Below are 56,632 nucleotides of genomic sequence, written 5' to 3' on the forward strand. Positions count from 1 at the left end.
TTGCGGATGTAGCTCATCTGGTAGAGCGCCACCTTGCCAAGGTGGAGGTAGCGGGTTCGAGCCCCGTCATCCGCTCCATAGACGTGAAAAGGACTTAACACCGCTTAAGTCCTTTTTCGATAAAATAAGACTTTGAAAATCAGTATCGAGCTTACACGGTTCTTATTTCTTATTTCTTAGTTCTTATTTATATTCGGCGACATAGCCAAGCGGTAAGGCACGAGTCTGCAAAACTCTGATTCCCCAGTTCGATTCTGGGTGTCGCCTCCAAAAGATCGGCTCAGGACTGATGTCAGTTCTGAGCCTTGTTCTTTATCTTGTCACTTTATGCGGCTTAATACTGATTTCTGAATAGGGTGACTGCAATAATCCGAACCGTGGTTTTGACGGGCATATTTTCGCCTGTCCATTGTTAAAATCCTCGCGAACCCGTCAGGGTTCGCTGTGGTTTTGCCGCGGTCAGACAAAAATCTGCTCCGTCAAAAACTCCGAAGGACTGAAAATGAGCAAGATTTCGAGCAAGTTTCGGTGCAGAAAGTGCAGGCAGGCTGGCGCCTGCCAAGATTGATAAGCCGAAAATTGCCGAAATAATGCCATTTTCAGCAGGTTCGAATTATTACAGTCACCCTAATCGCTTTATTCTGTTCAGTATAAAGTCGGTAATCTTTATTCAGGAGAGTTTGATCATGGGTCTATTCGGAAAGATCGCCGGGGATGTTTTCAACACTGTTCTCGATACGCTCAAGAACGGCAAGCCGAACGAGGGCGGTGGTTCCGCTGATTTCACTCCCGCTCCCGCAGTTGAGGAGAAGAAGGATATGGAGCTTCGCTTCGGCAGTTCCGCTCCGGTTCCTTATGCTGATAACATCAACGGAACGACGATTACACTGATGCTGAATTTTTACGGTACTGCGAAGGTTTCTGCATGCGACAGTGCGCTTTTGAAGGCTAACGGCGGTCTTGACGGGTTACAGATCGCTCTGAGAACGCAGATCGTCGCCGCGGTGCTTGAGTCGATTATGAAATGTGCTCAGGCAAATGTGCGTTTTGCGATGCTTCCGATGAAATCTAATGAGATCGCAGAGAATGTTCGTGCTTCTTTACAGGATAAATGGCGCTCGTCCTACGGCGTTTCTCTTGATTCGATCTCGATTCAGAGTATTACCCTTACCGAAGAGAGTATGAGGCAGTATCAGGAATTAAGAAAAGCGCAGATGGGGCTGTAAGCGAATGGATGCGCAACATATTATCCATCCTATCCCGCCCTTATATGATGCGGCGTGCAGAATCCTGATCCTCGGTTCTTTTCCTTCAATTAAGTCCAGAGAAGCGATGTTCTTCTACGGCCATCCGCAGAACCGCTTCTGGAAGCTGTTGGCGCGGCTTTTTAATGAGCCGGCTCCTCAAAGTATCGAAGAAAAACGCAACCTTTCTCTACGTCATCATATCGCAATGTGGGACGTCATCCGTTCCTGTACCATTGTCGGTTCATCCGACAGCTCTATCCGCGATGTGGTTCCAAACGATCTTTCGGAAATCCTTGAACACAGTAAGGTTGAACGGGTATTCTGTAACGGTACGGCATCTTTTGATCTGTATCGGAAATATATCCTCCCCGCTACAGGGATCGAAGCGGTCAAGCTGCCGTCCACCAGCCCCGCTAACGCGGCGTACAGCCTTGATCGTCTTGCCGGGGAGTGGGCGAGGATTCTCGAGTATATTGAATAAGTCTATTAACACAAGGGGCTGTCGCGTTAAAATTGCGATAGCCCCTTGGATTACAGCGCGTCTTTATCGAACGTAACATATTTGTCGTAAACATAGCCTTTTACAGAGCCGTATTGAACGTAGTACCAGTGACCGGATTTGTATCCGAGATAATCCATTCTGTATCCGTAAGGGATACGCGCCAGCTCCGTCGAATTGACGTCGGCGCGCTCCCTGAGCGCGACAAAGTCCGAGGCGGTGCCGTAGAGGTAATCGCCGGAATAGGTCTTGGGCGACTGAGAACCGGAGGGTACGTCATCCTTGTTGAACGATACATAGTCCGAGTAGACATAGCCCTTTTGAGAGCCGTATTTGACGTAATACCATTTATCTGAATAGCTGCTCAAATAGGTCATCGAATAGCCGCGGGGAATACGCGCGAGCTCTGTTGAGTTTGTGCCGGCGCCTGCTCTCAGTGCGACAAAATCAATAGCGGTGCAGTATAGTGTGCTTCCCATGCCGGGATTGTCCGGCGTGTAGTTGATCGCGGCGTTCTTATCAAAGGATACATAGTCTTCATACACGAAGCCGTAATGATTCCCGTATTTGACATAGTACCACTTGCCGGATTTTTTGTTTTGATAGATCATCCCATCACCGGAAGGGATCTTGATGATCTCTCTTGCGTCGGCGTTCGCGCTCGCCCTGAGTGAAACATAGTCCGCCGCAGTGCAGTAGAGATAGGTGACGGAGGACGCTGTGTCGGAATCCGCCTTGGAGGCAGTATTCTTTTTTACTGTCGGTTTGGCTTTTGCGATATAGAGCGTGACCTCGTCGCCCTTCTTCAGCAGCTTTCCCTTTGTGGGAACGTGACTGAACACACAGCCTTCCTTCTCTTTGTCGGTCTCGATATCGGTGGTTTTAGCGACTACGCCCATCTCGGCAAGCTTTTTGACGGCGTCCTCTTTCTTCAAACCGCTGAGATCGGGCATTTTTTCGGCTTCCGGTTGCAGCTCCTCCTTGATTTCGGAAGAAACCCCGTTGACCGGATTTGTGTTTGCGCCGCTCGACGGCGTCCCTGTCGTGATGGTCATGCAGCCTGTTAACGCGGTCGAAAGCACCGCCGCAACGACGAATACCGACAGCGCTCGTATCAGATTTTGTTTAGATAATCCGTACATTGAGAAATCCTCCTTAGAATACATATAATACAAGTATATTGTATTTTACGGTAAAATTCAATTGTTTTTGTGAATAATAACAAATATTTTGCTCCTTGCGTTAATCGAAGAAGCTTCGGTACCGTTGTGCAGTAAAATATGTATGTAAGGTGCGTCAAAGTCTATGATGCGTGCTTTCAAATCATTCACGGAACACGCGCGTCCGTTCAGAATATCATCTTTATCACAATTGATTTATCATGAAATACCAGATTCACTTGAACCTTGTAAACTGTCGTCTTGACAAGAATGTTATTTTGAGATAGAATAAGCAACAGATACGCGCCAATAGCTCAGTAGGATAGAGCGTTCGCCTCCTAAGCGAAAGGTCGGGGGTTCGAATCCCTTTTGGCGCGCCAGAAGCGCCTCACCGGCGTGAGTTACGGTGAACAGTGAGTAATGAATAGCAAATGCAAATTGTCTTTGCGGCGTTTCTGAGCTTTTCGTTATTCACTGTTTCTTTATGTCAGAAGTATATAAAGGATGTTTTTTGTATGACTGAAGCCATGCCTGCATTGAATATCATTTTCATGATCATCACGACCCTGCTGTCAGTAGCCGCGGTGTTCAGCTTCTATGTCAGGGATATCGTTGAAGCAAAGACCGGTAAACCGTTGAAGATTCCGCGCGATAACAACGAGATCGACCCTATCATCTATCGTATCATGCTGATTATGATTATAGTGATCGGCGTATTGATCCGTGTGTGGCAGTTCGGCTCCGTTCCCGGCGGTATGAATCAGGACGGCGCGATGGCGGCGGTTGACGGCAAGGCGCTCGCCGATTACGGAACCGATCGCTTCGGAACTTGGCATCCGGCGCATCTTTACGCTTGGGGCTACGGTCAGATGAGCTCGCTTTTGTCCTACCTGATCGCTCCTTTTGTCAAGATATTCGGATTGAATCCGATCACGGCTCGTATGCCCTCTCTCTTGATGAGCCTGCTCGGCGGGATGTTTCTGTATTTGTTTGTAAAAGATCATTTCGGTAAGCGTACCGCTTTGTGCGCCGCGCTGATCGTTGCCTTGAATCCGTGGCATTTTGTCCAGAGCCGTTGGGCGCTGGACTGCAATCTGCTCCCGCACTTCTTTATGGGAGGCGTCTATTTCTTCGGTAAGGGACTCAGCGGCAAAAAGCGCTGGTTGTATATTTCGATGGTGTTCTTCGGACTGTGCATGTACTGCTACGGAATCACCATCTATACGATACCTGTGTTTTTACTCGTGACGTCGGTTTATTATCTGATCCGAAAGAAGGTCAAGGTGCGCCATGTGCTGATCTGCGCGCTCATATACCTTGTGATCGCGGCGCCTTTTATTTTGACGATGGCGGTCAACTACTTTAAGTGGGAAACCATCAAGCTCCCCTTTGTGACCTGTCAGTTCTTCCCGGAGAGCCGACGCTCCTCCGATATCCTGTTCTTCTCGAATAATATCGGCTGGCAGCTCGGACAGAATCTGCAATACTTCCTTAATGCCACCATCCTCCAGGTCAAGGACGCGCCGCATAATGATATCGAGCATTTCTACACGATGTATCCCTTTATGATCCCGCTGTTCTTCGCGGGGATCCTCAGCTTCCCTAAGATCAAATCGAAGGGAAATAAGTCGCTCGCGGTGTTTGCGTTGCTGACGGGCGTGTGGGTCGGCATTGTGACGAATTTTGTCAACGTTAACCGCATGAACATCATCTATTATTTCATGATGCTGTTCGCCGCTTTAGGCATGTATGTGATCGCCAGAGAGATCAGGTTCGCGGGCTATGCCGTCGCGCTGCTGATCGCGGTAGCGGGTGTGATACTTATCAACACTTATTTTACAACCTATAACAAAGATATCTCCGCTCGTTTTTACGCGGGATTCGGCGACGCGGTAAAGGTTGTGACCCAAAGCCCCGCCGATACGCTTTATATCTCCGCCGATATTCAGGGCAAAGGCTACTGGACGGTCAGTGAGATCATGACCATGTTCTATGATGAAACAGACGCCGCCTATTATCAGGGCAAAACGAATGTGAATCACGGTCAGACCTACCTTCCGTATAAAGAACGTTTCAAATACGAAAGCATCACGCAGGAGACGGTTACGAAGAGCGCTGACCAAAACGCGGCGTATCTCGTTTTGAAGAGCGATCTGCCGTACTTTGATCTTTCGCGGTACAATGTCGCTGAGTTCGGCAACTACTGTGCCGTGACAAAGAAATAACATCATTGCTGTTCGCGGCTGATTCAGCCGCGTTCTGCTTGTAAAGGGTAATATGAAAAAACTGTTCGTTAAGGGAATGAGGCACGGCGTTCCGATCATGCTGGGCTATCTCAGCGTATCATTCGGTTTCGGTGTGTTATGTGTACAAAAGAATCTTTCGATCCTCGCAGCGGTCGGTATATCGGTGACGAATCTGACCTCGGCCGGTCAGGTCGCGGGGGTCGAGGTGATAGCGGCAGGCGGTACGCTGCTTGAGATGATCTTATGTCAGCTGGTTATCAACCTGCGCTACTCGCTGATGAGTCTGAGCCTGTCCCAAAGACTCGATCCGTCCTTCACGCTTGCACATCGCTTGATCGCGGGCTACGGTGTGACCGATGAGATCTTCGCTGTCGCGTCCGCTCAGCCTGAACCGATCAAGCCCGCCTATATGTACGGCTTGATCTTCACGCCGTTTCTCGGTTGGAGCCTCGGTACGCTTTTCGGTGCTGTCGCGGGCGATATCATGCCTGCTTCTGTCGGCGCCGCGCTGTCACTGATGCTTTACGGTATGTTCATCGCGATCATCATCCCGCCCGCAAAGAAAAGCCGAAAGGTGCTGTTTGCCGTAATACTCGCCGGTGCAGTGAGCATTCTTCTGCATTACGTCCTGCCCGATCTGTCCTCGGGCTTTGCTGTGATCATTTCCGCGCTGGTATCGTCGCTTGTTACCGCATTGATCTTTCCGATCGATACGGGAGAGAGAGGGGAGGAGCAGGCATGAGCATTGTTGCGTATATCGCCGTGATGGCGCTGACCACCTACCTCATTCGCGTGATTCCTTTCGCTGCCGTACGCGGGAAGATACGCTCCCGATTCATCAATTCGGTGCTGTATTATATCCCGTATGCGGTGCTGTCGGCAATGACTTTTCCCGCGATCTTCTACGCAACGGGAAATACCCTTACAGCCTCGGTGGGTACTGTCGTCGCGCTGTTGCTTGCGTATTTTGAGGTTCCGTTGATCGTCGTGGCGTTGTCATCCTCGGCTGTTGCCTTCATCACCGGCATGATTATCGGAATCGGGGTATGATGTTTTGTATCGGCGATCTAATTTCGTTTTTTGACATTCTATTCATTATTCTCAGCGGGCAGCCCGTAGCTCTTGCTATGGGCTTTTCTGCGGAATTATACGATAACGCTTGAAAAATGAGTTCTGTTGCGTTATAATACATGAGGCGTAAAAGGCGGTGATCGTCACCGTCATCCGAAAGAAGGACGATTATGCAGGATTTATTGAAGAAAATCATTGAAATGGATGAAAAAGCCCGTGAAATCGAGCAAAACGCTAAATCTGAGAAAGAAAAAAGCGAACGGGAGGTAGAACAGCTCAGAGAGCAGATCTACAACGATTTCATCGAGCGAGCGAAGGATCGCGTCGAGAAGAATATCGCCGTCGAGCAGTCCCGCGCCGACGCGAAGATCCGCGATTATACGGAACGTACCGACTCCGTTAAGGCGGAGATGCAGCGCCTGTCCGAACAAAATATGGACAAGTGGGTCGATGAGATCGTAAACAGAGCACTGGCGTAAGCCTTTGCCTGAATATACAGAAAGGTGGTGAGTGTATGGCGATCATCAACCCCGCGTCGGCGATTACGGCAAAGGTAAAATCCCAGTACGGCAAGCGGCTCAGGGAGAAGGACTATCAGGCGATGGTCAAGTGCGGCTCCGTCGGCGAGGTGGTCCAGTATCTGAAAACATACACTCATTTTCAGAGTTCTCTCGAAAAGGTGAGCAACGACGTTCACCGCGGCAATCTGGAGAACATCATGCGCGAAAAGCAGTTTGAAAGCTTTCTGCGCTTTTGTAAATATAACGGCGGCAACACCCCGGTGACGCGGTACGGACTCAGGATGATTGAAATCAGAGAGCTGATGAAGTTCATCACTCTCTTGTCGATCAACCGTCCCGAGGAGTATCTTTTTTCTCTTCCGCTGTTTTTTATTCAGCATACGGATATCAAGCTTGAAAAGCTATCTTCCGTAACCGATCATCATGATCTGCTCTTGGCGCTGGAGCATTCCGATTACGATAAGATCATTGAGCGCTTTCCGCCGAATGAGATAGGGGATTACGACCTGGCTGCGATCGAGGACGCGCTTGAGAATCACAGCCTCGCGCTCTTGTATCAGGATCTTTCAAAGATCAAGAAGAAAAAAGAGAAAAACCAGCTTCTCAGCCTGTTTGATACCTTGTCCGATTATCACAACTATTCGCGTATCATCCGATTGAAGAAGTATTATCATATGAACAGTGAAGCGGTTCGATCCCACCTGCTGCATTACGGTAATCTGACCGGAAAGAAGCTGGATAGAATCCTCTCGAAGGATTCTTACGAGGATGTACGCGAGGAATTGTCGCATACCTCCGTCGGTAAAAAGGCGCAGAGCGTCTATCCCGACAGCGATATGGCGGTGCAGGGACGGTACGAGATGTGTCGGCATCAGCTGTATTTCTCAACAAATCCCGAGATCGTTCTGCTCGCGTTTTATATTCTTTCACAAACAGAGTTGTCAAATGTCATTGCGATTATCGAGGGGGTCAGGTATTCGATGGAACCTGACAGCATTTATGAAACTCTCGTACTGTAAGGTGAGGTGATACTATGGCACTGGCAAAAATGAAACTGGTAAACGTCATCGGTATGCTGCGCGAGCTCGACGACGTTGCTTCCGTTCTGGGGCGAACGGGTGTATTCCAGCCCGACGAAACCGCGGATTTCTTCTCCGATAAAGAGAAGCTGATACCCGTGAACACCGCTAACGATTACGCGCCCCTGCTCGATAAGCTCAGAGTGTTGATGGCGGGCTCCGGTATCAGGCCGAAGATCGTCGACGCGCCCGAGTATGATAACATGAGTCCCGCCGAGATGAAGCGGTTCATCGACGAGACCGATTCCCGGCTCGGTGAGCTGATCGAAAGAAGAGACGCTCTGCGGGCGGAGCTGGACTTAAGTGAGGAGAATATCGCGAAAGCGAAGCACTTCTTCGGTCTGGATATCGACATCTCAAAGATCTATGAGTGCGAGTATATCATTACCCGCTTCGGAAAGCTCCCCAAGGACAGCTATGTAAAGCTGCAGAACTACAGCGATAATCCGTATATTGACTTCTTTCCGTGCTCTAACGACGGCACCTATTACTGGGGCGTGTATGTTACGCCGCTGAGTAAGGCGGATGACGTTGATCGGTTGTTCTCGCGCCTGTTCTTTGAGCACGTCGATATCTCCGATATCCACGATAAGCCCGAGGTGTATGTCGAGCAGCAGACAAAGCTCAAAGATGATCTGACCGAGGAGATCAAGAAGCTGAACGGCGAGATAGACGATTATGTGAAGAATCATGAGAACGGCATCCTCAAGATCTTCTCCGCGCTGTGCAAGCAGCATGCTTTTCTGTCGATCAAAAATCATGCATGTAAATATAAAAAGAGCTTTGTACTGGTCGGATGGATCCCCGCCGAGTACGAGGGACAGATAAAAGCCCTTCTTTCTCCGATAGAGAGCGTTGAGGTCACCTTTACCAAGGCGGAGGATGAGATAAAGCACTCTCCGCCCGTGAAGCTTAAGAACCGCTTTTTCTTCAGGCCGTTCGAGTATTATACTGAAATGTACGGCTTGCCGAATGCCCGTGAGATCGACCCCTCGTGGTTCATCGCGCTGACATATACACTACTGTTCGGCATCATGTTCGCCGACGTCGGTCACGGGCTGATGCTGCTGATCGCGGCGATCTTCATGTATAAGAAGATGAAGATGCCGCTGGGCGCTCTCTTGATCCCCTGCTCGATCAGCTCGATGGTATTCGGCTGTGTGTTCGGTTCTGTATTCGGCTTTGAGCATGTGCTCGATCCCGTATATAAAGCGCTGTTCGGACTGGAGGAAAAGCCGGTCGAGGTTATGGACGGCAATACGACTATGATCCTGATCTTCGGCGCTGTCGGTATCGGTATCGTTCTGCTGATCATCGCGATGATCCTCAACATCGTATCAAACCTGAAGAGGGGAGATATCGGAGGCGCGCTGTTCGGTGTGAACGGCGCAGCGGGTCTGGTGTTTTACACCTCGCTGGTCGCAGGTCTGGGCTGCAATATGCTGTTCGGTGTGTCCATCATGAAGCCCGCATATATCATCTGCCTGATCGTGATACCGCTGCTTCTGGTCTTCTTCCGTGAACCGCTCTCTAAGCTGATCAGGGGAGAGCGAGAATTGTTTGAAGGAAGCTTCGGCTCGTTTATAGTCGATAACTTCTTCGAGATGTTTGAGGTCGCGCTGTCTTATGTGACCAACACCATGAGCTTCCTACGCGTCGGCGCGTTCATCCTTGTTCATGCGGGCATGATGACCGTTGTGTTTGTCCTCGCGAACATGTTCGGGCCGGTCGGCTACTGGATCACGGTCGTGATCGGCAACATCCTTGTCATGGCGCTGGAAGCGCTTCTCGTCGGTATCCAGGTTCTCAGACTTGAATACTACGAGATGTTCAGCAGGTTCTACATCGGCGACGGCAGAAAGTTCGAGCCCGTCACCGTCAAAGATATAGCTTAATTTGGAGGTAATCTATTATGTTACAGTATTTATTGATGTTTATTCCCGCCGCTTTTCTGGTGATCTCCGTTCTTCTGTGCATGAGAGCGTATAATAAGGGCAAGAGCCCCAAGAAGGCTGTATTGAGCCAGATCTTCTCCTTCTGCGCGGTTTCCGCGTTCTGTCTGATCTGCCCGATCGTCGCTCATGCTGCAGGCGCGGGCGAAGCTGCTCAGACCGCCGCTAATTCCTCCGCGGGACTCGGTTATATATCCGCGGGTCTTTCTACCGGTCTGTCCTGTATCGGCGGCGGTATCGCTGTCGGCGGCTCTGCTCCCGCGGCGATCGGCGCTACCAGCGAGGATCCCAAGAACTTCGGTAAGTCGATCATTTTCGTCGCGCTCGGTGAAGGCTGCGCGCTGTACGGTATGCTGATCTCCATCATGATCCTCACCAGCCTCTGATAACCATGAGAATGTACTTACTCAGCGATAATGTCGATACCCTGATGGGGATGCGTATGTCCGGTGTGGACGGCGTTGTGCTCCATAAGGAGGACGAACTCCGCGAGAAGCTCGGTTCGCTTATCAAGGAGAAGGATATCGCTGTAATCTTGATCACATCTACGCTGTTGAACATGATTCGTGATACCGTGTACGATCTAAAGCTCCGTCTCGAACGACCGCTGATTATCGAGATCCCCGACCGCCACGGAAACGGACGGACGAAGGACAGCATCACGAAGTACGTGAAGGACGCGATCGGCGTCGATATGAGCTGACGCAAACGTCAAGAGAAGGTGAATTATGAACGACAACCATAATGATTCCAAGTTTTTGACTGCGATTTATCAAAACGCAGAAGAGCGGAAGGAGCAGTTGAAACAGGATCTGAAAGAGAATAACAAGACTGGTAAGCAGAAGATGAAAGCTTCCCTTTTGTCTGTATCCGATAACACGAAAGAAAGCAAGTTTTTTGACGCGATCAATCAGGACGCGCAGGAACATATGGCGCAGATCTCGAGAGAGATCGAGGCGTATAAAAACGAGAAGATCGAACAGGCGACCGAGCAGGGTCTCAACGACGCCTATGAGTTGATCCGTGCCGACGTTACCAAGCGCACCGCCGCAATTGTGAACGGCGTCGCGAAAAAGCAGCTTGAACTGAAGAACAGCCTGTATGCGGAGCGTGAGTCGATTCGTGAAGAGGTGTTTCACAGGGCGGAGGAGAGGCTCGGAAGCTTTGCCGCCTCCGATGAATATATCGGTTTTCTGAACGCTTCTTTGGATAAGATCGCGCAGTTCGCGGGCGACGGCAAATGTACCGTTTATATCGCTCCGACTGATGAAGATAAGCGTTCTCTGATAGAAGCGAAGCTCCCCGGCGCTGAGATCAAGGCAGACAACCATATCCTGATCGGCGGCGTTAAGGCGCATATCCCCGCCGGAGGGATTATGCTCGATGATACGCTCGACACCCGTCTTTCGGATCAATATGCGTGGTTTAATGAAAACTCAGGCTTGAAGGTGGTGTAAAGATGGCAAATGTAATATACGGCATTAACGGGCCCGTTGTTACCGTAAAGAACGCGACCGAGTTCTCCATGATGGAGATGGTGTATGTCGGTAAGCAGCGACTTGTCGGCGAGATCATCGGTATCACCTCCGAGTTGACCACCATTCAGTGCTATGAGGAGACCACAGGGCTCAAGCCCGGCGATCCCGTCGAGGGTACCCATACCCAGATGACGCTGATGCTCGGTCCCGGTATCCTCGATAACATCTTTGACGGCATCGAGCGACCGCTCGCCGAGATCGAGAAGGAGGTCGGCGCGTTCATCAACCGCGGCTCTCAGGTATCCTCTCTCGATACCGAGAGGGAATGGGACGTTACCGTCACCGCGAAGGTCGGCGATGAACTCAAGGGCGGCGAGGTGTACGCCACCTGTCCCGAAACACAGATCATCACGCACAAGCTGATGGTGCCTCCGCTGCTCAGCGGTAAGGTCGTTGGGGTAAAGCCCGACGGAAAATACAAGCTTAACGATACTATTGTAGAATTAGAGGATCGATACGGTGTTGTTCATGAGCTGACGCTCGTACAGCGCTGGCCGATCCGCACGCCCCGTCCCGTTGCCAAGCGCTTGACGCCTACCGTCCCGCTGATCACCGGTCAGCGCGTCATCGACACGCTGTTTCCGATCTCCAAGGGCGGTACGGCGGCGATCCCCGGCGGCTTCGGTACCGGCAAGACCATGACCCAGCACCAGCTCGCAAAGTGGTGCGACGCGGATATCATCGTCTATGTCGGCTGCGGTGAGCGCGGCAACGAGATGAGCCAGGTTCTGCAGGAGTTCTCAGAGCTGATCGATCCGAAGTCCGGCAGACCCATGACCGACAGAACCACCCTGATCGCCAATACTTCCAATATGCCTGTCGCTGCGCGTGAGGCGTCCATCTACACCGGTATCACCCTTGCGGAATACTACCGTGATATGGGCTATGACGTAGCGATCATGGCTGACTCCACCTCCCGTTGGGCGGAGGCGCTCAGAGAGATCTCCGGACGTTTGGAAGAAATGCCCGCCGAAGAAGGCTTCCCTGCCTATCTGCCCTCCAGACTGTCCGAGTTTTATGAGAGAGCCGGCAGAGCCGATGTGCTCAGCGGTTCTCAGGGCTCGGTCACCATCATCGGCGCGGTATCGCCGCAGGGCTCCGATTTTTCCGAGCCGGTCACCCAGAACACCAAGCGCTTTACACGCTGCTTCTGGGCGCTGGACAAGTCCCTCGCTTACGCCCGCCATTATCCCGCAATCAACTGGATGGACAGCTACAGTGAGTACTTCACCGACCTCGATCCGTATTATGATGAACATTTCGGAAGAGAGTTTATCGCCTATCGAAACAGTATCTCCGCACTCTTGCAGGAGGAAAACCGCCTCATGGAGATCGTCAAGCTGATCGGCTCCGACGTTCTTCCCGATGACCAGAAGTTGATTATTGAGATCGCGAAGATCATCCGCGTCGGCTTTCTGCAGCAGAACGCCTTCCATAAGGACGATACCTACGTCCCTCTTGAAAAACAGAAGCGCATGATGGAAGTGATCCTTCACCTGTATGAGCAGGCTAAGACCGTTGTCGCGGGCAATATCCCGATCAAGCGCATCGTCGAAACGGGTCTTTTTGAAAAAGTCACTAAGATCAAATACGATATTCCCAATGATAATCTCGGTATGTTCGATGATTACATCGCGGAAATCGATGAAAAGATTCAGAGTATTTTAAGCTGAGGAGGGAGCCGCTTCATGATTATTGAATATGTAGGCGTTAAAGAGATCAACGGCTCTCTGGTCGTTATCGACGGCGTCAAGGGCGTGTCGTATGAGGAGATCGTCGATATCAAGCTTGATAACGGTACCGCCCGTCAGGGTCGCGTCGTTCAGATCGAGGGAGACCGTATCGTCGTACAGGTTTTTGAAGGCACGCGAGATATCAGCCTCGATAATACTACTGCCAGACTGACAGGACATCCGATGGAAATGCCGCTCTCTCCCGAGATCGTCGGCAGGATCCTCGACGGCGCAGGCAGACCGATCGACGGACTCGGCGATATCTATCCAGTCAAAAAGCGCGATGTCAACGGCACCGCGATCAATCCGGTTTCCCGTATCTATCCGAGAAACTATATCAATACCGGTATTTCGAGTATCGACACCTTGTCTACGCTGATCCGCGGACAAAAGCTGCCGATCTTCTCCGGTTCGGGTATGAAGCATAACGAGCTCGCGGTGCAGATCGTCCGCCAGGCGAAGATCACCGGTGCGGATGAGTCTAACTTCGGCGTGGTATTTGCCGCGATGGGCGTCAAGAACGACGTCGCCGACTATTTTAAAAAGAGCTTTGAGGAAGCGGGCGTTATGCAGCATGTTACGATGTTCCTGAACCTCAGTAACGATCCGATCATCGAGCGTACCCTGACCCCGCGCTGCGCGCTGACGGTCGCTGAGTATCTCGCCTTTGAGCTGAATATGCATATCCTCGTCATTATGACGGATATGACCTCCTATGCCGAGGCGCTGCGTGAGTTCTCGTCCAGTAAGGGCGAGATCCCGGGACGTAAGGGCTTCCCCGGATATCTGTACAGTGATTTTGCGTCCATGTACGAGCGTGCGGGTATGATCAAGGGCTCAACCGGTTCTTTGACTCAGATCCCGATTTTGACAATGCCGAACGATGATATTACCCACCCCGTACCCGATCTGACGGGTTATATCACAGAGGGTCAGATCGTTCTGGACCGCGGATTGCAGAATCAAGGCATCTATCCGCCTGTCAACGTTCTGCCGTCCCTGTCCCGACTGATGAAGGACGGTATCGGCGAGGGCTTTACCAGAGCCGACCATCCGGCGTTGTCCAACCAGCTCTTCGCAAGTTATGCAAAGGTTATTGACGCGCGTTCTCTCGCGTCCGTTATCGGTGAAGAGGAGCTCTCCGATACCGATAAGAAGTATCTCGAGTTCGGCAGACAGTTTGAGAGTACCTTCATCAATCAGGGCTTCAACGAGGATCGCGACATCGGGCAGAGTCTTGATTTGGGCTGGAAGCTGTTGTCGACGCTTCCGCGCAGCGAGCTGGATCGCGTAGACGACGAGCTGCTCGATAAGTATTACGGTAAGTAACAGATAGGGGAGACCCCCTTTATTATTCATGGGTGAGGTGATAGCATGGCGCAGCACGCCGTACCGACAAAAGGAAATCTGATGGCGACCAAGAAGTCGCTCGCTTTGGCGAAGGTCGGCTATGAGCTGATGGATAAGAAGCGCAATATCCTGATCCGTGAGATGATGGCGCTGATCGATCGCGCCTCAGCCATCCAGAGCACCATCGACGACGCTTTTGCAAACGCTTATAAGGCGCTGGAGAAAGCGAATATTACTCTCGGCTTTTGTAACGAGCTGTCTAAGACGATCCCGTTCGATACATCGGTGACGATGGATTCCCGCTCGATCATGGGCGTAGAGATCCCTATCCTCTCGATCGAGAAGCCTGAGGAAAGCGAGCTTCATTACGGCCTGCACTCTACGAACGCCCGCTTCGACGAGGCGGTATCGCTGTTTATGCAGGCTAAGTACCTGACTGTTGAGCTTGCTGAAATAGAAAACAGCGTTTATCGTCTGGCTGTCGCGATCAAGCAGACTCAGAAGCGTGCGAACGCGCTGAAGAACATCATGATCCCCAAGTTTGAGGATGATGTGAAGTTCATCACCGACGCACTCGATGAGAAGGACAGAGAGGAGTTTTCTCGCCTGAAGGTCATCAAAAAACAAAAGGCTGATAAATAAGCGGATACACGACTTAGTTCATAAAAGGAGAATTGATCATGTCAATCGTTAATTTACAAGCGTATAAGGTCGATAAAATCGAATTTGTCAATGAATTGGAGAACGGTACCAAGATCGCACTGGGCAACAAGTATTCTTATCAGGTGCAGTATGCCGTAGGAAAGAGCGTCGCGAAGGGTACTTTTGATATCGAGGTCCACGATAAAGAAAACCCTGATAAATTCAGGATCCACATCATCATCGTCGGTATCTTTTCATTTGACGAGAAGGAGAAGAAGGAGCTGATCCATACCGAGACCTTCAAGTCGCTGTTCCCGTACGCCAAGGCGCTGATCACTACCGTGACCGCTAACTGCGGCATCCAGCCCGTCATTATCCCGAACATCGATATCGACAATCAGGAGATATACCGTATAGACGGTAATCAGCAGTAATACTAATTTCAATTAAAACGCTTAAACAAGATATTTGCGGAAAATTTCGCAGAGCAAGGCGGAGATCGCAGGCAGGCTGGCGCCTGTCAAGATTGACAACGCAGCTATGCGGAATTTAACGCAATAGATGTTAAAGGGTTTTATTTGAAATTAGTATAAACAAAAGGGAGCGTTCCGTGACGCTCCCTTTTCTGATAAAAAAGGATGTACCGGGGAGGGTACATCCTTTAGTCTTTTGGAGCAGATGATGGGAATCGAACCCACACGGTCAGCTTGGAAGGCTGAAGTTCTACCACTAAACTACATCTGCATTTTGATTTTCTTTATGTAGTATATCATAATCATTTCTGTTTGTCAATCGGTTTTATCTGTCACAAAGTATTGAATTGTAACGTTGAGTTAACGTGAGGAGCTTTATCAAGAGAATGAAATAAAGAATAATACAGGTGCAATGTGCCGAAAACTGTCATAAATATTTATTCAGTTTTTACAATATTGTAACATCATATTTCTTTATTAGCCTTGATTATGAGCTTTTACTTGTGCTATAATTGTTTGGAAAATTGACTCAGTATGACTTTTGATTAGAATATCAACGATTTAGGGGGACAACGAAATGCCTTTGTGTATGGGTTGCTTAAATGAGATTCCCGCCGCTGATTCCGTATGTGAAACCTGCGGTTTTAATAATGCAGAGAAGCAGTCTGCGCCGTTTTTACCATACGGCACGGTGCTGAATAATAAATATGTAGTCGCCAAAAACCTCGAGACAAACGGCGAGAGCACACGTTATCTCGGCTATGATAAAGAAACCGGCACTGTTTTATCGATCCGCGAGTTTTTGCCGATCGGACTTTTTGACAGAAATCAGGATGAAACCGCCCTGTATGTCGAACCCGGGGACAGAGCCGACTTTGATAAGGCGCTGTCGGATTTTCGCGCCTATTATGAAACGGTTAATACACTCAGCGTTAAGAGCGCGATGATCGAGATCGTCGATCTGTTTTCCGAGAACAATACCGCATATGTGATAGAGGAGAACGATGATCTGCTTTCCTTTACCGAGTATGTGGAACACAGCGGCGGTCATCTTGAGTGGGATTCCGCTCGCCCGCTGTTCATGCCGATCATCACCCTGATTGAGAATCTCCACAAGCTCGGAGTCGGTCATTACGCCGTATCGCCCTCTAACCTGTATGTTACCGCTGCCGGAAAGCTCAAGCTCGGCGGGTTCAGCACCGAGAACGAGCGCAAGCGCGGCACGATGCTGAAATCTCAGCTCTACAGCGGCTGTGCCGCTCCCGAACAGTACTTGGATAATTCTGCGCTTGATTCCGCGACGGATATCTACGGTCTGACCGCTACGTTGTTTTATGCGCTGACCGGTAATCTGCCTGCTAACGCGAAGGAGCGTGAGAAGGACGCGCGTCTCTTGATCAGTACGACGACCGTAAAGCGTCTGCCGCCCCATGTCGTGACCGCTCTCGCTAACGGTCTGCAGATGAAGAGCGATCAGCGTATCGCTGATTTTGATGAACTCAGAGCGCAGCTCTCTGTATCTTCAACCGTTCAGGCAATCCAGGATGAGATCTCCCGCACCGCGAGTATGACGCCTATCAAGACTGAGGGCGAACGCACACAGTCCGGTGTAAATCCTACCGCCGTCGGATTAGTCGCGACCATTGTCGCGCTGCTGCTGTTTTCTGCGATCGGTCTGTTCTGGCTGCCGACGAACCCGATGATGGGTCTGTTTACAAACGGTTCTACCGCGCCGATGACCGTTGCGCCTCCAACCGAGTCATGGACGGGCCCTGTCATGACCAACTATGTCGGTCAGAAATATGAGGACGTCGTCAAGGCGTTCCAGGGAAAGGTCAAGAAGAGCGCCGACGGTGAGTTCAGCGATACGGTTCCCAAGGGCAACATTATCTCTCAGGAACCTCCCGCAGGCGATCCGATCGTCAGCGATTCCGACAATATCCTGTACGTTGTCGTCAGCAAGGGTCCGCAGATGACCGCTCTTCCCGATGTTGTCGGCAAGTCGTCTACCGCTGCAGCCGAGGAGATCACGGGCTTGGGTCTGGTGGCTCTCATGGATGTGGATTACAGCGATACCGTTGCAGAGGGCAAGGTTATCGAATACGTAAGCCATAAGGCGGGCGACAAGGTCGAATCCGGTTCCGAGATCACCATCAAGGTTTCCCGCGGCGCTAAGAAGAATACAACTGCTGCCGATAATTAATACTAATCCTTAATAAAAACCTTTATCATCTATTGCGCTAAATTCCGCATAGCTGTGTTGGACTCCTTGACAGGCGACAGCCTGCCGGCGTCGTCCGCCTTGCTCTGCGAAATTTATCACTAATATCTGATTAAATCTTTTTATCAAGGATTAGTATAACGACAGACGTGTATAAGATCAGGTGGGTCGCTTGACCCACCTGTTATGTTTATTTAGTATTTGATTTTTGAAAGTGTGTTTTCCGCCTGACGGATGACGTTGAAGATCTCGCCCGCTGAGTCGGGGTATTCTTCAGCGAGCTTTTCGGGAGATAATTCGAGCGTTCCGATCGTTTTGAGATAACTTTCTCCCTCGCTGCTTGTCATGTTTTCGATATCTGCGAAGCATTTGGATATAGCCGAGCTGCTGTAGCCGCTGTATATGCTTTTCGGAATGGTGAACAGATCGTCGGGGTTATTGCTGTTCGACGAATATAAACACCGGAAGATGCGATAAACGCTCAGCATGAAGTAGTTGCTGACAGTTCTGTCCATGCGTCGGTTCTTTGCTGTGGCAGAGATATCGTAGATCACCCGCAGCATACTGCCGATCAGTCTTCGGCTGACGATCTGCGCGGCATTTTGTATCTTTGATTCCGTCTCCTGAGGTTTCTCGCTGAGGTCATATTCGCGGTCTACCGTTCTGCCCAGCAGATAATCGCAGCTGACGTTATAATAATCTGCAACCCTTACGACAAAGTCGAGCCCGCACTGACGGATACCCTTCTCATAATGAGAAAGCAGTGCTTGCGAGATACCCAGCTCCTGTGCCGCTTGCTTTTGACTTAGATTGCGTTCTTTTCTCAAAAACGTAATAATACGTGCGAAGTCACGGTTCATTATATCACTCCTTATACAATCAGTATAAACTATAATCTACAATTTGTAAAGTAGGTGCGATTATGAAATCTTATTATATTCATATGATTCGTCACGGTGCTATCAGCCCGACTTTAAACGGCAGGTATATCGGCGTAACGGACGTCGGGCTTTCCGATAAAGGTAAAGAAGATTTGAAAAAGCTTGATTCAACCATGGATTATCCGTACGCGAAGGTCGTGTTCTCATCTCCTCTTAAACGCTGTACCGAAACGGCTCGTTTGATCTATCCCGGCGTTGAGCCGCTGGTGATCGATCAGCTCTCGGAATATCACTTCGGTGAATGGGAGAACCGTTCGGCTGACGAGTTAAAGGGTAATGAGAATTTCGCGAAGTGGCTCGCGGGCGACAACTCCGTCAAGCCGCCGAGAGGGGAGAGCAGCGCCGATTTCACTCGACGCATCTGTATCATGTTCGAGAGTATCGTTGACGGACTGATCAAGACCGGCAACACCGACGCGGCGATCATCACCCACGGCGGCGTCATGAATACCTTGCTTGCCGTCTACGGACTGCCTCAGGCAAAGCCCTTTGACTGGGCTTGCGACAACGGATACGGCTACTCGCTCCGTATCACGCCCGCTCTCTGGATGCGCGATAAAGTCGCGGAAGTATATCAGCAGATACCGGTTATCAGAGCCGAGGACGACTGATATCTGCGATTATGCAGTTTTATGTTGAAAAAATTTCATAAACCCGCAGAATTTGACAAAATATTATTGTATTTTGCAAGTAGATGTGATAAAATGAAAGATGGTTTATGAAATGAGTGTGATAATATGGTATCAAATCTGTTAGTCAGGATCGATCTGTCGCGCAAGACCTTCTCGAAGGGTCAGCGCCGTATCGCTTCCTATATAGAGGAGCATTATGATGAGGCGGCTTTTATGACTGCCGCCAAGCTCGGTGAGGTCGTCGGGGTGAGCGAGAGTACCGTGGTGCGTTTCGCGACCCAGATCGGCTACGAGGGCTATCCCTATCTGCAGAAGGCGATGCAGGAGATGATCCGCGATAAGCTGAACTCGATGCAGCGCATCGAGGTGACCACCGGTCGAATCGGTAACGACGATGTTGTCGAGAGTGTTCTTAATCAGGATATCGACAAGATCAAGCGCACCATCGACGAGATCTCCCGAGAGGATTTTAAAAAGACTGTCGACGCGATCATCAACGCGGAGAATATCTATGTGTTCGGTGTGAAGTCCGCTTCCCATATTGCCGGATTTCTTGCGTATTATCTCGATTTGATATTCGGCAACGTCCATGTTCTGGATTCCACTTCAAAAACGACCACCTTTGAAAAGTTATTCCGTATCTCCGACAAGGATGTCATTATCGGCATCAGCTTCCCGCGTTATTCTACGATGGCGGTCGAAGCGATGAGCTTTGCCCATGATCGCGGCGCCCAGGTTGTCGCGATCACCGACAGCATGATCTCCCCGCTGGTCGCGAACGCCGACGAAGTACTGTTGGCTCGCTCGGATATCGCCTCTGTCGTTGATACCCTCGTTGCTCCGCTCAGCCTGATAAACGCGCTGTTGGTCGCGATCGTTATCGAACGCAAGGATGAGATCATCCAAACCTTCGCGGCTTTGGAAGAGGTGTGGAAGGAACAGAACGTTTATGCTCTGGGTAATACGGAGAAAGCGGCTGAGGATAATAATGAAAACTGATGTGATCGTGATCGGCGCAGGCCCCTCGGGAATGATGGCGGCAGGTACCGCCGCAGAGAACGGCGCCCGTGTTAAGCTGCTCGAGAAGAATCAGCGCGTCGGAAGGAAGCTTGCCATAACCGGTAAGGGCAGATGTAATATCACGAATTTCTGTGACAATGATGAGTTCATCTCTCATGTGACCGCGAATCCGCGTTTTTTGTACAGTTCCATCAACAACTTTTCCTGTTACGATACTGTAGCGTTTTTTGAAAATCGCGGTCTGCGAACCAAGGTAGAACGCGGCAACCGTGTTTTTCCCGAGTCTGACAAGGCAGCGGATGTGGTCGATACCCTCTGTGATTGGCTCTCTGAGCTCGGCGTAGAGATCATCCGCCGTGAGGCAAAGGGCTTGCTGATCGAGAACGGCTGTATCAAGGGCGTTCGTCTGAATGACGGCGAGATTTTCGCGGACAGTGTGATTGTCGCCTGCGGAGGATTATCCTACAAGGCGACCGGTTCTACCGGCGACGGCTACACCTTCGCAAAAGCGGCGGGTCACACCATTACACCGCTGCTTCCGTCCCTTGTCCCGCTGAATACCATCGATGCGGATATTCCCGGACTTCAAGGCCTTTCACTGAAAAATGTCAGTCTCACTGTGATTGACCGTAAAATAAATAAAGAGATATATTCAGACTTCGGTGAGATGCTGTTCACGCATTTCGGCATCTCCGGTCCGATGGTGCTCTCGGCAAGCGCGAATATGCGCGATATGTCGCCGAACCGATATACCGTTATCATTGACCTGAAACCCGCTTTGGACAGAATAACGCTGGACAAGCGGCTTCTGCGCGATCTCTCTGCGTTTTCTAACAAGGATATGATCAATTCGCTTGGATCGCTTTTGCCGAAGAAGCTGATTCCCGTTGTGCTTGACCGTGCGGATATCCCTCCCCATACAAAATGCCGCGAAGTGACTGCTGCACAGCGCAAGTCGCTGTTGGATATACTTAAGGCATTTAAGGCGGAGATCCGCTCCTTTCGTCCGATCAATGAAGCGATCGTTACCCATGGCGGGGTGGACGTCAAGGATGTCGATCCCCGCACCATGCAGAGTAAGCTCGTCAAGGGGCTGTACTTTGCGGGAGAGGTACTCGATCTGGACGCTTATACCGGCGGATTCAATCTGCAGATCGCCTATGCTACCGGCAGATTAGCCGGACAAAACGCTGCTGTAAAGTAATTGTTATCAAATACCGGTCGCTGACCGTTGTTATTAAGGAGTAATTATGTCTATCGCTATTGCTATCGACGGCCCCGCAGGCGCGGGTAAATCAACCATTGCCCGCCTTGCCGCTAAGGAACTCGGCTTCATCTATGTGGATACCGGCGCTCTGTACCGTGCGATCGGACTCGCCGCTTCTCGCAGAGGCTTTTCTAAAGAAAGTCAATCGGATATCATTTCGATGCTTGATATGATTCGGGTGGAGCTGTCCTTTAATGATAAGGGCGAACAGATCGTTCTGCTTGACGGTGAAGACGTCAGCGGACTGATCCGCACCCCAGAGATATCGATGATGGCGTCTGCTGTCTCGGCGATCCCGGAGGTCAGAGCCTTTCTGCTGGATCTCCAGCGCGATATGGCGCACACCGAGAACGTTATTATGGACGGCAGAGATATCGGCACGGTCGTCCTCCCCGACGCGAAGCTGAAGATCTTCCTGTCGGCGTCTCCCGAGTGCAGAGCGCGCCGCCGCTATGACGAGCTGATCGAGAAGGGTATGGATGTGAAATACGAGGATATCCTGAGCGACGTGATCGAGCGCGATTATGCCGATTCCCACCGAGAGATCGCTCCGTTGAAGCCTGCCGAAGGCGCCGTGATCGTCGATACCTCCGGCGAGGATCTCGAGACTTCCGTCAATAAACTACTGAATATCATGAGGGAACATATATGAAACGCAATCATTTCTACTTTTTCTGGAGAGGCTTTCTGAAACCGTTTTTCTTTTTGGTTCATCGCATGAAATATATCGGCGTCGAAAATGTACCCGCTGAGGGTTCGTATATCCTCGCCTCTAATCACCGTCTTGCGTCCGACCCGATCATTATGGGTATGGGTCTTAAGCGTCAGGTACTCTTCATGGCGAAAGAGGAGCTTTTCCAAAATAAGTTCCTCAACTGGTTCATGCGTAAGTTAGGCGCATTTCCGGTCGGCAGAGGTAAAGCCGATACCTCCTCCATCCGTCACTTCGAGAAGGCGGTGGAGGACGGTAATCTGATCGGTATTTTTATCGAAGGTACCCGATCGAAGGACGGCGAATTTCTACCCCCTAAGAACGGCGTCAGCCTGATCGCGTGGGATACCAAGACCCCCGTTATCCCGATCTGTCATACCGCTATCAACGGCAGATTCGTCATGCACTACGGCAAGCCGCTGTCGCTTGAGGATATGGGCTTTGATAAGGGCGGCGCCCGCGAGTTCCGCAACGCCAGCCGCGTCATCATGGATCATATCAAGGCGCTGCGCGAAGAGGATCTTGCAGCAGCCGGGGTTAAGAATAATGGCTGAGATCATTGTCGCTGAGTCCGCAGGGTTCTGCTTCGGTGTGAATCGTGCTGTAGATATTGCTTTTAACATAGCCCGGGAGAAGAAGGGCGGCTGCACGTTCGGACCGATCATCCATAATAAAGAATTGGTCAAGGAGCTCGGCGAGATGGGCGTTGTATCCGTCGATTCAATTGATGAGATCAACGGCAGGGAACCGGTCATCATTCGCTCTCACGGCGTCAAACGTGATATTTACGCCCGGCTCAGGGAGATGGGGCTTGATTATATAGACGCGACTTGTCCTTTTGTGTCGAAGATACATCGCATCGTCTATAAAATGAGCTCAAAGGGTTATACCGTTCTGATAGCGGGCGACGAGAATCACCCCGAGGTACAGGGGATCCTCTCGAACTGTGTGAGCAGTTATTATATCTTTCAAAATGAACATGATCTGGAGGAATTGGATAATATTATTCCCTCAGAGAAAAAAAATTGCATTTGCGTGGTTGCTCAAACAACCTTTAACAAAAAAATATGGCAAAATTGTTTAAAAATTTTGAAAAAACTATATACAAATGCCAAAATATTTGATACAATATGTAATGCTACGTCAAAGAGACAGGTCGAGGCACATTCTCTGTCACAGCGATGCGACTGTATGATCGTCATCGGCGACCGCTCGAGTTCCAATACAAGTAAGCTTTATCAGATTTGTAAGAACAACTGCGGGCGCAGCTATATGATTGAAACAGCTGACGAACTGAAAACGGAGATGTTTGCCGACGCTGAGTTGATTGGCGTAACTGCCGGCGCTTCTACACCGGAAAGGATTATAAAGGAGGTACTGGATACAATGAGTGAAAACATCACATCCAGCGTAAACGAAACTGAAAACTTTGAAGAGATGTTAGAAGAATCTCTGAAGAGTTTGAACACTAATGAAAGGGTTATGGGTACTGTCGCGAGCATTACACCGAACGAGGTGTATGTCGAGGTCGACGGCAGAAAGCAGACTGGCTTTATCCCATTTGACGAGTTATCATCCACTCCGATTCAGAGCGCCGATGAAGTTGTCAAGGTCGGCGATCGTGTAGAACTGCTGATTATGAAGACCAACGACGTTGAGGGTACCATCATGCTCTCCAAGCGCAGAGTAGACGCCCAGAAGGGCTTTGAGGAGATGCAGAAGGCATACGATGAGAAGCAGGTCCTGACCGGTCTTGTCACCGAGGTCGTCTCCGGCGGCGTTATCGTCGTTTCCAACGATATCCGCGTATTTGTCCCCGCTTCTCAGGCTTCTATCGAGCGTGACGCGAATCTCGAGGAGCTCAAGGGTCAGGAGGTTCAGTTCCGTCTGATCGAGTTCTCTCAGCGCGGCAGAAGAAGAAAGATCATCGGCTCTATCAAGAGCGTTCTCCGCGATGAGCTCAACGCGAAGCGTGCTCAGTTCTGGGAGACCTGTGAGGTCGGTAAAACCTATACCGGCGTAGTCCGTACCCTGACTTCCTACGGCGCTTTCGTAGATCTCGGCGGCGTATCGGGTATGATCCATATCTCCGAGCTGTCATGGCTGCGTATCAAGCATCCGAGCGAGGTCGTCAACGTAGGCGATACTGTTGAGGTTTACATCAAAGACATCAATACCGAGACCAAGAAGATTTCTCTTGGTTACAAAAAGACCGAGGACAATCCTTGGGTCATCCTTGAGAGAGATTATCCTGTCGGCACCGTTGTCAAGGCGAAGGTCGTCGGTTTGACCGCTTTCGGCGCATTTGCCAACATTATCCCCGGTATCGACGGTCTGATCCACATTTCTCAGATCTCCAACAAGCGTATCGAGAAGCCCGCTGACGAGCTTGCTGTCGGCGATGAGGTAGAGGCTAAGATCACCGGCATCGACTTTGAGAAGAAGCGTGTCAGCCTGTCCATCCGTGCACTGCTGCCCGATGATTCTCAGCCCGCTCCCGTTGTTGAGGAAGAGGATGAGGTCGTAGCAGTTGTTGAGCCCGACGCTGAGCCCGTTATCCGCGAGCTCGAGGACGAGGTTCCCGCTGAGGTTGAGGCGCCCGCTGAGGCCGAGGCTCCCGCTGAGGACGCTGAATAATTGATTATCTGCGGGTATCCGGTAGGATACCCGCTTTTTCTTTATTAGTCTGTATCAGAATATTATTATTGAAATAATTTGATATGATATAATTAAAAATATGAATAGGATGTGATAACATGTTTGAACAGATCACAAAGGATACAAACGCGGTCTTTACTCAGCTGATCGAGACCGCGAAGCTGCACGAGGGCTCGATTGTCGTGCTCGGCTGCTCCACAAGCGAGGTCGGCGGAGACCGTATCGGTACACACTCCAGTATGGATATTGCCGCGGCGATCTATGACGGCTTTTTTGACATGCTGAAAGAGAAGGGTATCTATCTGGCGGCTCAGTGCTGTGAGCATTTGAACCGAGCCTTAGTCATTGAACGTGAACTGGCTGTGAAGTTGAATCTTCCGATCGTCAATGCTGTTCCTCAGCCTAAGGCGGGCGGCAGCAGCGCAACTACGGCGTATGCTCGTTTTGACGATCCGGTGATTGTTGAGCGTATTAAAGCTGACGCAGGCGTCGATATCGGCGGAACGCTGATCGGTATGCATCTGAAAGAGACTGCTGTACCGCTGCGCTTGCCGCAGAAGAAGATCGGCGAAGCATTCGTTGCGTCTGCCCGAACCAGAGCAAAGTTCATCGGCGGCGCTCGCGCTGTTTATAATGAAGATTTATTGTGAGGCTTATATGACTGCGAAAGAAGAATTTATTCAGATATATAATGAATCTATCACCCGCCGCGGCGCTTCGGAGCTGTTGGAATGGATACAAAAGACCGATTTCTTTACCGCTCCCGCCAGTACAAAGTACCACTGTGCCTGTGAGAATGGTCTGGTTATGCATTCGGTCAGCGTTTTCCGTACGATGGTCGAAAAGCACTTTGATGAAGAGAGCGACAGTATGGAGAGCTTTGCGATTTGCGCGCTGCTCCATGATTTGTGTAAGGCGCAATTTTACAAGGTTTCGTCCCGTAATGTGAAGAATGAAGAGACCGGACAGTGGGAAAAGGTGCCTTTCTACGCGATTGAAGATACTTTTCCTTACGGACACGGTGAAAAGAGCGTTTTCCTTATCGAGCGCTTCATGCGCTTGAAGCTGGATGAAGCGATGGCGATCCGCTGGCATATGGGCGGTTTCGACGACAATAACGGTATGTATGTCAGCAAGGCTTATGACAAATATCCGTTGGCGGTCAAGCTTCATCTTGCCGATCTCGAGAGCACTTATCTCAGAGAGAAAGGCACTTCCTCGGTGCGCAGGTGATCTATGGATTTTGAAACGTCGAAGAAGCGGGCGATACAGCTCGCTCAGGAGATCAATTATCACAATGACCGCTATTATAATCAGGATGATCCCGAAATATCCGACTTTGAGTATGATATGCTCCTTAGGGAGCTCGAGGATATCGAGGCGAAATATCCCGAGCTGATCACTCCCGATTCACCCACCCAGCGTGTCGGCGGCAACAGGGGAGAGAAGTTCTCTCCCGTTGTGCATAACGTTCCTATGGAAAGCCTTCACGACTCTTTTTCTCCGGATGAGATACGCGATTTTGACCGACGTGTTCGCGAGATGATCCCGAATCCCGAGTATGTTGTCGAGCCGAAATTTGACGGCTTGTCGGTTTCCTGCGAATATCGTAACGGTGTATTTGTACGCGGCTCGACACGAGGCGACGGTACAACGGGAGAGGATGTTACCGAGAACCTCATGACCATCAAGAGTCTGCCGAAGCGAATAAAGAACGCTCCCGCCTTTCTTGAAGTCAGGGGTGAGGTCTATATGTCCGTCGCGACCTTCGAGCGGATCGTCGCCGAACAGGAGAATAACGGAGAGAAACCGTTTAAGAATCCCCGTAACGCGGCGGCGGGATCCCTCAGACAGAAGGACGCGAAGATCACCGCAAAGCGCGATCTGGATATCTTTGTTTTCAATATTCAGGCGTCTGAGGGTTATGAGCCCGTAACGCATGTTCAGTCGTTGGATTATCTGACAGAGCTCGGTTTCCCGACCGCGTTCTATCATAGCTTTGATGATATTGACGATGTTCTTGCTGAGATCGAGCGAATCGACGAGCATCGCGGCGATCTGCCCTGCGATATTGACGGCGCTGTCGTCAAGCTGAATAACCTTTCCGACCGTGTGCTCCTCGGAAGTACGGCGAAGTTTCCCCGTTGGGCGGAGGCGTATAAGTACCCGCCCGAGGAAAAGGAGACTGAGCTGCTTGATATAGAGGTCAATGTCGGTCGAACCGGTGCGATCACGCCGGTCGGTATCTTCAAGCCCGTTTTACTGGCAGGTACGACCGTTTCCCGCGCGACCCTGCACAATGAAGATTTTATCCGTGAGCTGGGCGTCAGTATCGGAGATACCGTGTTGATTCGTAAAGCCGGTGAGATCATTCCCGAGGTGCTTTCCGTCGTTCACCATATTAAGGGTTCTGAGATTTATACGCTGCCTGAGTACTGTCCGTCCTGCGGCAGTAAGCTTGTCAAGGAGGAGGGTGAAGCCGCGACCCGCTGCACCAATACCGAATGTCCCGCACAGCTGCTCCGTCATTTGATTCATTTTGTCTCACGTGACGCAATGGATATCGACGGTCTCGGTCCCGCTGTGCTTGAACAGCTCCTTGACGTCGGTTTGATCAAGAGCTTTACCGATCTGTATCAGCTGAAGTCGGAGGATCTCTCCGCACTGGAGCGCAAGGGTGAAAAGTCTGCCAATAATCTGATTAATGCGATCGAAAAATCGAAGAAGGCGGAGATTAACCGTCTGGTTTACGCGCTTGGCATACGTCATATCGGTGAGAAAGCCGCGAAGCTGTTATGCGAGCATTTTCTCAGTATCGACAGGCTGTTTGATGCTTCCGTCGAGGAAATATCCGCGATCGACGGCTATGGTGAGATCATGGCTCAGTCGGTTTATGATTATTTCCATCTGGAGGGTACAAAGCATCTGATCGACAAGCTCAAGGGGCTGGGCGTCGAGATGAAGCCGTTGCAGGAAAAGCAAAAGGAAGGTATCTTCCTCGGTAAGACCTTCGTTCTGACCGGAACGCTTCCTTCCATGAGCCGAAAAGAGGCGTCCCTTCTGATTGAGAAAAACGGCGGAAAGACTTCTTCCTCCGTATCAAAAAAGACGGATTATGTCCTTGCGGGTGAGGACGCAGGCTCGAAGCTGACTAAGGCGCAATCCCTGGGCGTTACGATTATTTCGGAGGATGAACTTCTCGATATGATCGGATAATTTAATAGTTGTTATAGAATCCCTGTCAGTTTTGGCAGGGATTTTTTTGGTTCTAATCTTGTCCGTATTTACATATGCTGTATTACGACCATAAAATAACGGACGGTGAAATGATGGAGAATAACAGCATTGATGAGATCCTCGAACGACTTCCGGCGCATATTCGTTCGCCGTTACAGCAGTGCAGAAACCTGTATAAAGATAAAGCAACGGAGATCGTACTGCGTTCGGACAGACCTGTGACAGTTTATTGCGGTAAGGATTATTACGGCGTATTGAATTCCGGCGTCATGTCCGACTCGGCTGATAATGCTGATTCGGTAATTTCCTCACACAGCGATATAGAATCAACGATCCTTCGGCTGTGTGACTATTCCGTCTATGCTTACCAGCAGGAGATAAACAGCGGTTATATAACGATCGGCTCCGGTGTGCGCGTCGGACTCAGCGGCAGAGCGGTTGTACAGAACGGAAGGATCACCAATATTCGGGATGTCACGACGCTGAGCTTTCGTATTGCTCGGGATGTGCTCGGCTGTTCCGAAGGCTTGATCGATAAGGTCGACCCGTTAAAAGGTGTTTTGATCTGCGGTGAGCCCGGGAGCGGAAAGACGACCTTGATTCGCGACTATGCGCGACATCTGGGTTATATTCACCGCGTCAGCGTTCTGGACGAGCGCGGTGAGCTGACGGCATATAACAGAGGTGATTTCGGCTTTGATACAGGCTTGTGTGATATCTTTGTCGGTTATCCTAAGGCTCAGGCGGCATACTCGGCGTTACGCAGTATGAGCCCCGAGCTGATCGTCTGTGATGAGCTCGGCGATGAAAATGATTTTCGGATGCTGCAGGATGCTTTGCGCTGCGGTGTTGCCTTCATCGCTTCGGTACATGCGTCCTCGCTCGGCGATTTAGAAAGTCGAAGAACAACAGCGGATTATGTGCGTTCGGGAGCATTCGGCAGTATTGTTTTCCTCAGCGGCAAGGGACAAGTCGGAAGGATCAGAGAAATCATAGAGATCGGTGAAAATAATGATTAAACTCATACTGTGTATATTGATCGTGTTCAGCGGCGCCGTCACGGGCGTGTATTACTCGAGAAGATTATTCAGGCGGCGCGATACGCTTGCTTCATTTTTGTCGCTGTTTCATAAAGCCTCGATCATGATGAAATATGAGGCAGCAGACCTCTGTAAGCTGTTTCATGATAATGCATTTGAGTTTGAATTTCACTATGATGAGCCGTTTGACGTCCAGTGGATGGAGCTGATCGGTCGTTATCGGCCTGTTTTGAAAGAAAAGGATCTGGAGGTTTTGTCTGATTTTATAAAAAACATGGGTTCTACGGATATGGAAAGCCAGCAGAGACATCTCGGTATGTATTCACATCTGTTGGAAGAACAGCTGAAGGAGGCCGGGGAAGAGGTGATCGGTAAAGGCAGGCTGTATCAGGTGCTGCCTCTCTCTGCAGGGATCGTAATATCTCTGCTGTTGATCTAGTGAACGATAATGAAGGACGGTAAAAACATGGATGTTGATATGATATTCAAGATCGCGGCTATCGGTATCATCGTAGCGATACTTAACCAGCTTTTGATTCGCAGCGGACGCGAGGAGCAGGCGCTGCTGACGACAATCGCGGGTCTGGTGGTAGCGTTGATGATGGTGCTCTCTCAAATCAGCGATCTGTTCACAACTATCAAGAATACGTTTGGATTATGATGAATATAATGGCTATCTGCGGCGTAGCTGTCGTTACCGCTGTCCTTGCGCTGATGCTGCGCAGTCAAAGTCCTCACGCCGCGATGATGATGTCGATCGCGGCAGGCATACTGATATTTTTATATGTAATGAACCATATTCCCGATACGCTCTTCGGTATGAGCGATATGCTGAGCAGCAGCGGCGTCGATCCTACAAAGCTAACGATCCTGTTCAAGGTGATGGGCATTTGCTATATCACGGAGTTTACCTGTGACTGCGTTACCGAAGCCGGACTCTTATCGCTTGCGACAAACCTTTCATTTGCGGGAAAGGTGTTGGTATTGCTGTCGTCCTTACCGCTGTTTGAACAGATTATCGGCGTGATACAAACGCTCGGTGGCAGCTCATGAAGCGCATTGTTGTAATCACAATTGTGATATTCGTGCTGTTTTGTCCGTACTGTCATTGTTCGGCTCAGACAGTCCGCTTTGATCGGGAGATAGAACAGCTTGAGGAACAGGCGGAGGATTTATCTCCGCTGAATATAGAATCCGTCGATGATGTGATCAAAAACGGAATCGACGCGATGACTGTATTAAACTGTCTGGGGGAGCTGTTGCGCCGATATATGAATACTCCGTTGTCAGTGCTGCTGCTGATAACAGCGGTCATTATCCTGACCGCGATCGGAGAATCATATACTTATTCGCTCAGATATACGGATACAAAGGAGATCATGAGCGTTGTTGTCTCGTTGTATATCGTCTCTGTATTGATCCTTCCGATCAATCAATTGATTATTGACTTGACCGGGGTAATAAAAACGACGGCAAAGCTGATGCAGGGGTACGGAGCGCTCAGCGCGGGTATGCTCGTGTTTTCCGGACATGTTGTAGATTCTGCGGGCTATTATGCGGCGGTGATGGGCGTATCGGGGGCTTTGACCTGGCTTTCTTCATCGGTGTTGATGCCAATGCTTGAGTTGTTTTTATCTATGTCGGTGTCCTCGGGAATATGTTCACGCTTGAAGCTGAACGGACTTATTGAAATGACGGGAAACACCATGAAGTGGCTGATGACCTTTCTGATGACAGTGTTTACGGCGGTGATCGGACTCAACGGCGCCTTATCCTCGGCAGAAAACTCCTTGGCGGGACGAGCCGCAAAGTTTACGCTGAGTTCACTGATCCCTTTGGTCGGTTCATCTGTAGCGGAAGCGTATCGCACCGTAAAGGGCAGCGTTGATCTATTGAGATCAGGTGCGGGAGTTTTTGTGATTCTCGCTGTGTTTATCGCTTTTGCTCCTCTGCTGATCCGCATACTGCTTTGGTCATTATCGCTCGGTGCGGCGAAGGTTGTACAGGACGCTTTTTCTGTTTCTTCGACAAGATATATCCTGAACGCCTTATCATCGGTTGTTTCCTTACTCAGAGCGGTGACCGTCTCCGTATTGACAGCATTGATCGTTTCAGCGGCGGCAATGCTCAGAGTCGGAGGCGGCGGATGAAAGGATTGGGAGCGTTAGGTGAGGTCGTATGCATGATCTGCGTAGCGGTCAGTATGATATCGGTGCTGATTCCGCAGAAGCGCACACGTCGCGTGATGAGCTTTGTGATCGGACTGTTTTTTGTCGGGAGCTTACTGCAAGGCTTATCCGTATCTCTCGGACAAATCTACGCAGAATTGCCGAAACAGGAAGAAATCACGGTTCCTCGATATTCCGACAAGGATTATAACGACGCGGTCGGTCAGCAGACGGCGGATATCCTTACCGAATCTCTCAATGAACTCCTTAGTAACGAAGGAATCGAGGTACGGGATATCAACATCACATTAAAAATATCCGAACAAGGAAGAATAACCGTGTCCCGCGTCGTCATATATATGAATGAACCGTTTGCCGATCGGGCAGGCGACGTAAGAAGTATCATATACAGGAATGTTTCAAAGGAGCCGGAGATATATGTGGAAGGGAAAAGGATTGAATGAACTGCTTACGGATAAACGGATTGTCAGAACATCGGTCATTATCGGCACTGCTGCAATACTACTGATTCTGCTGACGTCGGTGGTCGATCTGAATTCGGATAAAAGCGCTGCCGCAGCCGAACAGTATGCCGACCGTACCGAGCACAGGCTTCTGGATATCGTCACACAGATAGAGGGCGTAGGAAAGGCACAGATATTCTTAACAATGGATAACGGCGGTGAAAGCGTCTATTTGAAGAATACCGATACAAAAACCGTCAGTATCGAGCCGAAGGTACGCGGCGTTGTCGTGGTATGTGACGGAGGGGACGATCCTGTCGTCGTATCCCGCGTGATGGACGCCGTTACCAAGGCGCTGAACATCCGATCGGATAAAGTTTGTATTACAAAATAGGAGGATATTATGAAGATCAAAAAACAACATATTCTGGTATCTGCACTGGTGCTCGCACTTGGAGCGGCGGTATATCTGAACTGGCATTTTTCCGGAACGCCGCTGATCTCACCCAGCTCAAAAGAGCTTGGCGCTGCGACCTATGTAAGCAAGGAAGCGAAGGCTACAACCGACGAGATCAAGACAACTTCACGGGATATGACTCCGGAACAGAAGCTTGCAAAAGCCCGGACCGAACGCGCTCAAGCGCAGGATCAGGTGTTGGAAGAATCGAAAACGATTCTTCAAGCGTCGGACAGCTCGGATGAAGCGAAAGCGGAAGCAGTCAAAGCGGCTACCGCGATCGAAGAACGCATACTCGCTCAAAATAATATTGAAAGTATCTTATCCGCTAAAGGTTTCTCCGACGCTTTATGTTATGCCTCCGATAAGGGCTGTACCGTAACGGTCAGAAAAGCAGATCTGAAGGACGATTCGCCGCTCATTATCAAGGACGCCGTTATGTCGCAGCTGAAAGTCGAATTCAATGATATCGTGATCGTCGAGTTATAAAAAGAAGTCATCCTCAATGCTGTTGAGGATGACTTCATCATATTTCATATCAAATTGACGATCTCTGATTAACAATTATCGGATGATCTCCTTGATCTCCCTCGAAATGTTCAGCCCGATCTCTTTAACGGGTTCTTCAAAGGTCGGAACGCCGTTGATCTTCTCGTAGCTCTCTGCGTCAACGATGATCAGCGCAGAGCGAGGGGGAATATTAGCACAGGGGTCAAACTTGCGGATTGCCTTGTCGCCGGCTGTCTCAGCGTCAGCGATCACATACCACCCGCTGGGCAAATCATACTGCGATTTGAACTGCGGCACACAGGCGTGATCGCTGTTGTTGATGATCACGCTCATCATCTTCCATTCGTTTTCGTTGTCGTTTTTAACGGTTAGACTGATGCTCTGTCCGTTATAGACGATGTAGCCGTCGTTGACCGCCTTGGTAGTATTGTCACGAATGGGGGAGAAGGATTTGCGGATTTTGATCAAGCCCTTGTAATACTCCATCAATTCTTTGTAACGAACGGCGCGCGTCCAGTTGATGGAATTGACCGAGTCGGGACTTTTGTAAGAGTTGTGATCGCCGTGCTTGGTTCTGGCGAATTCTTCACCCGCCAGCACAAAGGAGATACCCAGAGAACCGAGTACCAGTACGGCTGCAAGCTTGTTCTGACTGATATACAGGTTGTCGGTGGTGTCAAAATCATCACACCAGTTCGATTTCAGGATCTTATCCCAGAGGGTTAGATTATCATGAGCGGATACATAGGTTACGCACTGTGAAGGCTCGTTCGCCCAGTTACCGAAGGTGACGGAAGATGCGCCCATCATACCCGCAATGACGTTGTAGGCGCTGTGGGTAGAACCCTGGATGAAGCCCTTGCTGTCATCGTCGGAGCCGCCCTTGATACCGTGACGCATATCGTCGTTGAACATACCGATACGGCCGGAGAGCTTCTTTGCGTTTGCTTTGTTGCAGCAATCCTCTCCGCTGATGCCGTTCTCGCCGTCGTTGGCAGTCCACGGCTCGCCGTACATCAGGATGCGCTTGTCGATCTTGTCAAGCTCAGAACGAATCTCGTTCATCGTATCAATATCATGACACGCCATAAGGTCGAAGCGGAAGCCGTCGATATGGTATTCCTCCGCCCAGTAGCGGAGCGAATCGACCATAAAGCGGCGGAACATCACCTTATCGGTCGCGGTTACGTTGCCGCAGCCTGAGGAGTTAAGAAACTTACCGTTCTGCATACGGAAGTAGTAGCCCGGGACTGTACGCTCAAAGGGAGAGTATTGGGTGGAGTAAACATGGTTGTACACAACGTCCATGATGACGCCGATACCCTCGTCATGCAGGGCTTTTACCATTTCCTTAAATTCTCTGATTCTCACCTCACCGTGATAAGGGTCGGTAGAATAAGAGCCCTCGGGTACATTGTAGTTTACGGGATCATAGCCCCAGTTATATTCTACTCCGGTCGTTTCGTTTACAGAGCCGAAATCAAAGACGGGATTTAACTGTACATGGGTGATACCCAGCTGCTTTAAGTAGTTGACGCAGGTCGGGAAGTTCGTGTAGGGGATCACGGTGTTCTTTTCGGTAAAGGCGAGGAACTTACCGCGGTGTTCTCTGCTGACGCCGCTGGTATCGGAGGAAGAGAAATCACGCACATGGATCTCCCAAACGATCGCGTCGGTTTGTCTGTCGGGCAGAACATGCCGGTCGTTCTCCCAACCCTCGGGATTGGTAGAAGCCAGATCGACGACCTCGGAGCGCTGAGAGTTGACGCCGACCGCCTTGGAGTAGACGTCCTGCGTTTCGTGCGTGCCGTTCTCGGTCTTGATGACGTAGGTGTAATAGGTTCTGTTAAGATCGCCGTCGATGGTTGCGGACCAGACGCCTGTTACCGCGTCAAAGAGCATCTGCTTGATGCCGAGTACCTGAGCTCCCTCTTCATAAAAAGAGCCGGTAGAATACAGCTTCAATAATACCTGTTCAGCCGACGGCGCCCAGACTTTGAAAGTAGTACTCTCCGGTGTATAAGTAAAGCCTAAGTCGCTTCCGAGATAGGTGTTATAGATTTCATCCTTATTTGAATAAAATGCGGTTGTAGCCACAACATTACCCCACTTTTTATTTGATTCAGACTGTTAAACATTTTACCATCACTCTGTAGAAAATTCAACAAAAAAATGATAACAAAATGTTAATCACAGTTGATTTCCAAGTTTTTTATAAAAAATAAACCGATATAAGGATTATTCTGTCGAAATTGTTAAAGTATTCACTTTTATATTATAGTATGTAGTCACAAAGCGCCTGTGCAAGCCGATTTTCTCACGAAAAACCTTATTGACTTTACGGCGGAAACGTACTATAATAGCGGTGGCGAAGAAGGGAAGAGCGTTGAGCCTCCGCTCAGAGAAGGGTCGGTTGGTGCGAGACCCCGCGGATTAACAGCGCAGCCACCCCGGAGCCTCCGTGTGAAAACGCGGCGTATTTCTGCGTTAAAGAAGTTCAAGCGGTCGTATCGTAACGGTACGGCAATTTGGGTGGTACCGCAGGTCAGCCTGTCCCATGTTTGGGATGGGCTTTTATTATTTTAATGAGAAGTGGTTAGCGGTCAGTGAGCAGTATAATTAATCTTTATCGACGCTATTCACTGACCGCTGATCACTCTAACAATGAAAAGTGAGGTTTTTATCATGCAGTACATGGGTTTGAATGAACTCAGAGAAAAGTTCCTTTCCTTTATGGAGAGTAAAGGTCATCTTCGCCTGCCGAGCTTTCCGCTCATTCCGAAGGATGATAACTCCCTGCTCCTGATCAACTCGGGTATGGCTCCGATGAAGAAGTATTTCACCGGCGAGGTTACCCCGCCGCGCAACCGCGTCACAACCTGCCAGAAGTGTATCCGCACTCCCGATATCGAGCGCGTCGGTATCACCGCGCGTCACGGCACATATTTTGAGATGCTCGGCAACTTCTCCTTCGGCGATTACTTCAAGCATGAGGCGACCGCGTGGGCGTGGGAGTTCTTCACCAAGGTGCTCGAGATGCCCGAGGAGCTTTTGTACTGCTCTGTTTACGAGGAGGACGACGAGACGGTCGATATCTGGACGAAGGAGGTCGGCGTTGATCCCTCCCATATCGTTCGTTTGGGTAAAGAGGACAACTTCTGGGAGCACGGCTCCGGTCCCTGCGGCCCCTGCTCCGAGATCTACTTCGACCGCGGTCCCGAGAAGGGCTGCGGAAAGCCCGACTGCCATGTCGGCTGTGAGTGCGACCGTTTTGTCGAGGTATGGAACCTCGTATTCTCTCAGTTTGAGTCAGACGGCAAGGGCAATTATACCGAGCTCAAGAAAAAGAATATCGATACCGGTATGGGCCTGGAGCGCCTTGCCTGCGTGATGCAGGGCGTCGATAACCTGTTCCTGGTCGATACCGTTCAGAATATCATGAAGCATATCTCTCAGGTCGTCGGCGTGACCTACGGCGAGGATGAGAAGAAGGATATCTCCCTGCGCGTCATCACCGACCATATCCGTTCCACGACCTTTATGATCGCTGACGGCGTTATGCCCTCCAACGAGGGCAGAGGTTATGTCCTCCGTCGTCTGCTCCGCAGAGCGGCTCGTCACGGCAGACTCCTCGGCTGCAACAAGCCGTTCCTGTATCAGATCTGTGAGACCGTCGTTAAGGAGAATGCTTCCGCCTATCCCGAGCTCGTTGAGAAGAAGGACTACATTGTCAAGCTGATCAAGGTGGAGGAGGAGAACTTTGCCAAGACCATTGATCAGGGACTTTCTCTGCTCGAGAGCATCATCGAACGTGATGACGTCAAGATGCTCAGCGGCGAGGACGCCTTTAAGTTAAACGATACCTTCGGCTTCCCGATTGATCTGACCCGTGAGATCCTTGCCGAGAAAGGTATCGATGTCGATGTGGAGCGTTTCCATGAGCTGATGCTGCTGCAGAAACAGCGTTCCCGTAAGGCGCGCAAGAATGCCGGCGCCGACGCATGGATCAGCGATTCCATTGATTTTACCGGCGTTTCCGATACCGAGTTTATCGGATATACCGATTATGAGTGTGACAGCAAGATCCTTGCGATCGTCAAGAACGGTGAGCGCGTCGATCGTGCGCAGGAAGGCGACAGTGTCGTCATCGTGCTCGATCGTACCCCCTTCTATGCCGAGAGCGGCGGTCAGGTAGCGGATACCGGTGAGCTGAATGCCGGAGACTGTGCGATCGACGTAGATGATGTGAAGAAGGATGCTTCGGGTAAGATCTTTATGCATATGTGTGAGGTCTCTACCGGCACGATCGCCGTAGGCGATACCGTCACCGCGAAGATCGACGTAGAGCGCAGACTGGATATCATGCGCAACCATACTGCTGCTCACTTACTGCAGGCGGCTCTACGTGAGGTGCTCGGTACTCATGTTCAGCAGGCGGGTCAGCTTGTCAATGAGGATGTCGTTCGCTTTGACTTTACACACTTCTCCGCAATGACCGTTGATGAGATGCTTGCTGTTGAGAAGCTTGTCAACGATAAGATACTCGAGGGAATCGCCGTTACCTGCACCGAAATGAGCATCGATGAAGCGAAGAAGAAGGGCGCGATGGCGCTGTTCGGCGAGAAGTACGGCGATATCGTCCGTGTTGTTGAAGCGGGCGAGTTCAGTAAAGAGTTCTGCGGCGGTACTCATGTAGACAATACCGCGAAGATCGGCCTGTTCAAGATCAAGCAGGAAGGCTCTGTCGCTGCGGGCGTTCGACGCATCGAGGCTGTGACCGGTCATAATATCATCAATTACCTTGCGAATGTCATCAAGCGCGTCGGTCAGGCAGCCGAAGCGCTGCATATCAATAATCCTTTAGAGCTTGTTGACGGCGCTGTTCGCATGATGATGAAGTATAAAGAGATGGAGAAGGAGATCGAGAGATATCAGGCTGAGATAGCGAAGGACCAGACCGGCGCGATCCTCGATAATGCCGAAGAGGTGAACGGCACAAAGGTCGTTACCGCTATGTTCAACGGCGCCCCTGCCGATTCTATCCGCATGATGTGTGAGAATCTTGCGGCGGATGTAGAGGATGTAGTAGCGGTTCTCGCGTCCGTCACGGACGGTAAGCTGATCTTTGCCTGCTCCTGCTCCAAGAACGCGATCGCAAAAGGTCTCAAGGCGGGTAACGTTGTCCGCGCTGTCGCACAGATCGCCGGCGGTAACGGCGGCGGTAAGCCCAATCTCGCGATGGCAGGCGGTAAGGACATTACGAAGGCTGATGAAGCGCTCTATTCGGTCAAAGGTATCGTAGAAGCCGCGTTGAATTGATTATAGTTTTATGATTTGGAACCGTCGTATATCGGCGGTTCTTTCTTTTGAATCGGTATGAATAATTATTCCGATAGTGAAAAAATGACAACCCGGATAAGAATCGACTTTATGAAAAAATGAACAAATTATGAAATCGCGAAATGATGACTAATAACAATTGTCAAAAGCAAAAACGGTTTGTCTATTTCTCTCAAACTTGATAAAATCGATTGACTTTTTGAAAAACAAGAGTAAAATACAATCCAGACGAGAGGAAAGATTCAGCTCGATCTAAATTTGTTTCATTCATTGGAGGTATTTATTATGAAGAAGCATGTATTATCGATTCTTATGGTTATGATTCTTGCAGTAGCTATGTTCTCTGCTACCGCTGTTGTTACTTATGCTGAGGGCGAGGATATCGCTGCTGTCGGCGCAGAGGCTACTGAGGTTGCAGTGCTCGGCGAGGAAGTTACGGTTGCCGATATCGCTGCTGAGGCCAGCGAGCCTGCGTCTGAGGCTGCTACCGAGGCCGCTACCGAGGCTGCTACCGAGGCTGCTACCATCGCTCCTACTCAGGCTGCGACTACCGCTCCTACTCAGGCTGCTACCCAGGCCGCTACCGTTGCGCCCAAGAACGCCAAGACCCCTAAGACCGGCGACAACATCTGGCTGTTTGTCGGTATCGGCGTTATTGTAGTTGCTCTGATTGCTATTATCGCTTCTGTTGTAATGAAGAAGAAGAACAACAACCAGTAATTATTCGACGATACACACTGAAATCAAAAGGCGGTGACGGGGATTCCCGCCGCCGCTTTCTTTTATCTGCTATGAGTAATCAAAATCAACAACAGAACTATTACCGCGATCCCGCTCCCGATTACGGTAAGCGCTATCGTAAAGAGGATATCAATACCGCGTCGTATGATAATTACGACGTGGAGGAGTCTGTTCCTCGTCAGCGGCAGATCCCGCAGGGCGGCTATCGGAACGTACAGCCTGCACGCCGACGTCCGAATCCTCAGGGCTATGGCGGGGGACAGGCGCGTCCGCGTCAGCCGTATCAGCAGAATCCTCAGTATTATCCCGATCCCCGCCGACAGGCAGGCTACGGAGACAGTTATAACGGCTACGATAACCGCCGCGTCGACAGACAGCGTTACGACGACCGCTATAACAATTACAGTGAAGCCCGCAGAAGACCCGTCAAGAAAAAGACGAGCGGGCCGGTTATCGCCGTTCGCGTCGTTGCGATCATCCTTCTGATCGCGGGTATCGCCATCGTCGGCATGAAGCTGTACGGTTACTATGACGATAACAAAGGTCATAACGAGCTGAAAGCCCTGTCTGCCGATATGGAAGCGCTTTATGCGAAGAATAATGATTTCTTCGGCTGGCTGAAGATCGACGATACCGTCGTTGATTATCCTGTCATGTACACGCCCGGTGACCCCGAGCATTATCTGCATGCGGACTTTGACGGTAATTACTCCGAGAGCGGCGAGCTGTTCATGGACGCGAACTGCGATCCGAACGGTTATCATTATCTGATCTACGGTCATCATATGTTCAACGGCTCGATGTTCGGTTCTCTGCCTAAATACGACGATCAGGAGTATTACAGTCAGCACCGTACCTTCCGCTTTGATACCCGTTTTGAGAAGGGGGAGTATGAGATCTTTGCCATCGTGTACAGTCAGGTCTATGACGATAACGATGATGTGTTCAAGTACTATTATTACGCGAATCTCAACGATGAGACGACGTATAATACTTATGTCGCAAATATGAAGGCGCTCTCCGTTATCGATACCGGTGTAACGCCTGTTTACGGAGAGAAGATCGTCAGCCTGTCAACCTGTAATTATCATACGGATGACGGTAGATTTGTCGTTTGCGCCAGAAAAATTCAATAATTATACAAATCCGACTTTAGATGATTGCAAAAGGATGTTTTCAGAAGGATCCTTTGCTAAAGCTCAGGATGACACGCAAAGGGGCTGCCGCAATGCTTGCGACAACCCCTTTGCGTGTCGAATCTGTAAATATAAACAATAAACCCCCGAGTTTCCTCGGGGGTCAGTTGCTGTTGATTATACCGCTCGTGTTACCTTACCTGAACGTAAGCAACGGGTGCAAGCGTGTACTCTTTTAGGAGTGCCGTCAACAATAGCCTTTACTCTCTGAACGTTAGGCTTGAAGGTTCTGTTGGAACGTCTGTGTGAGTGAGAGACCTTGATGCCGAATTTAACATCCTTGCCGCAAAAATCACATTTTGCCATGCTTGTACACCTCCTTTGAAGATTAATACATACGTTAACTCGTTTATAATAACAGAATTTTCTGAAAAATGCAATAGTTTTTTCAAAATTTATTTCAAGTTTTTAAACTTGCTATTTTCGTTGATTTATAGTATAATATATTCTGTATTTATATGTCAAGATGGTATTATATCGCTGTTTGTGGATATATTACTGCATTTACTGTAAAAACCCGGAATAAAAGGTGATTAAATGCTTTTTGATTTATTACGCGGCAATCTCGATTTTACCACCGCAATTATCCAGGTGTTGGCGATCCTCGTCATTGTCTTTCTGGTTCTGCCGTTCCATGAATGGGCGCATGCCTTTACAGCCTCAAAGCTGGGGGATACTTCCGTCAAGTACCGCGGACGACTGACATTGAATCCGATGGCGCATATCGACCCGATCGGTTCGCTTGCGTTATTGCTCTTCGGCTTTGGCTGGGCAAAGCCTGTTCCGATCGATTCAAGGAATTTTAAGAAGCCTAAGACCGGCATGGCGATCGTAGCGCTGATGGGTCCTGCGGCGAATATCGTCGCGGCGATCGTCGGCGGGCTGATCTTTCACGCGATCGCAGCATTTTCGACCGGCTTCTTCCCGATGGTACAGAACGGCAATCTTTATTCTCTTAATGTATTCGGATATTACCTATATATATTTCTGCGCTTTTATATAACGGTCAACTGTTCGCTTGCTGTGTTTAACCTTCTTCCGATTCCTCCTCTGGACGGCAGTAAGATTCTGTTCGCGTTTCTGCCGGATCGGATTGTTGTAAAGTTTTATCAGTATCAGCAGGTCATCTCCATTATACTGATTGCTCTGATATTTTCTCGGATCCTTTCTGTTCCGCTTTCCTGGCTGACCGGACAGGTTCTTGGTTTTGTGGACTGGCTTACTGCATTGCCGTTCTCATTTGTTGGATAATATATTTAGTTAGGGAGTGTATGTATGGCTGAACAACAGAATAATCAGATCACCATACTGCCCTCCGACGCTCAGACGATACAGGTAGGCGAGCGGCAGTTCACCTATCACTTTGACGTTTATGAGGGGCCTCTCGACCTGCTTCTGACCCTTATCACCAAGAACAAGATCGATATCTACGATATCTCGATCTCAGAGCTCCTTGAACAGTATATGGAGCAGATCGAGCTGATGCGCGAGAATGAGATGGATATCGAATCAGAGTTTTTGGAGATGGCGTCCCGTCTTGTCTATATAAAGTCCGCGATGCTTCTGCCGAAGTATGAGAACGAGGCGGAGGACTTAAAGAAAGAGCTGACCGGTCAGCTGATCGAGTATCAGCAGTGTCGTGAGATCGCCCGTATGCTCGCGCCGATGGTCGATTTCGATACCTTTACCAAAGGACCGTCCAAGGTCGATTTCGACCTTACCTATAATCGTATCCATGACCCGATGGATATCTCCGCCGCTTATGTCAGCGCTGTCGGCAGAGGTCAGCGGCGCTTGCCGCCCGACCGTTCGGCGTTCGCCGGGATCGTCAGCAAGAAGATTGTGTCCGTATCCTCGCGTATCATCCACGTTATGCGCCGCTTGTGGCACGGCAGAACCGTGACCTACGGAGAATTGTTCACCGCGAGCAACGGAAGAAGCGAGCTTGTCGCGACTTTTCTCGCCGTTTTGGAGCTCGTTAAGGGCAAGCGCGTCCGTATCGAAGGCGACGGCGACAACGCAGTTGTCAGCATGATCGAAAAATAAGGAGGGATCACCGTGACAGAAAAAGAATATCGTTCCTCGATCGAGGCAATACTTTTTTCAGCGGGCGATCCCGTTGATTTGAAGCGTTTGGCTGAATCTCTGGAGCTTCCCGAGGATTCTGTTAAGGCGCAGCTGGATATCCTGATGAATGAGTACGCTGAGCTTGATCGCGGTATCACGATCATTCGGCTCAACGATACCTACCAGATGGTATCCGTCAAGAAATTCGCCCCGCAGGTGCGTAAGGCGATGGATCTCAGGCGCAACATCCCGCTCTCTCAGGCGGCGATGGAGGTGCTGGCGGTCGTAGCGTATAACCAGCCTGTGACCAAGAGCTTTGTCGAGCAGGTGCGCGGCGTAGACTGCTCCGGCGTTATCGGCTCTCTTACGACCAAGGGTCTGATCGAAGAAAAGGGACGTTTGGAACTCCCCGGAAGACCGCTTCTGTACGGCACGACCGACCACTTTCTACGCTGCTTCTCCATCAGCTCGCTTGATGAACTCCCGCCCATCCCGAAAAGCGATGATAAAGGCGACAGGGGACAGCAGCTGAATCTCTTTGATGAAGAGAAAAAGGACGCTGAGGCGGATTCGGACTCTGATGAAGTGCAGGGAACGGTCGAAGAGATCATCGCCGACGCGATAGAAGGTAATTGAGTTGATAGCTTTATGGATCATCCTCGGCATTTTGCTGTTTCTGTTCCTGATCCTACTGATCAAGATAGAAGTACTGATGCAGTATTCTCAGGAGATCACCCTGGTTTTGAAGATACTCTTCTTTAAGATCGTTCTTCTCTCTCCGGACAAACCGAAGGAGGAAAAGAAGAAGAAGAAGGAGCCTGAGAAAGAGAAACCGAAAGAGGAGAAGCCGAAGGAAAAAAAGCCGGAGGAAAAGAAGAAAAAGCAGTCTTACCTGAGTAAGCTGAAAGAGAAGAAGGGACTCAGCGGGCTTGTCTCGCTGTTTGTGTCGATCGCGAAGATCGCTGTCGGCGCATTAAAGGGCATCTTCTCTCATATCGTGCTGAAGAAATTTGATGTCGGTATCGCTTTATCGGGTGATGACGCGGCGTCTACTGCCGTTACTTACGGTAAGCTCTGCTCGGTGATCTATCCCGCGATCAACGTCATTACCTCGGTGATGGTATGCAAGGATTATCATGTCACCATCGAACCGGTATTTGATATCGATAAGGATACCGAGGTCTTTGCCGATATTCATGCCTATCTTCGACCTATCTTCGCGTTACATGAAGCGCTGAAAGCGGCAGTCAAGATACTGATTGCCCGTATCAAGTTATAAAGATTCTGAGATGCAGGTTCTACCTGCACTGTTATAGTAAGGAGATGTAAATATGAGCGAACATCCGATCAACAGTTTGATGGATACTACGATGAAAAAGATCAAGGAGCTCATCGACGCTAACACCATCATCGGTGATCCGATCACCACTCCCGACGGTACAACGATTATTCCGGTGTCGAAGGTCACCTACGGCTTTGCCTCCGGCGGTTCGGATCTGCCGACTAAGAAGGATACGCGCGAGGCGTTCGGCGGCGGTTCGGGCGCAGGCGTTACCATCCAGCCGATCGGTTTTCTGACCATCAGCAAGGGCAACGTCAAGCTGATCCCGATCGAGAAGTACGACGGCGCAGCCGACAGGATCGTCGGTATGATCCCCGAGGCATTCGATAAGATTTCCTCTTTCATCAAGAAGGATAACAAAGCCGATAAAACCGATCTCGAGAACGATCTCGACAGCTTCGATCTGTAATCGGATTCATGAATCATCCGCTTGTTTCATAAGATATAGCGGGTGATAATATGAAAAAGCTGTTTTCCGTCTTTCTTTGCGCCGTGTTGCTGATCGGCATATCCGTTATACCGATCGACGCCGAAGATCTGAGTATCTCTGCCGCGGCTTATGAGCTGTACTGTCCCGATAACGGTCAGGTGATCCTGTCCGATCAAGCGGACAGAAAGCTCCCCATGGCGTCAACTACCAAGATCATGACGACACTCATCACCTTGGAGCATGCCGCAAAGGATAATATAGCGGTTGAGTTTACCGAAGAAATGACGGCAGAAGGCAGCTCGATGTATCTGAAAATAGGGGAGAAGGTCACTCTCTACGATCTCGCTGTCGGTATGATGATGCAGTCCGGTAACGATGCGGCAAACGCTGCGGCGATCGCGATCGCCGGCAGTACCGAATCTTTTGCCGATCTGATGAACGAGAAAGCGCGAGAGATCGGCATGACGAATACGCATTTTGTCACGCCGAGCGGTTTGGATGATGAACAGCATTATTCGACCGCCCACGATATGGCGCTGTTAATGGCGCAAGCTCTGAAGAACAAGGCTTTTGCCGAAATCACTGCACAAACCTCCATGACGGTCGATTTTATTTCGCCGTCAAATAAACATGTGACCTATCCGAACCATAACCGACTGCTAAAGCTGTATGACTCTTGTATCGGCGGTAAGACCGGTTATACCGATACGGCGGGGCGCTGTCTGGTGACTGCTGCCGAGCGCGACGGATTGACTCTGATCGCCGTAACGCTCGATGACCGTAATGACTGGAACGATCATACGGCGCTGTATGATTATGGCTTCGATCATCTTAAAGCGGTTCAGCCCTCCGTTGATATTCCCGATTCTGTATGTGTTGTCGGCGGTACCGGCGATACTGCCGATTTGTCCGTTACCGATGATTCACCGCTTATTATCCCCGCTGATCAGGCGGATTTCGTTCAATCTACCTTGATTCTTCCGGCTTTCTTCTATGCGCCGATCCAAAAGAATGATACAGCCGGTAAAGTCATATTTTCGATCAATGGTGAAGCGATAGGCGAGAGGCCTTTGGTCTTTACCGAAAATGTCGGTTTTAATCATAAAAAAAGAGATTTCATTACATATATAAAGGATTTGTTCAATTGGCACAATTAGTCAGATTACAAAAAATGCTCGCCGACTGCGGCGTAGCCTCCAGAAGAAAAAGTGAAGAGCTGATCGCCGCGGGTAGAGTGCGCGTCAACGGCAGAGTCGCCCGGATCGGCGATAAGGTCGATCCCTATAATGACAAGGTATATGTCGGCAAGCGCCGCGTCACAGGTACCGCGAAGCCTAAGCTGCGCTATATCATGCTCAATAAGCCCCGCGGTGTGCTAACTACGATGAACGACGAGAAAGGCCGCAAGTGCGTCGCCGACCTGATCAAGGATATCGACGTTCGTCTGTATCCTGTCGGAAGATTGGATCGCGACAGCGAGGGCATGCTCCTGATGACCAATGACGGCGAGTTCGCCAACCATATCATGCATCCTAAGAAGCATGTCAACAAGGTCTACCGCGTGACAGTTCGCCCCAATATCACGGACGAGCAGGTCTCAAAGCTCGAGAACGGCGTCGTGATCGACGGCAGAAAGACCGCTCCCGCCCAGGTTCGCGTCGTCACTCGTGATAAGGATAATGAACGTTGTGTGCTCGAGATCGTTATCCGCGAGGGGCGTAACCGCCAGATACGCAAGATGTGCGCGGTCGTCGGCTTAGAGGTCGCGCGTCTCAAGCGAATTGCCATCGGCGGTGTGAAACTGGGCGGTTTACGTTCGGGAATGTACCGCGATCTCACCGATTTAGAGCTTCGTAAGCTCTCTGCCGACCCGAATCCCAACGCGAATTTCATTGATATGATCTAAAGGGGGAGCGTTATGCTGGTAGTAAAACCCGATCCGCAGAATGAGAATAACGAGATCAAGGCGCTCAACGCTTTTCTGGACGATCAGCCCTGCGGGTATGTTCGTTTTCATCTGAACGGATATATTATTATTGTAGATGAGATCATTCCGCTCGCGGGAAACGCGAAGGAGATCGATCACTCGACCTACGCGATCCTCGATACCATCATCCGTGCGCTTGGTTCATACGGATTGAACCACTCCTGTTTCTATGTAGAGAGTGAGAATCCTGTGATCTATCCGACGCTGGAGGCGATGCGTTTCTCATTAAAGGACGGAAAGATGAAAAGCGATCTGTCAAAACTGCTGAATCATCAACATCATTGATACACGGCTCCCGTTATCGGGAGCTTATTTCATTTTTATTGCGATTTATTCTTGCTATTTTACAGTTTTTGTACTATAATATAAACAGAAAAATTTTGTGGTAGTTTGTTGCTTTATTTTTCTTCTATAGAACATTGGCGCAAATACCTGTTATAGGAGGAATGTTTGTGAGTACTGAAAAGTTCTCAACATACGATGTTCTGAACACATTCTTTGATGAAGGCAGTTTTCAGGAAACCGACGCTTTTCTGAAGAGCGTTGACGGTACTGCGGAGGCTGTAACCGGGTTTGGCAGCGTGGACGGTATCCCCGTCTTTGCCTTTGTGCAGAATATCGATGCATGCGGTGGCGCTATGAGCAAGGCTCAGGCGAAGAAAATCACGAAGCTGTATAACGCGGCGCTGAAGGTCGGCGCGCCTGTTGTCGGATTTTATGATTCAGTCGGCGGCAGACTGGAGCAGAAGAATGAGCTTCTCTCCGCTTACGGAGATATCCTGAGAAAGTCCGCGAAGCTCAGCGGCGTAGTTCCTCAGATCTCTGTTGTACTCGGCAATTGTCTGGGCACCTCGGCGTTGGTTGCCGCCTCTGCCGATTATATCATCATGGATAAAGACGCGAAGCTCTCTGCCGATACGACCGGAAAGAATGCTTCCGCTAACGATAACCTAAACAGCGGCGTTGCTTCCTTTATCTGCGAGGATGCGGAAGCCTGCGTTAATAAGGCGAAGATGCTGCTCTCGTACTTCCCGGCTAATAATCTTGAGCCTGCACCCGCTTTCGAGACGGTTCCCGCTTATGAGAATCCAGATAAGCTTCCGAAGTACTTTGCTGACGAAAACTCGCTTCTTTGCGTCGGCGGCGGTTTCGGCGAGCCCGTTTGTACTGCTTTTGGCAGAGTGAACGGTTATCCTGTCGGTATCGTCGTAACTAAGGGCGGCGAGATCGGCGCAGACAGCGCGAAGAAGATCGCAAAGCACGTTTACTTCTGCGACGCTTTTTCTATTCCGGTTATCACGCTCGTAGACGCAGACAGTTTTGAAAATATCGCTGATGCGTCCAAGCTCGTTTCCGTTTATGCCGGTGCAACGACCGCGAAGATCTCCGTGATCAGCGGTACGGCTGTCGGTTCGGTCTATATCGCGCTCGCGGGTGCTACCTCCGGTGCGGATATGGTTTATGCGCTGCCTGATGCTGTTGTTTCTCCGATCACTCCTAAGGCGGCGGCGTTCATTCTTGATGATTCTATCGCCGATGCGCCTGTTGCCGATCAGGATAAGCTGGCTGACAGCTTTGTCAAGACTAACCTCGGCGCTGTAAAGGCGGCTGAGGACGGCTATATCGATGATATCGTCGAGCCTGCAGAACTGCGTGATAAGCTCGTCGCGGCGCTGGATATGCTCTCTTCAAAGAGGGTATCTACTCTGCCTAAGAAACATACTACTATTATATAATAAAGGGGATAATGAATATGAAGAATCTGAGAATCACTGTCAACGGCGTTGCATATGATGTACAGGTTGAGGAACTTGGCGCAGATGCTGTTGCTGCTGCACCCGCTGCCGCTGTTCCCGCTGCTCCCGCCGCAAAGCCTGCTGTTAAGAAGTCGGCTGCTGCCGGCGCAGGCGAGAAGGTTGCCGCTCCTATGCCCGGCACCATCGTTTCCGTCAACGTATCCGACGGTCAGGCTGTTAAGAAGGGCGACGTTCTGGTCGTTCTCGAGGCGATGAAGATGGAGAATGAGATCAAGGCACCCAAGGACGGTACGATCACTTCCGTAGCCGTTTCCAAGGGCGAGAGCGTCGATACCGGCGCAGCTTTGGTGACCATCGGCTAAGGAGATCACTATGAGCAAGAAGATTCTAATTACCGATACAACCCTGCGCGACGCTCATCAGAGCCTGATCGCCACCCGTATGACTACCGAGGAGATGCTTCCGATCCTTGACGAGATGGATAAGATCGGATTTTACTCCCTCGAGTGCTGGGGCGGCGCGACGTTCGACAGCTGTCTGCGCTTTCTGAATGAGGATCCGTGGCAGCGCCTGCGTATCATCCGCGATCATTGTAAAAACACCAAGCTGCAGATGCTGTTCCGCGGTCAGAATATGCTTGGTTACCGTCATTACGCCGACGATGTACTGGAGTACTTTGTACAGCGTTCCGTTGCGAACGGTATCGATATCATCCGTATATTTGACGCGCTGAACGATATCAAGAACCTGCAGGTCGCGATCAAGGCGGCGAAGAAAGAAGGCGCTCACGCGCAGGTAGCGATCAGCTACACCACCGGTCCCGTCTTTACCGATGAATACTATGTCGAGTACGCGAAGCGTATCGCCGACGCGGGTGCAGATTCCATCTGTATCAAGGATATGGCGGCGCTTTTGACTCCCTATAATACCGAGAAGCTCGTCAAGGCGATCAAGGCTGAGGTCGATCTGCCGCTGCAGCTGCATACGCATTACACCTCGGGTCTTGCCTCCATGTGCCTGATGAAGGGCGTTGAAGCGGGCGTCGATATCATCGATACCGCGATGTCTCCGCTGGCGCTGGGCACCTCTCACGCGCCGACCGAGAGTATGATCGCCGCCTTTATGGGTACCGAGTATGATACCGGTATCGCCCTCGAGAGTCTCACCCCGATCCGCGACTACTTTATGACCCTTCGTGAGAAGTACCTCAAGTCCGGCCTGCTCGATCCCAAGATGCTTGCGACCGATGCCAAGGCGCTGATCTATCAGGTTCCCGGCGGTATGCTGTCGAACCTGCTCTCTCAGCTCAAGCAGGCAGGTAAGGAGGATCAGCTCACCGAGGTGCTTAACGAGGTTCCCCGCGTTCGTAAGGACAGCGGTTATCCGCCGCTGGTTACCCCGACCTCTCAGATCGTCGGTACACAGGCAGTGTTCAACGTCATCATGGGCGAGCGCTACAAGATGTGTACCAACGAGTTCAAGGATTTGGTCGCCGGCAAGTACGGTACCACTCCCATGCCGATCGATCCCGAATTCCGTAAGAAGATCATCGGCGATATGGCGCCTATCGACTGCCGTCCCGCCGATCTGCTCGAGCCCGAGCTTGAGAAGCTCCGCGCTGAGATTCCGCAGTATATCGAACAGGAAGAGGATGTCCTGAGCTACGCGCAGTTCCCGAAGGTCGCGATCGACTTCTTTGAAAAGCGTCGCAATCAGAAGCTGGGCATCAATTCCGATCTGCTTGATAAGAAGAATAAAGTCCATCCCGTATAATTAATTATGATTGAATAAAGCGCCTTCCGTCGGAGGGCGCTTTTATACTAATCCTTAATAAAAACCTTTATCATCTATTGCGCTATATTTCGTATAGCTTTGTTGGGCTCCTTGACAGGCGCCAGCCTGTCTGCGTCTCACTAATATCTGATTAAATCTTTTTATTAAGGATTAGTATTAGTCTGTATCTAATAGATGGACAAGAGGTTTTTATCTTGTGTATCAAGAGGGTTTTATCTTGTGTATGACGATAATACCGTATCCTGTCGCAGATTAAAATGGTTCATAGCTTGATTACTCCTTGAGTGAATTCATTAATGCACTGATCCGAGGCGATGTTCATCAGTTCAGTCGCAATTATATCTATGTCAAATATCTCTTTTGCTGCGTCATCGAGGAGATCATAGCCGCGCCTTACATCAACGATCAGCGGCAGGGATTTGGTTTGTATTAGATGTTTTTTGTTTTCCTTGACTCCCAGGACGCGGATATAAGGGACGCTGCTAAGCTGCATTTGTTCGGTGATGCCAAGCACGGCACAACACAGGATGCGCCTGAGTCGTGCCATGATATAACGTTTGGTTTTAGTATGCTCTAATATTTCGATTATGGAATTATACTTCTTTGAAATCTCAATGATTCTATTCTCCAACCCTTCATTGACATCGGCAATAATCTTAAGTTCTTCGGATTTGATCGTCTTGAGTCGATAGAGTATCGCCGATTCGATGCGTTCAAGTGAACCGGCGTGTGTAATGTGCATGGGTGTGAGCAGAGTATAGTTTCTTCCGCTTTTGATTAGTTGACGAATCATTGTTGCGCTCGCGATGTTTCCGCTGATCGTTTCGCTGTCATGTTCTACACCGTTGCGAGGGATCGCGACAGGGGTAAGGTTGTATCTCCGACATGCACGGATGTATTCTATCGCAAGTATGTTATTTGGTTTACCGATTATTTCGGCATATTCTTTACCGACAGCATTACTCAGCGCGCGGGGGTAGTAACCGCCGTTACGCATCTCTTGTGCTATTTTCCGCTGTACAGCCTCACTGTCAAGAATCTCTAAAGCTTGATATAATTCTTCGATAGAATTTTCTGATCCAAAACACAGAGTATCGCATTGGAGCTCCGCAGCAATATGAACGCCGTTTTCAGCAAATCGCTGAGCTGACGACAGAGCGTAGACCGTCGGAAGTTCAACTACCATATCTGCGCCGTTTGCCAATGCGGCTTTGGTACGGGCATACTTGTCGGTGATCGCAATATCGCCGCGCTGAACAAAACTCCCGCTCATGATACAAACGATCTCATCAGCATAGTTGCTTTTAATTTTCTCTAACAGAAATTTGTGACCGTTATGAAAGGGATTGAACTCACAAATCACACCCGCTCGGCTCATATTCTCACCAACTTTGAAAAATCTCTTGAAATACGATTCATTTTGTACTATTATAGTATAGGTGAAAACTGTAAAATTTTCAATATAGGAGGAACATTTTAATGAAAATATTAGTTATCAACGCCGGCAGCTCCAGCCTGAAGTATCAGCTGATCGATATGGATACCGAGCAGATGATCGCCAAGGGCAATTGTGAACGTATCGGTCAGGAGGGCTCCTTCATCGGTCATAAGACTGCCGACGGCAGATCCTATACCAAGGAGATCCCCATGCCTGACCACGCGAAGGCTTTCCACGCCGTCAGCGAGGCGCTGTTGTCCGAAGAATACGGCGTTATCAAGAACCTCGACGAGGTTGCCGCGATCGGTCACCGTATCGTCCAGGGCGGTGCGCTGTTCAGCGATCCCGAGCTGGTTACCGACGAGGTCATCGCCGGTATCGAGAGCCTGATTCCTCTCGCTCCTCTGCACAACCTCGGTCACGTACAGGCTATCCGCGGCTGTAAGCAGGTATTCGGCGACGATGTTCCCATGGTCGTTGTGTTCGATACCGCCTTCCACAGCACTATGCCCGAGAAGGCATATATGTATGCTGTTCCTTATGAGTATTATGAAAAGTATGCTGTCCGCCGTTACGGTGCGCACGGCACGTCCCATCGCTTTGTTTCCGGCGCAATGGCTGATCTGATGGGCAAGGATATCAAGGATCTCAAGCTTATCACCTGCCATATCGGCAACGGTTCATCTATTACCGCTGTAAAGAACGGTAAGGTTATCGATACCTCTATGGGTCTGACCCCGCTCGACGGTATTCTGATGGGTACCCGTTCCGGTTGCCTCGATCCCTCCGTCGTTACCTTTATCGCCGAGAAGGAGGGCTTCACTCCCGAGGAGATGAACACCCTGCTGAACAAGAAATCCGGTTTACTTGGTATCTCCGGCGTATCGTCCGACGACCGTGACGTTACCAAGGCTGAGGAAGAGGGCAATCACCGCGCTCACCTCGTTCACGAGATGCTTTACTATCAGATCGCAAAGTATATCGGTCAGTATTGGGTCGCTATGGGCGGCTGTGACGGTATCGTCTTTACCGCGGGTCTGGGCGAGAATCAGCCCGCCCTGCGTGAAGCAGTTATCGATTATCTCGCATTTGCAGGCGTAAAGCTGAATAAGGATGTCAACGCTGTCACCAGAGATACCGCCTTCATCTCCGCCGATGATTCTTCGATCCCTGTAGCGGTCATCGCAACCAACGAGGAGCTCGCTATTGCCAGAGATACCAAGGCGATCGTTGAGAAGCTGTAATCACCGATAGATACAACGAACCCCTGTTTGCAATGCAGACAGGGGCTTTTGTTTTAGATAATTGTTTCAGGAGGATACTTTTCCTTTGCGTTTGCCAGCGTAGCACAGCAGATCAAGGAGGGCTTTGCACGGTTAAGCGTTTTACAACAGAAAGACAGTGTGTTCCCGGAGGTGATGATATCGTCGATCATCAAGATGCGTTTCCCTTTGATTTCTTCGGCATTTTTAACTTTAAAGGCGCCGGATAGATTTGTTTTTCTCTCAGTATATTTCAGATTGTGTTGCTTCTTAGTCCTTTTGATTTTTTCCAAGGTGTCAAGATAAGGGATGCCGAGCACATTGCCGAGTCGTTTGGCAAGCATAACCGACTGATTATACCCTCGCTGATGTTCATCCTCAGGATGCATCGGCACGGCGGTGATGATATCAAATGAATAAGAGCAGTATATCATTCGGATGTCTATCGCAAGGATTTCCGCTAATTGCGCGATATACTGGGTAAAGCTTTTATACTTGATTCGAAGAATGATACGTCTGATCTTTCCGCCGTAAACGAAAGATGAGATACAGCGAAAACCGCCTGTACCGCTTTTAATCACCTGATGCTTGGCTATAAGCTCATTGATACATTCTTTGCAGGCGATCTCTTCGGCCTCAACCGGAATTCCGCAGTACGGACAACGTTCCGGAAAGAACATTACGCCTAATTTGTATAACCAACGAATTCTTTTCATGATTCTTTCTTTCCGTTCAACATATCAAGACCGTGCGTAAGATGGGGGAGGACAAAACTGAGGTTTTCGGCAGCGCCTTTCGGCGAACCGGGCAGATTGATAATCAGGCTGCCTTTGCAGATACCGGCAACGCCTCGGGACAACATACCGCGCGGTGTGATCTCCATCGATTTCATACGCATGTATTCGGATATGCCCGGCGTTTCCTTCTCAATAACACTGAGAGTGGCTTCCGGAGTTACATCTCTCGAAGCAAAGCCCGTTCCTCCGGTTGTAATGATAAGATGAATGCCTTTTTCCGCCGCGTCTCGCAGCGTGTTTATGATAAAGTCCTTATTATCCGAGATGATTTGTGTATCAATAACCGAGTATCCGTTTTCTGAAAGGAGCCGGCTGACTGTAGGTCCGCTTTTATCCTGATATATTCCGCTTGATGCGCGGTCGCTGATTGTAATAACGCTCGCTGTGTACATAATTCCCTCCGTTATTTACCGAACGCACAGTGCGGATAAGTGCAATTCCCGCATCCCAAACAGAGACCGCCTTCACCATAGGAGATAAAGTCCTTCTTCTCCATTTTCAATCCCGCGGCGATTCGTGGCAGCGTTAGATCAAAGATCGTAGCTTTAGCATACATCACACAACCCGGCAACCCCATGATCGGAGTACCGTCGTCATAGTAACCCAGCAGAAACATCGCGCCGGGCAGTACGGGAGCACCGTAGGTTATGATTTTTGCACCGCTTCTCTTGATCGCACCGGGGGTATTGTCATCGGGATCGACGCTCATTCCGCCGGTACAAAGGATCATATCCGTTTTTCCTCGAATGGATCGAATAGCGTTTTCGATGTTTTCGATTCCGTCATCGGTAATGATATGCTTTGTGACGGCGATACCGTAGTCACTCAGCTTTTCGATCAAAACCGGAGTGAACTTATCCTCGATCCTTCCATGAAAAACCTCGCTGCCCGTTGTAATAACGGCGGCGGTTTTTAAGGTATAGGGAAGCACGTTCATGATAGGCTTATCGCCTGCGGCGTTCTTAGCCGCTTCAAGCTTGTCGCGCTCGATGACGAGCGGTATAACACGGGTTCCCGCGAGTTTATCGCCTTTGTGAACGGCTGTATAGCCTTTGCGGGTAGCTATCATTACATCATCGACAGAATTGATCGCATACAGCCGATCACTGTCCAGTGTGAATAGTCCGTCAATCCCGGCGGTGAGCTCGATCTTTCCTTCTTTGACCTCGCTTCGGTCGATATGATCTCCCTTGCAAAGACTGCATAGTATTTCTGCCGCGTCGTTTTCATGCACCATGTTCTCATCTGCTTCATAGATATAGAGATTTTCCTTTCCCATACTCAGTAGGATAGGAATATCTTCCTCGGTGACGACATGTCCTTTACGAAACCTGGCGCCTTTATACTTTCCCGGTATGATCCGGGTCATATCGTGACACAACACGTGTCCGACAGCTTCTTCTGTCTTAATCAATTTCATCTGTTTCACCTTTTATTTTAATACGGTCTCCCGGGCGAAGCTGTCCGCCTTGTAAAACTTTTGCAAAGATTCCTTCTGTCGGCATGACACATTCACCTGTCAGTCGCCGTATCTCACAGTCGTTATGGCATTTCTTCCCGATTTGAGTCACTTCGAGTTCTGCTTCACCTATTTTAAGCTGTGTTCCTACGGGGAGCGATTTCAGATCGATCCCTTCCGTAAGGATGTTTTCCGCAAAATCGCCCGCGTTGAGTTCAACGCCCTTTACGCGCATTTTATCAACGCTTTCGTTTGCGAGCAGACTGACCTGACGATGATTGGTCCCGGCATGAGCGTCGCCGAGAATACCGTGGTTTTCCTTTAATACGGCACAGGGGACAGGGTGCTTGCGTGTACCTTTCCGTTCACTGATACAGATTGCTTTTATTACGCCTTTCATTTCCGGAACACCCCGCTCTTTCCGCCTTCCTTGTATATCAGCATGATATCGCTTATTTCGATATCGCGCTGTACTGCTTTGCACATGTCGTAGATCGTCAGTGCAGCCGCGCTGACCGCAGTCAGCGCCTCCATCTCCACACCGGTAACGCCCTTGCACTTTACGGTTGCTTTGATCAGGATCTCGGTATCCATACAGTCAAATTCGATATCAATTCCGTTTAGCGCAAGCGGATGACACATCGGAATAATATCGGAGGTTTTTTTTGCCGCCATTATTCCCGCAACCTGAGCGACTGCGAGGACGTCGCCTTTCTTGATCCCGCCGCTTTTGATCAGCTGCATGGTGTTGCTATTGACCTTTACGGATCCTTTGGCGACCGCCTGACGCTTGGTAGCCTTTTTTTCGCTGACATCGATCATCTTAGCGCGGCCTTGTTCATTGATATGAGAAAAGTCCATCTTATCCTCCGATCTCATTCATGTTGCGCGACGTTGCGCTGCAATCCTCGTTCAGACGGTGTCGCAGCGGTTTTTTCAGAATACCCTGTCTGATTGTATTGATCAGATCTTCTCCGTGCAGCCCTCTCAGGCTGATTTCACTGTTTGAATGTAAACATGATTTCAGATTTCCGTCTGCGGTGATGCGTATCTTATTGCATGAAGCGCAGAAGCGATTCGATATCGGCGCGATCAGACCGATCGTTCCCCGGTGGTTCGGCAGACGATATACCTTTGCAACGCCGTCAACTTTGAGCACAGCAGCGCTGCGTAGATACTTCTCGATTAGATCAACCGTAATGAAACGGTTTTTGTCCCAGTTTTTGACGACTCCGAGCGGCATAAGCTCGATAAAACGCACCTGCACCGGAATCTTTTCGGTCAAACGAATAAAATCAAACACTTCAGAATCATTGATACCGCCCAGCAGAACGGTGTTTATCTTTATATTGTCAAAACCTGCGTCTATTGCGGCATTGATACCGTCAATGACTTGATGCTGATCGCCTGTTCGGGTGATTATTCGAAAGTTTTTTGGATTCAGCGTATCCAGACTGATGTTCAGCCGGTCAACGCCCGCATTTTTCAGATCTATCGCCATATTCGGCAGAAGTGATCCGTTCGTTGTAATACCCAGCTCAATATCATCGGAGATACCTCGGATATTGCGGCAGAGTGTGATCAGCCCCTTTCTCACCAGCGGTTCTCCGCCGGTCAGTCGTATCTTGCGGATACCGAGTGAGTATGCGGCTTCTGCGATCTCTGTCAATTCTTCGATACTGAGGATATCACTGTGCCGCTTTTTCTCTACACCTTCTTCATCCATGCAATAGATACAACGATAGTTACATAAATCGGTCACGGACAGGCGTAAGTATTCGATTTTTCTTCCAAAACTGTCTTTCATACATGAATCTCCGGCAGAATAATACCCGCTTCTTGATAATGTTGTTTTATCTCGGTATAAAATACGTCTGCTTTGAGCGGCTGTTTTGTTATACCGTTTTCAATGGGGGCGGCTTTATCGCACAGATAGAGTACCTCATCGATATTATGGGTGACCAGAATACTTTCTCCCTTGAAATCCTTGATAATATTCTTGATATAAGGGAGAAGCTCAAGCTTCAGATATGAGTCAAGGGACGAGAACGGCTCGTCGAGCAGCAGAACATCGGGTGCGGAAGCAAAGATCCGCGCCAGAGCAACGCGCTGTTTTTCGCCTCCGGAGAGAGTAGCGGGTCTTTTGCTTTCTAGCCCGGTAAGATGAAACCTCTGTGTAATCTC

General features: G+C 49.9%; 60 protein-coding genes and 4 tRNA genes (1 of these 64 running past the window's edge). 51 read left to right on the forward strand and 13 right to left on the reverse strand.

Annotated elements, in window-relative coordinates:
- Positions 1-2 precede the first annotated feature (2 nt).
- From R2I50_RS02730 to R2I50_RS02745, 4 genes are all read left to right on the forward strand, one after another.
- A tRNA-Gly gene (locus R2I50_RS02730) sits at positions 3-78 on the forward strand.
- A 117-nt stretch (positions 79-195) separates the two neighbouring features.
- Positions 196-270, forward strand: a tRNA-Cys gene (locus R2I50_RS02735).
- Positions 271-686: 416 nt separating this feature from the next.
- Positions 687-1,226, forward strand: a complete 540-nt coding sequence (locus tag R2I50_RS02740; protein ID WP_316607570.1) for a hypothetical protein — start codon at positions 687-689, stop codon at positions 1,224-1,226.
- 4 nt (positions 1,227-1,230) lie between these two features.
- Entirely contained in the window at positions 1,231-1,728 is a 498-nt protein-coding gene (locus R2I50_RS02745) for a DNA-deoxyinosine glycosylase (RefSeq protein WP_316607571.1), read from the forward strand.
- A 50-nt stretch (positions 1,729-1,778) separates the two neighbouring features.
- Here the strand turns inward: R2I50_RS02745 and R2I50_RS02750 are convergent, their stop codons facing one another.
- Entirely contained in the window at positions 1,779-2,888 is a 1,110-nt protein-coding gene (locus R2I50_RS02750) for an SH3 domain-containing protein (RefSeq protein ID WP_316607572.1), read from the reverse strand.
- Positions 2,889-3,209: 321 nt separating this feature from the next.
- Here R2I50_RS02750 and R2I50_RS02755 point away from each other — a divergent pair.
- From R2I50_RS02755 to R2I50_RS02820, 14 genes are all read left to right on the forward strand, one after another.
- A tRNA-Arg gene (locus R2I50_RS02755) sits at positions 3,210-3,286 on the forward strand.
- 135 nt (positions 3,287-3,421) lie between these two features.
- Entirely contained in the window at positions 3,422-5,131 is a 1,710-nt protein-coding gene (locus R2I50_RS02760) for a glycosyltransferase family 39 protein (RefSeq protein WP_316607573.1), read from the forward strand.
- Between the two features lie 52 nt (positions 5,132-5,183).
- Positions 5,184-5,894 (forward strand): AzlC family ABC transporter permease, encoded by a 711-nt coding sequence (locus R2I50_RS02765; protein ID WP_316607575.1) that lies wholly within the window; start codon positions 5,184-5,186, stop codon positions 5,892-5,894.
- Positions 5,891-6,202 carry an AzlD domain-containing protein gene (locus R2I50_RS02770; RefSeq protein ID WP_316607576.1) on the forward strand — a complete coding sequence of 104 codons (312 nt, stop codon included), beginning with the start codon at positions 5,891-5,893 and terminating at the stop codon, positions 6,200-6,202. Before R2I50_RS02765 ends, R2I50_RS02770 begins: the two co-directional genes overlap by 4 nt.
- Positions 6,203-6,393: 191 nt before the next feature.
- Positions 6,394-6,702 carry a hypothetical protein gene (locus R2I50_RS02775; protein ID WP_316607578.1) on the forward strand — a complete coding sequence of 103 codons (309 nt, stop codon included), beginning with the start codon at positions 6,394-6,396 and terminating at the stop codon, positions 6,700-6,702.
- A 35-nt stretch (positions 6,703-6,737) separates the two neighbouring features.
- A complete protein-coding gene (locus R2I50_RS02780) occupies positions 6,738-7,763 on the forward strand; it encodes a V-type ATPase subunit (RefSeq protein ID WP_316607579.1) in 1,026 nt (341 codons plus the stop codon).
- Between the two features lie 14 nt (positions 7,764-7,777).
- A complete protein-coding gene (locus R2I50_RS02785; RefSeq protein WP_316607580.1) occupies positions 7,778-9,718 on the forward strand; it encodes a V-type ATPase 116kDa subunit family protein in 1,941 nt (646 codons plus the stop codon).
- Between the two features lie 17 nt (positions 9,719-9,735).
- Positions 9,736-10,161, forward strand: a complete 426-nt coding sequence (locus tag R2I50_RS02790; RefSeq protein ID WP_316607581.1) for an ATP synthase subunit C — start codon at positions 9,736-9,738, stop codon at positions 10,159-10,161.
- Between the two features lie 5 nt (positions 10,162-10,166).
- A complete protein-coding gene (locus R2I50_RS02795; RefSeq protein WP_316607582.1) occupies positions 10,167-10,478 on the forward strand; it encodes a V-type ATP synthase subunit F in 312 nt (103 codons plus the stop codon).
- Positions 10,479-10,503: 25 nt separating this feature from the next.
- Entirely contained in the window at positions 10,504-11,232 is a 729-nt protein-coding gene (locus R2I50_RS02800; protein WP_316607583.1) for a V-type ATP synthase subunit E, read from the forward strand.
- 2 nt (positions 11,233-11,234) lie between these two features.
- Positions 11,235-12,986 (forward strand): V-type ATP synthase subunit A, encoded by a 1,752-nt coding sequence (locus R2I50_RS02805; protein ID WP_316607584.1) that lies wholly within the window; start codon positions 11,235-11,237, stop codon positions 12,984-12,986.
- A gap of 15 nt (positions 12,987-13,001) precedes the next feature.
- Entirely contained in the window at positions 13,002-14,375 is a 1,374-nt protein-coding gene (locus R2I50_RS02810) for a V-type ATP synthase subunit B (protein WP_316607585.1), read from the forward strand.
- A gap of 45 nt (positions 14,376-14,420) precedes the next feature.
- Positions 14,421-15,038, forward strand: coding sequence for a V-type ATP synthase subunit D (locus R2I50_RS02815; RefSeq protein WP_316607586.1), 618 nt, complete (start codon positions 14,421-14,423; stop codon positions 15,036-15,038).
- A gap of 38 nt (positions 15,039-15,076) precedes the next feature.
- Positions 15,077-15,472 (forward strand): protein-export chaperone SecB, encoded by a 396-nt coding sequence (locus R2I50_RS02820; RefSeq protein ID WP_316607587.1) that lies wholly within the window; start codon positions 15,077-15,079, stop codon positions 15,470-15,472.
- A 236-nt stretch (positions 15,473-15,708) separates the two neighbouring features.
- Here the strand turns inward: R2I50_RS02820 and R2I50_RS02825 are convergent.
- Positions 15,709-15,782, reverse strand: a tRNA-Gly gene (locus R2I50_RS02825).
- Between the two features lie 306 nt (positions 15,783-16,088).
- Here R2I50_RS02825 and R2I50_RS02830 point away from each other — a divergent pair.
- Entirely contained in the window at positions 16,089-17,714 is a 1,626-nt protein-coding gene (locus tag R2I50_RS02830) for a PASTA domain-containing protein (protein WP_316607589.1), read from the forward strand.
- A gap of 212 nt (positions 17,715-17,926) precedes the next feature.
- Here the strand turns inward: R2I50_RS02830 and R2I50_RS02835 are convergent, their stop codons facing one another.
- Complete coding sequence (locus R2I50_RS02835) at positions 17,927-18,592, reverse strand: helix-turn-helix domain-containing protein (RefSeq protein ID WP_316607591.1); 666 nt, start codon at positions 18,590-18,592, stop codon at positions 17,927-17,929.
- Positions 18,593-18,654: 62 nt separating this feature from the next.
- Here R2I50_RS02835 and R2I50_RS02840 point away from each other — a divergent pair, with 62 nt between their 5' ends.
- From R2I50_RS02840 to R2I50_RS02920, 17 genes are all read left to right on the forward strand, one after another.
- A complete protein-coding gene (locus R2I50_RS02840; RefSeq protein WP_316607592.1) occupies positions 18,655-19,284 on the forward strand; it encodes a histidine phosphatase family protein in 630 nt (209 codons plus the stop codon).
- 126 nt (positions 19,285-19,410) lie between these two features.
- The gene (locus tag R2I50_RS02845; protein WP_316607593.1) at positions 19,411-20,304 is read left to right on the forward strand and encodes a MurR/RpiR family transcriptional regulator; all 894 of its coding nucleotides are present in this window, start codon (positions 19,411-19,413) and stop codon (positions 20,302-20,304) included.
- A complete protein-coding gene (locus R2I50_RS02850) occupies positions 20,294-21,529 on the forward strand; it encodes an NAD(P)/FAD-dependent oxidoreductase (RefSeq protein WP_316607594.1) in 1,236 nt (411 codons plus the stop codon). Before R2I50_RS02845 ends, R2I50_RS02850 begins: the two co-directional genes overlap by 11 nt.
- Positions 21,530-21,575: 46 nt before the next feature.
- On the forward strand, positions 21,576-22,244 hold the full coding sequence (gene cmk / locus R2I50_RS02855) for a (d)CMP kinase (protein WP_316607595.1): 669 nt from the start codon (positions 21,576-21,578) through the stop codon (positions 22,242-22,244).
- Positions 22,241-22,858, forward strand: a complete 618-nt coding sequence (locus R2I50_RS02860) for a lysophospholipid acyltransferase family protein (protein ID WP_316607596.1) — start codon at positions 22,241-22,243, stop codon at positions 22,856-22,858. Before cmk ends, R2I50_RS02860 begins: the two co-directional genes overlap by 4 nt.
- Positions 22,851-24,941, forward strand: coding sequence for a bifunctional 4-hydroxy-3-methylbut-2-enyl diphosphate reductase/30S ribosomal protein S1 (locus tag R2I50_RS02865; protein WP_316607597.1), 2,091 nt, complete (start codon positions 22,851-22,853; stop codon positions 24,939-24,941). The genes R2I50_RS02860 and R2I50_RS02865 overlap by 8 nt, the downstream gene beginning before the upstream one ends.
- Before the next feature lie 119 nt (positions 24,942-25,060).
- Positions 25,061-25,612, forward strand: coding sequence for a TIGR01440 family protein (locus R2I50_RS02870; RefSeq protein WP_316607598.1), 552 nt, complete (start codon positions 25,061-25,063; stop codon positions 25,610-25,612).
- Between the two features lie 7 nt (positions 25,613-25,619).
- Entirely contained in the window at positions 25,620-26,195 is a 576-nt protein-coding gene (locus R2I50_RS02875; protein WP_316607599.1) for a hydrolase, read from the forward strand.
- A 3-nt stretch (positions 26,196-26,198) separates the two neighbouring features.
- Positions 26,199-28,178, forward strand: coding sequence for an NAD-dependent DNA ligase LigA (gene ligA / locus R2I50_RS02880; RefSeq protein ID WP_316607600.1), 1,980 nt, complete (start codon positions 26,199-26,201; stop codon positions 28,176-28,178).
- Between the two features lie 110 nt (positions 28,179-28,288).
- On the forward strand, positions 28,289-29,218 hold the full coding sequence (locus R2I50_RS02885; RefSeq protein WP_316607601.1) for a hypothetical protein: 930 nt from the start codon (positions 28,289-28,291) through the stop codon (positions 29,216-29,218).
- Positions 29,211-29,678 carry a stage III sporulation protein AB gene (locus tag R2I50_RS02890; RefSeq protein ID WP_316607602.1) on the forward strand — a complete coding sequence of 156 codons (468 nt, stop codon included), beginning with the start codon at positions 29,211-29,213 and terminating at the stop codon, positions 29,676-29,678. The genes R2I50_RS02885 and R2I50_RS02890 overlap by 8 nt, the downstream gene beginning before the upstream one ends.
- Positions 29,679-29,705: 27 nt before the next feature.
- Positions 29,706-29,900, forward strand: coding sequence for a stage III sporulation protein AC (spoIIIAC, locus tag R2I50_RS02895; RefSeq protein WP_316607642.1), 195 nt, complete (start codon positions 29,706-29,708; stop codon positions 29,898-29,900).
- Positions 29,900-30,292 carry a stage III sporulation AC/AD family protein gene (locus tag R2I50_RS02900; RefSeq protein WP_316607604.1) on the forward strand — a complete coding sequence of 131 codons (393 nt, stop codon included), beginning with the start codon at positions 29,900-29,902 and terminating at the stop codon, positions 30,290-30,292. Before spoIIIAC ends, R2I50_RS02900 begins: the two co-directional genes overlap by 1 nt.
- On the forward strand, positions 30,289-31,389 hold the full coding sequence (locus R2I50_RS02905) for a hypothetical protein (RefSeq protein WP_316607605.1): 1,101 nt from the start codon (positions 30,289-30,291) through the stop codon (positions 31,387-31,389). Before R2I50_RS02900 ends, R2I50_RS02905 begins: the two co-directional genes overlap by 4 nt.
- Entirely contained in the window at positions 31,386-31,871 is a 486-nt protein-coding gene (locus tag R2I50_RS02910; protein WP_316607606.1) for a stage III sporulation protein AF, read from the forward strand. Before R2I50_RS02905 ends, R2I50_RS02910 begins: the two co-directional genes overlap by 4 nt.
- Positions 31,864-32,265 carry a hypothetical protein gene (locus tag R2I50_RS02915; protein WP_316607608.1) on the forward strand — a complete coding sequence of 134 codons (402 nt, stop codon included), beginning with the start codon at positions 31,864-31,866 and terminating at the stop codon, positions 32,263-32,265. The genes R2I50_RS02910 and R2I50_RS02915 overlap by 8 nt, the downstream gene beginning before the upstream one ends.
- A 9-nt stretch (positions 32,266-32,274) precedes the next feature.
- Entirely contained in the window at positions 32,275-32,817 is a 543-nt protein-coding gene (locus R2I50_RS02920) for a SpoIIIAH-like family protein (RefSeq protein WP_316607609.1), read from the forward strand.
- A gap of 75 nt (positions 32,818-32,892) precedes the next feature.
- Here R2I50_RS02920 and pulA read toward each other — a convergent pair whose 3' ends face one another.
- Positions 32,893-34,935, reverse strand: coding sequence for a type I pullulanase (gene pulA, locus R2I50_RS02925; protein ID WP_316607610.1), 2,043 nt, complete (start codon positions 34,933-34,935; stop codon positions 32,893-32,895).
- A 588-nt stretch (positions 34,936-35,523) separates the two neighbouring features.
- Here pulA and alaS point away from each other — a divergent pair.
- From alaS to R2I50_RS02940, 3 genes are all read left to right on the forward strand, one after another.
- Positions 35,524-38,157: an alanine--tRNA ligase gene (gene alaS, locus R2I50_RS02930; RefSeq protein ID WP_316607643.1), complete on the forward strand. Its 2,634-nt coding sequence runs from the start codon at positions 35,524-35,526 to the stop codon at positions 38,155-38,157.
- A 306-nt stretch (positions 38,158-38,463) separates the two neighbouring features.
- A complete protein-coding gene (locus R2I50_RS02935; protein ID WP_316607612.1) occupies positions 38,464-38,898 on the forward strand; it encodes an LPXTG cell wall anchor domain-containing protein in 435 nt (144 codons plus the stop codon).
- A 71-nt stretch (positions 38,899-38,969) separates the two neighbouring features.
- Positions 38,970-40,055 carry a class B sortase gene (locus R2I50_RS02940; protein WP_316607613.1) on the forward strand — a complete coding sequence of 362 codons (1,086 nt, stop codon included), beginning with the start codon at positions 38,970-38,972 and terminating at the stop codon, positions 40,053-40,055.
- Positions 40,056-40,232: 177 nt separating this feature from the next.
- On the opposite strand, the gene rpmB is transcribed toward R2I50_RS02940, so the two are convergent.
- A complete protein-coding gene (rpmB, locus tag R2I50_RS02945; RefSeq protein WP_186833502.1) occupies positions 40,233-40,421 on the reverse strand; it encodes a 50S ribosomal protein L28 in 189 nt (62 codons plus the stop codon).
- A 231-nt stretch (positions 40,422-40,652) separates the two neighbouring features.
- Between rpmB and R2I50_RS02950 the strand changes: the two genes are divergently transcribed.
- The 11 genes from R2I50_RS02950 to R2I50_RS03000 all read left to right on the forward strand — a co-directional run bounded on the left by R2I50_RS02950 (position 40,653) and on the right by R2I50_RS03000 (position 49,471).
- The gene (locus tag R2I50_RS02950) at positions 40,653-41,366 is read left to right on the forward strand and encodes a site-2 protease family protein (protein WP_316607614.1); all 714 of its coding nucleotides are present in this window, start codon (positions 40,653-40,655) and stop codon (positions 41,364-41,366) included.
- Between the two features lie 24 nt (positions 41,367-41,390).
- Positions 41,391-42,161, forward strand: coding sequence for a segregation/condensation protein A (locus R2I50_RS02955; protein ID WP_316607615.1), 771 nt, complete (start codon positions 41,391-41,393; stop codon positions 42,159-42,161).
- Positions 42,162-42,173: 12 nt separating this feature from the next.
- Positions 42,174-42,818, forward strand: a complete 645-nt coding sequence (gene scpB / locus R2I50_RS02960; protein ID WP_316607616.1) for an SMC-Scp complex subunit ScpB — start codon at positions 42,174-42,176, stop codon at positions 42,816-42,818.
- A gap of 1 nt (position 42,819) precedes the next feature.
- Positions 42,820-43,461, forward strand: a complete 642-nt coding sequence (locus tag R2I50_RS02965) for a DUF2953 domain-containing protein (RefSeq protein ID WP_316607617.1) — start codon at positions 42,820-42,822, stop codon at positions 43,459-43,461.
- Between the two features lie 52 nt (positions 43,462-43,513).
- The gene (ytfJ, locus tag R2I50_RS02970; protein ID WP_316607618.1) at positions 43,514-43,933 is read left to right on the forward strand and encodes a GerW family sporulation protein; all 420 of its coding nucleotides are present in this window, start codon (positions 43,514-43,516) and stop codon (positions 43,931-43,933) included.
- A gap of 50 nt (positions 43,934-43,983) precedes the next feature.
- Positions 43,984-45,111: a D-alanyl-D-alanine carboxypeptidase family protein gene (locus R2I50_RS02975; protein ID WP_316607620.1), complete on the forward strand. Its 1,128-nt coding sequence runs from the start codon at positions 43,984-43,986 to the stop codon at positions 45,109-45,111.
- Positions 45,099-45,860: a pseudouridine synthase gene (locus tag R2I50_RS02980; protein ID WP_316607621.1), complete on the forward strand. Its 762-nt coding sequence runs from the start codon at positions 45,099-45,101 to the stop codon at positions 45,858-45,860. The genes R2I50_RS02975 and R2I50_RS02980 overlap by 13 nt, the downstream gene beginning before the upstream one ends.
- A gap of 12 nt (positions 45,861-45,872) precedes the next feature.
- Positions 45,873-46,226, forward strand: coding sequence for a hypothetical protein (locus tag R2I50_RS02985; protein WP_316607622.1), 354 nt, complete (start codon positions 45,873-45,875; stop codon positions 46,224-46,226).
- Positions 46,227-46,393: 167 nt separating this feature from the next.
- Positions 46,394-47,677 (forward strand): carboxyl transferase domain-containing protein, encoded by a 1,284-nt coding sequence (locus R2I50_RS02990; protein WP_316607623.1) that lies wholly within the window; start codon positions 46,394-46,396, stop codon positions 47,675-47,677.
- 17 nt (positions 47,678-47,694) lie between these two features.
- Positions 47,695-48,060: a biotin/lipoyl-containing protein gene (locus R2I50_RS02995; protein WP_316607624.1), complete on the forward strand. Its 366-nt coding sequence runs from the start codon at positions 47,695-47,697 to the stop codon at positions 48,058-48,060.
- Between the two features lie 10 nt (positions 48,061-48,070).
- On the forward strand, positions 48,071-49,471 hold the full coding sequence (locus tag R2I50_RS03000; protein ID WP_316607625.1) for an oxaloacetate decarboxylase subunit alpha: 1,401 nt from the start codon (positions 48,071-48,073) through the stop codon (positions 49,469-49,471).
- A gap of 283 nt (positions 49,472-49,754) precedes the next feature.
- Here R2I50_RS03000 and R2I50_RS03005 read toward each other — a convergent pair whose 3' ends face one another.
- Positions 49,755-50,870: a nucleotidyltransferase family protein gene (locus tag R2I50_RS03005; protein ID WP_316607626.1), complete on the reverse strand. Its 1,116-nt coding sequence runs from the start codon at positions 50,868-50,870 to the stop codon at positions 49,755-49,757.
- 101 nt (positions 50,871-50,971) lie between these two features.
- On the opposite strand from R2I50_RS03005, the gene R2I50_RS03010 reads away from it, so the two are divergent.
- The gene (locus R2I50_RS03010; protein ID WP_316607627.1) at positions 50,972-52,174 is read left to right on the forward strand and encodes an acetate kinase; all 1,203 of its coding nucleotides are present in this window, start codon (positions 50,972-50,974) and stop codon (positions 52,172-52,174) included.
- 53 nt (positions 52,175-52,227) lie between these two features.
- On the opposite strand, the gene R2I50_RS03015 is transcribed toward R2I50_RS03010, so the two are convergent.
- The 7 genes in view from R2I50_RS03015 to R2I50_RS03045 are tightly spaced (at most 11 nt apart) and all read right to left on the reverse strand, a layout consistent with a single transcriptional unit that may run on beyond the window.
- Positions 52,228-52,908 carry a phosphoribosyltransferase family protein gene (locus R2I50_RS03015; protein ID WP_316607628.1) on the reverse strand — a complete coding sequence of 227 codons (681 nt, stop codon included), beginning with the start codon at positions 52,906-52,908 and terminating at the stop codon, positions 52,228-52,230.
- A complete protein-coding gene (locus tag R2I50_RS03020; RefSeq protein WP_316607629.1) occupies positions 52,905-53,381 on the reverse strand; it encodes a MogA/MoaB family molybdenum cofactor biosynthesis protein in 477 nt (158 codons plus the stop codon). Before R2I50_RS03020 ends, R2I50_RS03015 begins: the two co-directional genes overlap by 4 nt.
- Positions 53,382-53,392: 11 nt before the next feature.
- Positions 53,393-54,409 (reverse strand): molybdopterin-binding protein, encoded by a 1,017-nt coding sequence (locus R2I50_RS03025; RefSeq protein WP_316607630.1) that lies wholly within the window; start codon positions 54,407-54,409, stop codon positions 53,393-53,395.
- Positions 54,396-54,848, reverse strand: a complete 453-nt coding sequence (locus R2I50_RS03030; RefSeq protein WP_316607631.1) for an MOSC domain-containing protein — start codon at positions 54,846-54,848, stop codon at positions 54,396-54,398. The genes R2I50_RS03025 and R2I50_RS03030 overlap by 14 nt, the downstream gene beginning before the upstream one ends.
- The gene (moaC, locus tag R2I50_RS03035) at positions 54,845-55,309 is read right to left on the reverse strand and encodes a cyclic pyranopterin monophosphate synthase MoaC (protein WP_316607632.1); all 465 of its coding nucleotides are present in this window, start codon (positions 55,307-55,309) and stop codon (positions 54,845-54,847) included. Before moaC ends, R2I50_RS03030 begins: the two co-directional genes overlap by 4 nt.
- A gap of 1 nt (position 55,310) precedes the next feature.
- Positions 55,311-56,255 (reverse strand): GTP 3',8-cyclase MoaA, encoded by a 945-nt coding sequence (moaA, locus tag R2I50_RS03040; protein ID WP_316607633.1) that lies wholly within the window; start codon positions 56,253-56,255, stop codon positions 55,311-55,313.
- On the reverse strand, positions 56,252-56,632 hold the 3' portion of the coding sequence (locus R2I50_RS03045) for an ATP-binding cassette domain-containing protein (protein WP_316607634.1). Its footprint extends 339 nt past the window's final position; the window shows 381 of its 720 coding nt (coding positions 340-720); its start codon lies off the right edge, out of view; the stop codon is at positions 56,252-56,254. The genes moaA and R2I50_RS03045 overlap by 4 nt, the downstream gene beginning before the upstream one ends.

This window comes from uncultured Ruminococcus sp. (genome assembly GCA_902785355.1).
Lineage (GTDB): Bacteria > Bacillota > Clostridia > Oscillospirales > Acutalibacteraceae > Ruminococcoides.

Bases quoted from the DNA above. Each gene is read 5' to 3' on its own strand.
- R2I50_RS02740 (WP_316607570.1), top strand. From the start codon at position 687: ATGGGTCTATTCGGAAAGATCGCCGGGGATGTTTTCAACACTGTTCTC.
- R2I50_RS02745 (WP_316607571.1), top strand. From the start codon at position 1,231: ATGGATGCGCAACATATTATCCATCCTATCCCGCCCTTATATGATGCG.
- R2I50_RS02750 (WP_316607572.1), bottom strand. From the start codon at position 2,888: ATGTACGGATTATCTAAACAAAATCTGATACGAGCGCTGTCGGTATTC.
- R2I50_RS02760 (WP_316607573.1), top strand. From the start codon at position 3,422: ATGACTGAAGCCATGCCTGCATTGAATATCATTTTCATGATCATCACG.
- R2I50_RS02765 (WP_316607575.1), top strand. From the start codon at position 5,184: ATGAAAAAACTGTTCGTTAAGGGAATGAGGCACGGCGTTCCGATCATG.
- R2I50_RS02770 (WP_316607576.1), top strand. From the start codon at position 5,891: ATGAGCATTGTTGCGTATATCGCCGTGATGGCGCTGACCACCTACCTC.
- R2I50_RS02775 (WP_316607578.1), top strand. From the start codon at position 6,394: ATGCAGGATTTATTGAAGAAAATCATTGAAATGGATGAAAAAGCCCGT.
- R2I50_RS02780 (WP_316607579.1), top strand. From the start codon at position 6,738: ATGGCGATCATCAACCCCGCGTCGGCGATTACGGCAAAGGTAAAATCC.
- R2I50_RS02785 (WP_316607580.1), top strand. From the start codon at position 7,778: ATGGCACTGGCAAAAATGAAACTGGTAAACGTCATCGGTATGCTGCGC.
- R2I50_RS02790 (WP_316607581.1), top strand. From the start codon at position 9,736: ATGTTACAGTATTTATTGATGTTTATTCCCGCCGCTTTTCTGGTGATC.
- R2I50_RS02795 (WP_316607582.1), top strand. From the start codon at position 10,167: ATGAGAATGTACTTACTCAGCGATAATGTCGATACCCTGATGGGGATG.
- R2I50_RS02800 (WP_316607583.1), top strand. From the start codon at position 10,504: ATGAACGACAACCATAATGATTCCAAGTTTTTGACTGCGATTTATCAA.
- R2I50_RS02805 (WP_316607584.1), top strand. From the start codon at position 11,235: ATGGCAAATGTAATATACGGCATTAACGGGCCCGTTGTTACCGTAAAG.
- R2I50_RS02810 (WP_316607585.1), top strand. From the start codon at position 13,002: ATGATTATTGAATATGTAGGCGTTAAAGAGATCAACGGCTCTCTGGTC.
- R2I50_RS02815 (WP_316607586.1), top strand. From the start codon at position 14,421: ATGGCGCAGCACGCCGTACCGACAAAAGGAAATCTGATGGCGACCAAG.
- R2I50_RS02820 (WP_316607587.1), top strand. From the start codon at position 15,077: ATGTCAATCGTTAATTTACAAGCGTATAAGGTCGATAAAATCGAATTT.
- R2I50_RS02830 (WP_316607589.1), top strand. From the start codon at position 16,089: ATGCCTTTGTGTATGGGTTGCTTAAATGAGATTCCCGCCGCTGATTCC.
- R2I50_RS02835 (WP_316607591.1), bottom strand. From the start codon at position 18,592: ATGAACCGTGACTTCGCACGTATTATTACGTTTTTGAGAAAAGAACGC.
- R2I50_RS02840 (WP_316607592.1), top strand. From the start codon at position 18,655: ATGAAATCTTATTATATTCATATGATTCGTCACGGTGCTATCAGCCCG.
- R2I50_RS02845 (WP_316607593.1), top strand. From the start codon at position 19,411: ATGGTATCAAATCTGTTAGTCAGGATCGATCTGTCGCGCAAGACCTTC.
- R2I50_RS02850 (WP_316607594.1), top strand. From the start codon at position 20,294: ATGAAAACTGATGTGATCGTGATCGGCGCAGGCCCCTCGGGAATGATG.
- cmk (WP_316607595.1), top strand. From the start codon at position 21,576: ATGTCTATCGCTATTGCTATCGACGGCCCCGCAGGCGCGGGTAAATCA.
- R2I50_RS02860 (WP_316607596.1), top strand. From the start codon at position 22,241: ATGAAACGCAATCATTTCTACTTTTTCTGGAGAGGCTTTCTGAAACCG.
- R2I50_RS02865 (WP_316607597.1), top strand. From the start codon at position 22,851: ATGGCTGAGATCATTGTCGCTGAGTCCGCAGGGTTCTGCTTCGGTGTG.
- R2I50_RS02870 (WP_316607598.1), top strand. From the start codon at position 25,061: ATGTTTGAACAGATCACAAAGGATACAAACGCGGTCTTTACTCAGCTG.
- R2I50_RS02875 (WP_316607599.1), top strand. From the start codon at position 25,620: ATGACTGCGAAAGAAGAATTTATTCAGATATATAATGAATCTATCACC.
- ligA (WP_316607600.1), top strand. From the start codon at position 26,199: ATGGATTTTGAAACGTCGAAGAAGCGGGCGATACAGCTCGCTCAGGAG.
- R2I50_RS02885 (WP_316607601.1), top strand. From the start codon at position 28,289: ATGATGGAGAATAACAGCATTGATGAGATCCTCGAACGACTTCCGGCG.
- R2I50_RS02890 (WP_316607602.1), top strand. From the start codon at position 29,211: ATGATTAAACTCATACTGTGTATATTGATCGTGTTCAGCGGCGCCGTC.
- spoIIIAC (WP_316607642.1), top strand. From the start codon at position 29,706: ATGGATGTTGATATGATATTCAAGATCGCGGCTATCGGTATCATCGTA.
- R2I50_RS02900 (WP_316607604.1), top strand. From the start codon at position 29,900: ATGAATATAATGGCTATCTGCGGCGTAGCTGTCGTTACCGCTGTCCTT.
- R2I50_RS02905 (WP_316607605.1), top strand. From the start codon at position 30,289: ATGAAGCGCATTGTTGTAATCACAATTGTGATATTCGTGCTGTTTTGT.
- R2I50_RS02910 (WP_316607606.1), top strand. From the start codon at position 31,386: ATGAAAGGATTGGGAGCGTTAGGTGAGGTCGTATGCATGATCTGCGTA.
- R2I50_RS02920 (WP_316607609.1), top strand. From the start codon at position 32,275: ATGAAGATCAAAAAACAACATATTCTGGTATCTGCACTGGTGCTCGCA.
- alaS (WP_316607643.1), top strand. From the start codon at position 35,524: ATGCAGTACATGGGTTTGAATGAACTCAGAGAAAAGTTCCTTTCCTTT.
- R2I50_RS02935 (WP_316607612.1), top strand. From the start codon at position 38,464: ATGAAGAAGCATGTATTATCGATTCTTATGGTTATGATTCTTGCAGTA.
- R2I50_RS02940 (WP_316607613.1), top strand. From the start codon at position 38,970: ATGAGTAATCAAAATCAACAACAGAACTATTACCGCGATCCCGCTCCC.
- rpmB (WP_186833502.1), bottom strand. From the start codon at position 40,421: ATGGCAAAATGTGATTTTTGCGGCAAGGATGTTAAATTCGGCATCAAG.
- R2I50_RS02950 (WP_316607614.1), top strand. From the start codon at position 40,653: ATGCTTTTTGATTTATTACGCGGCAATCTCGATTTTACCACCGCAATT.
- R2I50_RS02955 (WP_316607615.1), top strand. From the start codon at position 41,391: ATGGCTGAACAACAGAATAATCAGATCACCATACTGCCCTCCGACGCT.
- ytfJ (WP_316607618.1), top strand. From the start codon at position 43,514: ATGAGCGAACATCCGATCAACAGTTTGATGGATACTACGATGAAAAAG.
- R2I50_RS02975 (WP_316607620.1), top strand. From the start codon at position 43,984: ATGAAAAAGCTGTTTTCCGTCTTTCTTTGCGCCGTGTTGCTGATCGGC.
- R2I50_RS02985 (WP_316607622.1), top strand. From the start codon at position 45,873: ATGCTGGTAGTAAAACCCGATCCGCAGAATGAGAATAACGAGATCAAG.
- R2I50_RS02995 (WP_316607624.1), top strand. From the start codon at position 47,695: ATGAAGAATCTGAGAATCACTGTCAACGGCGTTGCATATGATGTACAG.
- R2I50_RS03000 (WP_316607625.1), top strand. From the start codon at position 48,071: ATGAGCAAGAAGATTCTAATTACCGATACAACCCTGCGCGACGCTCAT.
- R2I50_RS03005 (WP_316607626.1), bottom strand. From the start codon at position 50,870: ATGAGCCGAGCGGGTGTGATTTGTGAGTTCAATCCCTTTCATAACGGT.
- R2I50_RS03010 (WP_316607627.1), top strand. From the start codon at position 50,972: ATGAAAATATTAGTTATCAACGCCGGCAGCTCCAGCCTGAAGTATCAG.
- R2I50_RS03015 (WP_316607628.1), bottom strand. From the start codon at position 52,908: ATGAAAAGAATTCGTTGGTTATACAAATTAGGCGTAATGTTCTTTCCG.
- R2I50_RS03020 (WP_316607629.1), bottom strand. From the start codon at position 53,381: ATGTACACAGCGAGCGTTATTACAATCAGCGACCGCGCATCAAGCGGA.
- R2I50_RS03025 (WP_316607630.1), bottom strand. From the start codon at position 54,409: ATGAAATTGATTAAGACAGAAGAAGCTGTCGGACACGTGTTGTGTCAC.
- R2I50_RS03030 (WP_316607631.1), bottom strand. From the start codon at position 54,848: ATGAAAGGCGTAATAAAAGCAATCTGTATCAGTGAACGGAAAGGTACA.
- moaC (WP_316607632.1), bottom strand. From the start codon at position 55,309: ATGGACTTTTCTCATATCAATGAACAAGGCCGCGCTAAGATGATCGAT.
- moaA (WP_316607633.1), bottom strand. From the start codon at position 56,255: ATGAAAGACAGTTTTGGAAGAAAAATCGAATACTTACGCCTGTCCGTG.